Origin of the sequence: Amycolatopsis sp. NPDC051071, from assembly GCF_040682875.1 — a bacterium.
Taxonomy (GTDB): domain Bacteria; phylum Actinomycetota; class Actinomycetes; order Mycobacteriales; family Pseudonocardiaceae; genus Amycolatopsis.
This window is the reverse complement of record NZ_JBFBBY010000028.1, coordinates 1-57,671: the sequence shown is the minus strand read 5'-3', so window position 1 is coordinate 57,671 and position 57,671 is coordinate 1. Positions and strand designations below refer to the sequence as shown.

At 67.3% G+C, this 57,671-nt stretch carries 50 protein-coding genes; 36 read left to right on the top strand and 14 right to left on the bottom strand.

The window, feature by feature from the left end; genetic code table 11:
- Positions 1-495: 495 nt before the first annotated feature.
- Both abc-f and AB0M65_RS12575 read right to left on the bottom strand, forming a co-directional pair.
- Positions 496-2,115: a ribosomal protection-like ABC-F family protein gene (abc-f, locus tag AB0M65_RS12580; protein ID WP_364025755.1), complete on the bottom strand. Its 1,620-nt coding sequence runs from the start codon at positions 2,113-2,115 to the stop codon at positions 496-498.
- A 402-nt stretch (positions 2,116-2,517) separates the two neighbouring features.
- Positions 2,518-3,765, bottom strand: a complete 1,248-nt coding sequence (locus AB0M65_RS12575) for a YbiU family protein (RefSeq protein WP_364025752.1) — start codon at positions 3,763-3,765, stop codon at positions 2,518-2,520.
- A 474-nt stretch (positions 3,766-4,239) separates the two neighbouring features.
- On the opposite strand from AB0M65_RS12575, the gene AB0M65_RS12570 reads away from it, so the two are divergent.
- The 3 genes from AB0M65_RS12570 to AB0M65_RS12560 all read left to right on the top strand — a co-directional run bounded on the left by AB0M65_RS12570 (position 4,240) and on the right by AB0M65_RS12560 (position 7,232).
- Complete coding sequence (locus AB0M65_RS12570; RefSeq protein WP_181772472.1) at positions 4,240-4,644, top strand: hypothetical protein; 405 nt, start codon at positions 4,240-4,242, stop codon at positions 4,642-4,644.
- A gap of 27 nt (positions 4,645-4,671) precedes the next feature.
- A complete protein-coding gene (locus AB0M65_RS12565; protein WP_364025748.1) occupies positions 4,672-5,640 on the top strand; it encodes a VOC family protein in 969 nt (322 codons plus the stop codon).
- Positions 5,641-5,891: 251 nt separating this feature from the next.
- Positions 5,892-7,232: an MFS transporter gene (locus AB0M65_RS12560; protein ID WP_364025745.1), complete on the top strand. Its 1,341-nt coding sequence runs from the start codon at positions 5,892-5,894 to the stop codon at positions 7,230-7,232.
- A 102-nt stretch (positions 7,233-7,334) separates the two neighbouring features.
- Here AB0M65_RS12560 and AB0M65_RS12555 read toward each other — a convergent pair whose 3' ends face one another.
- Genes AB0M65_RS12555 through AB0M65_RS12530 form a run of 6 tightly spaced genes read right to left on the bottom strand, consistent with a single transcriptional unit; the run spans position 7,335 to position 13,675 of the window.
- Positions 7,335-8,108, bottom strand: a complete 774-nt coding sequence (locus tag AB0M65_RS12555) for an aldolase/citrate lyase family protein (protein WP_364025742.1) — start codon at positions 8,106-8,108, stop codon at positions 7,335-7,337.
- Positions 8,093-8,878, bottom strand: coding sequence for a 2-oxo-hept-4-ene-1,7-dioate hydratase (gene hpaH, locus AB0M65_RS12550; protein ID WP_364025739.1), 786 nt, complete (start codon positions 8,876-8,878; stop codon positions 8,093-8,095). Before hpaH ends, AB0M65_RS12555 begins: the two co-directional genes overlap by 16 nt.
- A 9-nt stretch (positions 8,879-8,887) precedes the next feature.
- The gene (gene hpaD / locus AB0M65_RS12545) at positions 8,888-9,982 is read right to left on the bottom strand and encodes a 3,4-dihydroxyphenylacetate 2,3-dioxygenase (protein WP_364025736.1); all 1,095 of its coding nucleotides are present in this window, start codon (positions 9,980-9,982) and stop codon (positions 8,888-8,890) included.
- A 30-nt stretch (positions 9,983-10,012) separates the two neighbouring features.
- Positions 10,013-11,518, bottom strand: a complete 1,506-nt coding sequence (gene hpaE, locus AB0M65_RS12540) for a 5-carboxymethyl-2-hydroxymuconate semialdehyde dehydrogenase (protein ID WP_364025733.1) — start codon at positions 11,516-11,518, stop codon at positions 10,013-10,015.
- 19 nt (positions 11,519-11,537) lie between these two features.
- Positions 11,538-12,209: a GntR family transcriptional regulator gene (locus AB0M65_RS12535; RefSeq protein WP_364025730.1), complete on the bottom strand. Its 672-nt coding sequence runs from the start codon at positions 12,207-12,209 to the stop codon at positions 11,538-11,540.
- Complete coding sequence (locus tag AB0M65_RS12530; RefSeq protein ID WP_364025727.1) at positions 12,191-13,675, bottom strand: fumarylacetoacetate hydrolase family protein; 1,485 nt, start codon at positions 13,673-13,675, stop codon at positions 12,191-12,193. The genes AB0M65_RS12535 and AB0M65_RS12530 overlap by 19 nt, the downstream gene beginning before the upstream one ends.
- A 93-nt stretch (positions 13,676-13,768) precedes the next feature.
- On the opposite strand from AB0M65_RS12530, the gene AB0M65_RS12525 reads away from it, so the two are divergent.
- Complete coding sequence (locus AB0M65_RS12525; protein WP_364025724.1) at positions 13,769-15,142, top strand: MFS transporter; 1,374 nt, start codon at positions 13,769-13,771, stop codon at positions 15,140-15,142.
- Between the two features lie 34 nt (positions 15,143-15,176).
- Here AB0M65_RS12525 and AB0M65_RS12520 read toward each other — a convergent pair whose 3' ends face one another.
- The gene (locus AB0M65_RS12520) at positions 15,177-15,866 is read right to left on the bottom strand and encodes a helix-turn-helix domain-containing protein (RefSeq protein WP_364025721.1); all 690 of its coding nucleotides are present in this window, start codon (positions 15,864-15,866) and stop codon (positions 15,177-15,179) included.
- A 76-nt stretch (positions 15,867-15,942) separates the two neighbouring features.
- Here AB0M65_RS12520 and AB0M65_RS12515 point away from each other — a divergent pair, with 76 nt between their 5' ends.
- From AB0M65_RS12515 to AB0M65_RS12490, 6 genes are all read left to right on the top strand, one after another.
- Positions 15,943-16,476 (top strand): flavin reductase family protein, encoded by a 534-nt coding sequence (locus AB0M65_RS12515; RefSeq protein WP_364025718.1) that lies wholly within the window; start codon positions 15,943-15,945, stop codon positions 16,474-16,476.
- Positions 16,477-16,508: 32 nt separating this feature from the next.
- Positions 16,509-17,969 carry a 4-hydroxyphenylacetate 3-monooxygenase, oxygenase component gene (hpaB, locus tag AB0M65_RS12510; RefSeq protein ID WP_364025715.1) on the top strand — a complete coding sequence of 487 codons (1,461 nt, stop codon included), beginning with the start codon at positions 16,509-16,511 and terminating at the stop codon, positions 17,967-17,969.
- Positions 17,970-18,214: 245 nt separating this feature from the next.
- On the top strand, positions 18,215-18,871 hold the full coding sequence (locus AB0M65_RS12505; RefSeq protein WP_364025712.1) for an HIT domain-containing protein: 657 nt from the start codon (positions 18,215-18,217) through the stop codon (positions 18,869-18,871).
- Complete coding sequence (thiL, locus tag AB0M65_RS12500; protein WP_364025709.1) at positions 18,868-19,923, top strand: thiamine-phosphate kinase; 1,056 nt, start codon at positions 18,868-18,870, stop codon at positions 19,921-19,923. Before AB0M65_RS12505 ends, thiL begins: the two co-directional genes overlap by 4 nt.
- Positions 19,920-20,687 carry a hypothetical protein gene (locus AB0M65_RS12495; RefSeq protein ID WP_364025706.1) on the top strand — a complete coding sequence of 256 codons (768 nt, stop codon included), beginning with the start codon at positions 19,920-19,922 and terminating at the stop codon, positions 20,685-20,687. Before thiL ends, AB0M65_RS12495 begins: the two co-directional genes overlap by 4 nt.
- Positions 20,678-21,307, top strand: coding sequence for a class I SAM-dependent methyltransferase (locus AB0M65_RS12490; protein WP_364025703.1), 630 nt, complete (start codon positions 20,678-20,680; stop codon positions 21,305-21,307). The genes AB0M65_RS12495 and AB0M65_RS12490 overlap by 10 nt, the downstream gene beginning before the upstream one ends.
- 73 nt (positions 21,308-21,380) lie before the next feature.
- On the opposite strand, the gene AB0M65_RS12485 is transcribed toward AB0M65_RS12490, so the two are convergent.
- Positions 21,381-21,815: an HIT family protein gene (locus AB0M65_RS12485; RefSeq protein WP_364025700.1), complete on the bottom strand. Its 435-nt coding sequence runs from the start codon at positions 21,813-21,815 to the stop codon at positions 21,381-21,383.
- Between the two features lie 90 nt (positions 21,816-21,905).
- Positions 21,906-22,580, bottom strand: a complete 675-nt coding sequence (cmk, locus tag AB0M65_RS12480) for a (d)CMP kinase (RefSeq protein WP_364025697.1) — start codon at positions 22,578-22,580, stop codon at positions 21,906-21,908.
- A gap of 520 nt (positions 22,581-23,100) precedes the next feature.
- Here cmk and AB0M65_RS12475 point away from each other — a divergent pair.
- The 3 genes from AB0M65_RS12475 (at position 23,101) to AB0M65_RS12465 (ending at position 26,190) form a co-directional block, all read left to right on the top strand.
- A complete protein-coding gene (locus tag AB0M65_RS12475; RefSeq protein ID WP_364025695.1) occupies positions 23,101-23,532 on the top strand; it encodes a Fur family transcriptional regulator in 432 nt (143 codons plus the stop codon).
- A gap of 32 nt (positions 23,533-23,564) precedes the next feature.
- Positions 23,565-25,796 carry a catalase/peroxidase HPI gene (katG, locus tag AB0M65_RS12470; RefSeq protein ID WP_364025692.1) on the top strand — a complete coding sequence of 744 codons (2,232 nt, stop codon included), beginning with the start codon at positions 23,565-23,567 and terminating at the stop codon, positions 25,794-25,796.
- Between the two features lie 202 nt (positions 25,797-25,998).
- A complete protein-coding gene (locus tag AB0M65_RS12465) occupies positions 25,999-26,190 on the top strand; it encodes a hypothetical protein (RefSeq protein WP_364025690.1) in 192 nt (63 codons plus the stop codon).
- Positions 26,191-26,532: 342 nt separating this feature from the next.
- On the opposite strand, the gene AB0M65_RS12460 is transcribed toward AB0M65_RS12465, so the two are convergent.
- Entirely contained in the window at positions 26,533-27,546 is a 1,014-nt protein-coding gene (locus tag AB0M65_RS12460) for a hypothetical protein (protein WP_364025687.1), read from the bottom strand.
- Between the two features lie 192 nt (positions 27,547-27,738).
- On the opposite strand from AB0M65_RS12460, the gene AB0M65_RS12455 reads away from it, so the two are divergent.
- The 4 genes from AB0M65_RS12455 (at position 27,739) to AB0M65_RS12440 (ending at position 30,560) form a co-directional block, all read left to right on the top strand.
- A complete protein-coding gene (locus AB0M65_RS12455; RefSeq protein ID WP_364025684.1) occupies positions 27,739-29,139 on the top strand; it encodes a fatty acid desaturase in 1,401 nt (466 codons plus the stop codon).
- 69 nt (positions 29,140-29,208) lie between these two features.
- Positions 29,209-29,541, top strand: a complete 333-nt coding sequence (locus tag AB0M65_RS12450) for a hypothetical protein (protein WP_364025681.1) — start codon at positions 29,209-29,211, stop codon at positions 29,539-29,541.
- Position 29,542: 1 nt separating this feature from the next.
- Positions 29,543-30,178: a TetR family transcriptional regulator gene (locus AB0M65_RS12445; RefSeq protein WP_364025678.1), complete on the top strand. Its 636-nt coding sequence runs from the start codon at positions 29,543-29,545 to the stop codon at positions 30,176-30,178.
- A gap of 22 nt (positions 30,179-30,200) precedes the next feature.
- Positions 30,201-30,560 carry a DUF4288 domain-containing protein gene (locus AB0M65_RS12440; protein WP_364025676.1) on the top strand — a complete coding sequence of 120 codons (360 nt, stop codon included), beginning with the start codon at positions 30,201-30,203 and terminating at the stop codon, positions 30,558-30,560.
- Between the two features lie 25 nt (positions 30,561-30,585).
- Here the strand turns inward: AB0M65_RS12440 and AB0M65_RS12435 are convergent, their stop codons facing one another.
- On the bottom strand, positions 30,586-30,759 hold the full coding sequence (locus AB0M65_RS12435; protein ID WP_364025784.1) for a metalloregulator ArsR/SmtB family transcription factor: 174 nt from the start codon (positions 30,757-30,759) through the stop codon (positions 30,586-30,588).
- Positions 30,760-30,868: 109 nt separating this feature from the next.
- A complete protein-coding gene (locus AB0M65_RS12430) occupies positions 30,869-32,914 on the bottom strand; it encodes an MMPL family transporter (protein ID WP_364025673.1) in 2,046 nt (681 codons plus the stop codon).
- A gap of 106 nt (positions 32,915-33,020) precedes the next feature.
- Here AB0M65_RS12430 and AB0M65_RS12425 point away from each other — a divergent pair, with 106 nt between their 5' ends.
- The 19 genes from AB0M65_RS12425 to AB0M65_RS12335 all read left to right on the top strand — a co-directional run bounded on the left by AB0M65_RS12425 (position 33,021) and on the right by AB0M65_RS12335 (position 57,548).
- On the top strand, positions 33,021-33,485 hold the full coding sequence (locus AB0M65_RS12425; protein WP_364025670.1) for a MarR family transcriptional regulator: 465 nt from the start codon (positions 33,021-33,023) through the stop codon (positions 33,483-33,485).
- Positions 33,486-33,535: 50 nt separating this feature from the next.
- The gene (locus AB0M65_RS12420; protein WP_364025667.1) at positions 33,536-35,008 is read left to right on the top strand and encodes an SDR family oxidoreductase; all 1,473 of its coding nucleotides are present in this window, start codon (positions 33,536-33,538) and stop codon (positions 35,006-35,008) included.
- Positions 35,009-35,580: 572 nt separating this feature from the next.
- Entirely contained in the window at positions 35,581-36,849 is a 1,269-nt protein-coding gene (locus AB0M65_RS12415) for an ROK family transcriptional regulator (protein ID WP_364025664.1), read from the top strand.
- Complete coding sequence (locus AB0M65_RS12410) at positions 36,846-38,348, top strand: sugar ABC transporter ATP-binding protein (RefSeq protein WP_364025661.1); 1,503 nt, start codon at positions 36,846-36,848, stop codon at positions 38,346-38,348. The genes AB0M65_RS12415 and AB0M65_RS12410 overlap by 4 nt, the downstream gene beginning before the upstream one ends.
- Positions 38,345-39,358, top strand: a complete 1,014-nt coding sequence (locus AB0M65_RS12405; RefSeq protein WP_364025658.1) for an ABC transporter permease — start codon at positions 38,345-38,347, stop codon at positions 39,356-39,358. The genes AB0M65_RS12410 and AB0M65_RS12405 overlap by 4 nt, the downstream gene beginning before the upstream one ends.
- A 24-nt stretch (positions 39,359-39,382) precedes the next feature.
- Positions 39,383-40,435 (top strand): substrate-binding domain-containing protein, encoded by a 1,053-nt coding sequence (locus AB0M65_RS12400; RefSeq protein WP_364025655.1) that lies wholly within the window; start codon positions 39,383-39,385, stop codon positions 40,433-40,435.
- Positions 40,436-40,475: 40 nt separating this feature from the next.
- Entirely contained in the window at positions 40,476-41,645 is a 1,170-nt protein-coding gene (locus AB0M65_RS12395) for a Gfo/Idh/MocA family oxidoreductase (RefSeq protein WP_364025652.1), read from the top strand.
- Between the two features lie 109 nt (positions 41,646-41,754).
- On the top strand, positions 41,755-42,912 hold the full coding sequence (locus AB0M65_RS12390) for an inositol-3-phosphate synthase (protein WP_364025649.1): 1,158 nt from the start codon (positions 41,755-41,757) through the stop codon (positions 42,910-42,912).
- Positions 42,909-43,757 (top strand): SCO3242 family prenyltransferase, encoded by an 849-nt coding sequence (locus tag AB0M65_RS12385; RefSeq protein ID WP_364025646.1) that lies wholly within the window; start codon positions 42,909-42,911, stop codon positions 43,755-43,757. Before AB0M65_RS12390 ends, AB0M65_RS12385 begins: the two co-directional genes overlap by 4 nt.
- Positions 43,754-45,172, top strand: coding sequence for an EboA domain-containing protein (locus AB0M65_RS12380; protein WP_364025643.1), 1,419 nt, complete (start codon positions 43,754-43,756; stop codon positions 45,170-45,172). The genes AB0M65_RS12385 and AB0M65_RS12380 overlap by 4 nt, the downstream gene beginning before the upstream one ends.
- Positions 45,173-45,174: 2 nt before the next feature.
- Entirely contained in the window at positions 45,175-46,038 is an 864-nt protein-coding gene (locus tag AB0M65_RS12375) for a TatD family hydrolase (protein ID WP_364025640.1), read from the top strand.
- Positions 46,035-47,117, top strand: a complete 1,083-nt coding sequence (eboE, locus tag AB0M65_RS12370) for a metabolite traffic protein EboE (protein WP_364025637.1) — start codon at positions 46,035-46,037, stop codon at positions 47,115-47,117. The genes AB0M65_RS12375 and eboE overlap by 4 nt, the downstream gene beginning before the upstream one ends.
- Positions 47,114-48,487 carry a nucleotide pyrophosphatase/phosphodiesterase family protein gene (locus AB0M65_RS12365; RefSeq protein WP_364025634.1) on the top strand — a complete coding sequence of 458 codons (1,374 nt, stop codon included), beginning with the start codon at positions 47,114-47,116 and terminating at the stop codon, positions 48,485-48,487. The genes eboE and AB0M65_RS12365 overlap by 4 nt, the downstream gene beginning before the upstream one ends.
- A gap of 6 nt (positions 48,488-48,493) precedes the next feature.
- On the top strand, positions 48,494-48,643 hold the full coding sequence (locus tag AB0M65_RS12360; RefSeq protein ID WP_364025632.1) for a hypothetical protein: 150 nt from the start codon (positions 48,494-48,496) through the stop codon (positions 48,641-48,643).
- Positions 48,643-49,647 carry a sugar phosphate isomerase/epimerase family protein gene (locus tag AB0M65_RS12355; RefSeq protein WP_364025629.1) on the top strand — a complete coding sequence of 335 codons (1,005 nt, stop codon included), beginning with the start codon at positions 48,643-48,645 and terminating at the stop codon, positions 49,645-49,647. The genes AB0M65_RS12360 and AB0M65_RS12355 overlap by 1 nt, the downstream gene beginning before the upstream one ends.
- A 10-nt stretch (positions 49,648-49,657) precedes the next feature.
- Positions 49,658-50,533 (top strand): sugar phosphate isomerase/epimerase, encoded by an 876-nt coding sequence (locus AB0M65_RS12350; RefSeq protein ID WP_364025626.1) that lies wholly within the window; start codon positions 49,658-49,660, stop codon positions 50,531-50,533.
- A gap of 14 nt (positions 50,534-50,547) precedes the next feature.
- Positions 50,548-51,564 carry a multicopper oxidase domain-containing protein gene (locus AB0M65_RS12345; protein WP_364025623.1) on the top strand — a complete coding sequence of 339 codons (1,017 nt, stop codon included), beginning with the start codon at positions 50,548-50,550 and terminating at the stop codon, positions 51,562-51,564.
- Positions 51,565-51,638: 74 nt separating this feature from the next.
- Positions 51,639-55,595 (top strand): ThuA domain-containing protein, encoded by a 3,957-nt coding sequence (locus AB0M65_RS12340; RefSeq protein WP_364025620.1) that lies wholly within the window; start codon positions 51,639-51,641, stop codon positions 55,593-55,595.
- 66 nt (positions 55,596-55,661) lie between these two features.
- Positions 55,662-57,548, top strand: coding sequence for a copper-binding protein (locus AB0M65_RS12335; RefSeq protein ID WP_364025617.1), 1,887 nt, complete (start codon positions 55,662-55,664; stop codon positions 57,546-57,548).
- Positions 57,549-57,671: the final 123 nt, after the last annotated feature.

Here is a 57,671-nt window from a genome sequence, read left to right as displayed (position 1 = left end):
GAGCTGTGATGTGCCACTCGCCGAGAGGCGGCCCACCGTATCGACCCTTAGCTCCCGTTCCCGCTCGCAGGTAACCCCCAGGCCTACGCTGAGCGGGAGCGGGTTTATTTGTTTATTCGTTACCGCATTCGTGTGTTGACGAGCGTCACGTCTGCTTCCGGGGAACTTTTGGCGGGTGTGTGCGTTGTAGAGAGTGTCGATACGGATGGTGCCCCCGGGCCTCAACCTTCGCCTTCATGGAATACCGGTTCGGCCGGAGCTGTGATGTGCCACTCGCCGAGAGGCGGCCCACCGTATCGACCACAAACTCCCGCTTCCGCTCGCAGGAACCCCCAGCCTTCGCTGAGCGGAAGCGGGACCTTTTCTTTTCCAAGGGGCAAAGACACTAAAGGTATGCCGGTGAGGGTTCGTGCGACTCGACCTCGGGGTTTGTCCATGAAGGAATTGGGACGTTGAGTGTCCCAATTCCTTCATGAACAGGCCAGCCAGCCGACCTCAAGACTCCACAAGAGCCCCGTTGCTCAACCGGATCCGCCGGTCCACCTTGATCTCGGTCAGGAACCGTTCATCGTGACTCACCACCACGAACGCCCCCTGATAAGCGCCCAGCGCGCTTTCCAACTGCCCGACGCTGATCAGGTCGAGGTTGTTCGTCGGCTCGTCCAGCAGAAGTAGCTGAGGCGCGGGTTCGGCGAACAGGACACAAGCGAGTGTCGCGCGCAGTCGTTCACCGCCGGACAGCACGCCGACAGGAAGCTGGCTGCGCGCGCCCCGGAACAGGAACCGCGCCAGCAACGTCATCCGCTGCGACTCGGGTAGTCCGGGAGCGAACGTCGCGAAGTTCTCGGCGATGGTGCGGTCGAGGTCCAGCAGGTCCAGGCGTTGCGAGAGATACGCGATCCGGCCCTCCGCGCGTTTCACCACGCCGCTATCGGGCGTGAGGTCGCCGTTCAGGACTCGGAGAAGCGTCGACTTCCCGGTGCCGTTGCCGCCGGTCAGCGCGATCCGTTCGGGGCCGCGGATGGTCAGGTCCACCCCGTCGCCCGCGAAGACGGGCCGATCGCCGTAGCGGACCTGGATGTGCTCGCCGTGGAAGACCGTCCGTCCCGCCGGAACGTTCGTGCCCGGCAGGATCAACGCGATCTTCTGGTCGTCGCGTAGCGAGCGCTCGGCCTCGTCGAGGCGGGACTTCGCGTCGCTGACCCGTGAGGCGTGCGTCTCGTTCGCTTTGCCCGCGGATTCCTGGGCGTTGCGTTTCATGGTGCCGGCGAAGATCTTCGGCAGACCGGCGTTGCCGAGATTGCGGGACGCGTTGCTCGCTCGCCGGTCGGCCCGTTCGCGAGCCTGCTGCATCTCTCGTTTCTCGCGTTTGACCTGTTGTTCGGCGCTGCGGACAGTGCGTTCGGCGACTTCCTGTTCGGCCTTGACCGCCGCCTCGTACTGGGTGAAGTTCCCGCCGTGGTACCGGAGATCGCCGCGATCGAGTTCGGCGATCCGGTCCATCCGGTCGAGCAGTTCCCGGTCGTGGCTCACCAACAGCAGGCAGCCGGACCAGTCTTCGAGCACGCTGTAGAGCTTGCGGCGGGCGTCGAGGTCAAGGTTGTTGGTCGGTTCGTCCAGCAGCAGGACGTCCGGCCGCTTCAGCAGTTGCGCGGCCAGGCCGAGGGAGATGCCCTGCCCGCCGCTCAGTGTGTCCAGGCTCCGGTCCAGGGCGATGCCGTCGAGGCCGAGCCGGTCGAGCTGGGCGCGCGTGCGTTCCTCGATGTCCCAGTCGTTGCCGATGGTGGTGAAGTGCTCGTCGCTCGCGTCGCCGGACTCGATGGCGTTCAACGCCGCGAGCTGTGGCGCGATACTCAGCACTTCGGCCACCGTCAGCTCGGCGGTAAGGGGCAGCGACTGCGGCAGATAGCCGAGGACGCCTTGTGCGGACACGCTCCCGGCGAGCGGCCGCAGCTCGCCGGCGATCAGCTTGAGGAGCGTGCTCTTGCCCGCCCCGTTGGGCGCGACCAGGCCGGTGCGGCCACCGGGCACGGTGAAGGAAAGGTCGTCGAAGACCGGCGTGTCATCCGGCCAGGCGAAGGAAAGGTTGGACACGACGACGAAGGCGTCTGACATGGAGAAGACCTCGCAAAGAATGCGGGCGCCTCAAGGCTGCACCGCGGTGGACGTGGCGTTGAGGGGACGACGAAATGGCCACCTCGGCGTTACCGCCGGTGGCCTGGCAACTCCGGCTCACCCGGAGATGTCGTCTTCACCTGCCACGTCTGGTCTCCCTGCTCGTTTGATCGGGTCCGGTCCCCACGATAACAAGACCTGCCGGGGCGGGCCACGGCAATCCCCGCCGGGTGACGCCGGTAAAGGCATGAATGGGGGGTGCTCAGTACGACTTCCGGTTCATTTTCGTTTTTCCATTGCGATTCCCGGTGCTCGGACAGCACCTACGAGTACACGCTGTCGCTGCGTCCGCTGACGTCGCAGGAAGCGCGAGCGGAGGTGCCGACCGGCGGATAACGCACGTCAGGCCAAACCGAGCTGCCGCCGCCCGACCTCGCCGAGTTCGTCCGGGGTCGGGCGGCCGGTCCAGCCGGTTTCGTAGTGCTCGGCGGCGAAGTCGCCAGGGCTGGCGCCTGCGAGGAACGCTTCCCCGCATTGTGCGGCGTAGGCGGCGTTCTTCTCGCAGTGCGGGCTGGCGGGGATGTACATGACGTTGCCCCAGCCCTGCTGGTCCTCGACTTCGCCGACCGAGTGGATCACGTCACCGTGCCACCAGACGGTGTCACCCGGTTCGACTTCGGGGATCGGGGTGAGCGCGGGTAGCAGTGGCGCGTGCCAGCGTTCGTTCACCGGCAGGGCTTCTCCGTTCGCGGCACCGCAGAGGTCGTCTTCGGCGACGTCGTCCTGAAGGGCGCGCAGCAGCAGATACACCATCGCCGACGGGATCGGGACGGCGTGCAGGACGCCCTCGGTGGGCCGCATGTCGGACAACGCCGTCCAGCCCTGGAAGGTACGGAACGCCGAGCACATCACGGTGGACGGGAACTCGTTGACCGTGGTGCGGTAGGCGCCGTCCCACGGGTCGTAGGCATCGAGGTCGCCGTCGAAGACGTGGCGGAAAACGTTCTGGTAGGCGGGAAGCAGCCAGCGTTCGACCGAGCCCGAGTCGGTATGCGCGGACAGGCCCGGGGAGTTCGTGCCGGGGGCGCGGCGGCGGACGCGGTCGGGGTAGGCGGTGTCGCGGGTGGGGTCGAACCACACGCGGCCCTCGGATTCGTGCTTCCAGAAGCCGTTGAGGAAACCACGCACCGCCACCATATTGGCGTCTTCACGGGCCTCCATCTGCGGACGAGACCAGTAAATCGGGAAGATCGCCGGTTTGCCGGCGCCGAGCCCGCCGAACACACGGTCGTCGAGGTATCGGTAGGTCTTCTCGAACTCGTTGCGTCCCAAGTAATCCTCGAGTTCGCGGTCCCAGGCCTCGGCCCGTTCACGGGGGAAGGTGTTCTTGACGATCACGCAGCCGCGGCGGCGGATGGCGCCGACGAGGTCGCCCGGTACCGTCCCGGCGGCGACGTCTTCGAACCGGACGACCGGCCACACTTCTTCGCCGCTTTCGCGCTTGGCCACGATGTCGGCGACTTCGGCGCGCATGAGTGCTTCGGCCCTCGCGAACGCGCCCGCGACGTCCCCGACGCGGGCGCGGAGCCGGGCCTTCGTTTCGCGGATGGCGGCCGGGATGTCCTGGGGGAGTTCGGTGGTCAGGGTCATCGCTGAACCTCCGGTGATTTGGTGATGTCACCTTACTATTGAGGGTAAGGCAGGGGGTGTGGCGGATTTGGCGGCGGCAGCGGACTCGCCAGTGTCCTGGCGCTCCTGGACCATCCACAAAGGACTTTCGGGATCCGGGCGTCCGGTTTGAGCGATTTGTATTGTTCCAGGAGGGGTCGGCGGGTCGAAGTACTCGCGGTCGAGGTGGTTCAGTCGGGGGTGCGGGTCTCGGTGTCGGGCTGTACATCGGGGACAGGCCCGACGATGCTGGAACCGGTGCGTGCCGCGCTCCCGCCGAGTCCCACTCGGCTTGCTCACGGCGGGCTCGGCACACTCGCTTCACTCCACGGGGCTACGCATTCGGCGTTGGACCACGCATGGACCGCCGCTGTCCGGGTGATGTCGGGCTGAGCCCGGCCTCCGGATCCTCGAAGTCGCTAGTCTTGATCTTCGACTGCGAGGGAGACTGAATTCATGGCGGAATGGGCCGATCTGGTCGCGTTCGTAAGACACGAATATCGGGTGGTAAAGGACGAACCGGACGAAATTCGAATCCGGTTGTCTTATGGCGACGACGATTACGAAGAGCGGGCCCAAACCGTGGTCATCGCGCGAGAGATCTTCGACCGCCGTGAGGACTGGGTGCAGATCGCGACCCCGTTCGCCCGGATCGACGAGGTGGATCTGGCGACCGTGCTGACCGAGATCGGCAACACGATCGTCGTCGGAGGGCTGGTGGTGATGGGTGAACACCTGGTGCTGCGCCATTCCCTGCCGCTGGTGAACCTCGACATCAACGAGTTCACCGATCCACTCGAACTCGTCGCAGGTTCGGCCGAACTGCTGGAACAGCAATTCACCGGTCGCGACGACTACTGAGCAGGCACCGCCTCTAGGCTGGCCGGCATGGAACGCGACATCGCACGTCTGCACCATGTCGGCCACGTCGTCGGCGACCTGTCGGCCGCGCTGGAGCGCTACCGGCGGCTGGGATTCATGGTGGCACCACCCAGTTATCCGGCCATGGCCCGCGGCGAAGGCGGCGAACCGGAGCCGTTCGGCGCGGCGAACACGCACGCCGACTTCGCGGACGGGTTTCTCGAACTCGCCACGCCGGTACGCGAAGGCGCTGTGGTGCCGCCCGACGCGAACGTCGTCCCGCTGACGGCGCCACCCGAAGTGCTGCCGGTCATCGTCGAGCGGATCGCCACGACCAGCGCGAATCTGGCGGCCTGCCTGGATCGCTTCGAGGGCCTGCACATCCTGATGTTCTCGTCGCCCGACATCGACGCTGTCGCGACGCGGCTGACCGCGTCCGAGGTCGGGCATGGAGGCGTGAACTCGGTACAGCGCCCGGTCGAGACCGAAACGGGCACCGTGGTCGAAACGGTCCGGTACCTGGAGATCGACGGCGCCGGGGCCCGCCCGGGTTCGGTGGAGGAAGGCCGGGTCGGCGTGGTCGCGGACCTTGACGGCGAGATACAGGGCAGCCGGTCTTCGGAGCACCCCAACGGGGCGATCGCCTTGGTAGAGGCGGTGCTGTGCGTCGCCGACGACGAACTCACGACGGTCGTGGCGCGCTACGAGCGCTATCTCGGTGGCCCGGTCCGTCCGGACGGACCCGCGTGGGCCTTCGACCTCGATGCCGGGCGCCTGACCCTGGTGCCCGCCTCCCGGCTGGAAGAGTTGCTGCCGGGTGAGCGCCCGGCTGTACTGCCGGCCATGGTGGCGTGCGCTGTCGGCGTCCGTGACCTCTCCGCCGCTGAGGAGTTCTTGCGGGAGAAGGGGTTCTCACTCGGCAGAACCGCGGACGGCGCACCGTTCGTTCCGGCGGCCGAGGCACTCGGCGCGGCTATCGTGTTCCGGCGTGTCTAGTGTCGCGTGATCCTGCTGCCTTGCGTCCGCTGTGGATCCACGTGGTTCCTGGCAAGACGAAGAAAAGCCGCTTGTACTGGTTGTACCAGGGGTTTCTTCGACGCGGCCAGGGGCCGCGTGGGCCGCAGCGGCGTAAGGCAAGCAGGGTCACGCGACACTAGCGACGACCTACCTGACCACTGCCCTTGTTCCCGAGATCGACTTACGCCAGTATGGGCCGCGCTGGCAGGCGAGATGAATCGGGTGGACGGGTGACCGGCAAGTGGGGCGGACTCGCGGCGCTGCTGGCGGGATTCTTCGTGCTCCTGCTCGATACGACGATCGTCGCCGTGGCGAGTCCGAGCATCCAGAGCGACCTCGGCGGCGACGTCGCCGGGCTGTTCTGGGTGACGGCAGGCTATCTGCTGGCGTTCTCCGTTCCGTTGCTCGTCGCAGGCAGGCTCGGTGATCTGTTCGACCCGAAACGCGTCTACCTCCTTGGCATGACGGGATTCGGCCTCGCGTCCGCGTTGTGCGGGCTCGCGTCGTCGATCGGCTGGCTCATCGCCTTCCGGGTCCTGCAGGGCCTGGCGGCGGCCGCGATGTCACCTCAGCCGCTCACGCTGATCCGACGGCTCTTCGCCGAAAACGAGCGGGGTCGCGCCTTCGGGATCTGGGGCTCCGTCGCGGCTGCCGCCACCTTGCTCGGGCCCGTTCTGGGTGGGCTGCTGACGGCGAGCCTCGATTGGCGCTGGATCTTCTGGGTCAACCTGCCGCTCTGCGGGATCGCGGTGGTGATGGGAATCCGGCTGATCCCCGGCAGCGGGGGCACCGCCACCCGCTTCGATCTTCTCGGCGCCGCGCTGAGCACGGCAGGACTGACCCTTCTCGTGTGGGCCCTGCTGTCCTGGCGCACTCTATCGCTGCCCGCGGTCGGCCTGGCCGTCGTACTGCTCGTACTCTTTTACTGCCGCGAGCGCGCCGAAGGCCCGGACGCTCTCGCCCCGCTGCGCCTCTACCGTTCGCCGGGGTATTTGTCGGCCAGTCTCGCGATGGCGTCACTGGGCGCGGCGGTACTCGCGATGGCCCTGCCGACCATGCTCTACATCCAAGAAGTGGGTGGCTTCGGACCTTTCGAGGCCGCGATGGTCATGGCGCCGGACGCCGTCGTCGCCATCGTCCTGTCACCGATGGCCGGCCGATGGGTCGATCGCGCGGGCGGTCGCCGTCCGGCGATTCTCGGGATGAGCCTGCTGACGTTCAGCCTGCTGATCACGGGTGTCGTCGTGGTGCTGGAGCTGAATCCCTGGTGGATCACTATCGGAGCCGCGATTCTCGGCGCTGCCAACGCCATCGCCTGGTCGCCACTGTCCGCGATCGCGATGGCGTCCGTGGAGCCGGCCGACGCGGGAGGTGCCTCGGGCCTGTTCAACACAGTGAGACAGGTGGGCGCGGTCGCGGGTGTCGCGGTGACCGGTGCCGTGCTGGCGGGTCTCGAGTCGAGGCCGGTGCTGGCGTTCGGCGTCGTGTTCGTCTTTGTCGTTCTTGTGGCCGCCGGAGGCTTTGTCGCGGCGACTCGACTGCCGAAGGTGGTAACGCTGGCCTGTTCATGAAGGAATCGGGACACTCAATGTCCCAATTCCTTCATGAACAAACCCCGAGCTCAGGGCGCGGCGTCCGTCACCGGGAAACGGCGACGGAACAGCCCCCGGACACTAAGCCAGATGCCGCCGCGCGAAGGCCTCCGAGCCCTGGGCCAGCAGGGTGACATCGGCGCCGACCAGTATGAATGAGGCGCCGGCGTCGAGATAGTGCTGGGCCTGCGTGGGGTCGAAAGCGTTGACACCCACTGGTTTCCCCTGCGCCCGGACGGCTTCGAAGGTGCCGAGGACGGCCGCGGTCACGTCGGCGTGGGTTTGCTGTCCGAGCAGCCCCATCGAGGCGGCCAGGTCGGACGGTCCGACGAACACACCGTCCACGCCGTCGACGGCGGCGATCTCGGCGGCGGCCGCGACACCCGCTGCCGACTCGATCTGGACGAACAGTGACGTGAACTCGTCGGCGTTCGGGAGGTAGCCCTCGACCCGGTTCCAGCGCGCGGACCGGGAGAGGGCGCTGCCGACACCACGTACGCCTCGCGGCGGATACCGGACGGCGCGCACGACGGCCTCCGCTTCCGCCGCACTGTCGACCATGGGCACGAGCAGGTTCTGCGCACCGAGATCGAGCAGTTGCTTGAGCGCGACGGCGTCGCCCGACGGGGCCCGGACCATCGGCGTGATCGGGTAGGCGGCGATCGTCTGCAGCAGCGATTGCACCGTTTCCAGCCCGACGGGGGAGTGCTCGGTGTCGATGAGCAGCCAGTCGAGCCCGGAGCCCGCGCAGATCTCCGCCACCACCGGGCTGCCCGAGGTGACCCACATGCCGATCCGCGGCCGGGTGGCTTCGGCCAGGCGCTCCCGGAACGTCGGCGCTAGACGAAGCGGCATGTGATCGCCCCCAGGTCCCGGTAGTCGGCGGTGACGGTGTCGCCGGGGTGCACCCACATCGGCCGGGTGAACGACCCGGCCAGCACGATGTCACCCGGGTCGAGTTTGTCCCCGTGTCGCGCGAGTTTGTTCGCCAGCCAGGCGACACCGTTCGCGGGGTGGTTCAGCACCGCGGCGGCGACACCGGATTCCTCGATGGTCTCGTTGCGATACAACAACGCCGAGACCCAGCGGAGGTCGACGGCGTCCACGGCGACCGGGTTGCCGCCATAGACCATCCCGCCCATCGCCGCGTTGTCGCTGATGGTGTCCACAATGGTCCGGCCAGCCATCTCGATACGCGAGGACAGGATCTCCAGCGCGGGCACGACGTACTCGGTCGCGCGCAGCACGTCGAACACCGTGGCGTCCGGTCCGGAAAGGGAATCACGGAGCACGAAGGCCAGTTCGACTTCGATGCGCACGTTCGAGAACCGGCTGTGCTCGATCACCGAGCCGTTCTCGAACACCATGTCGGCGAAGATGGCACCGTAGTCCGGCTCGGTGATCCCGGTCGCCGCCTGCATGACCTTCGACGTGAGCCCGATCTTGCGGCCGACGGGACGACGTCCCGCCGCGATACCCCGGCGCCGCCATTCGTTCTGCACGGCGTAGGAGTCCTCGACGGTCATGTCCGGATAGCGCGCCGTGAGCAGCGGAATCGTCTCGCGGGCCGCCTCGGCGGCGGCCAGTTCGTCGGCGATCGCGGTGATCGTTTCCTGGTCAAGCATGTCCCCGCCTCAGAGCTGGTTGCCGAGTTTGTACTCGCCTTGTTTCCACGACGGCAGTTCGCCTTCGTCCTCGCCCTTGCGGGTGTAGGAGAAGCCGTCGGCGCCGATGGTGACTTCGAGCTCGCTGTCGTCGGTGCGGGCGACCACCGGTTGCGGCTTGCCGTCGAGGTCGAGCACGAGGGACGCGTCGGTGTACCACGACGGGACCACCGGCGTGCCCCACCAGTCACGGCGCTGGTTGTCGTGCACGTCCCAGGTGACGACCGGGTTGTCGGGGTCGCCGGTGTAGTAGTCCTGCGTGTAGATCTCGACGCGGTGCCCGTCCGGATCGCGCACGTAGAGGTAGAAGGCGTTCGAGACGCCGTGCCTGCCGGGGCCGCGTTCGATATGGTCCGACATCCGCAGCGAGCCGAGTTTGTCGCAAATGGACAGGATGTTGTGCTTCTCGTGCGTGGCGAACGCGACGTGGTGCATCCGGGGCCCGTCGCCACCGGTCATCGCGGTGTCGTGCACAGTCGGCTTGCGGCGCATCCAGGCCGCGTACGTCGTGCCCTGATCGTCTTGGATGTCTTCGGTGACACGGAAGTTGAGGTCTTCCATATGCTTCACCGCGAGCGGGACGTCCGGGGTGACCTGGTTGAAGTGGTCGATCCGGACCAGCGCGCCCGGAAGGTGCAGGTCGTAGCTCCAGCCGAGCCGTTCGACGTGCTGGACGTCGTGGAAGAACTCGATCGGGAAGCCGAGCGGGTCCTGCACACGGACCGAATCGCCGATGCCGCGGTTGAACCCGTCCTCGCGGCGCTCGACCCGGCAGCCCAGCTCCGTGTAGAACGCGACCGCCTTGTCCAGGTCCTCCGGTGAGCGCACGCGGTAGGAGAACGCCGCGACCGCGGCCACCGGGCCCTGGCGCAGCACGAGGTTGTGGTGGATGAACTCGTCGAGCGTGCGCAGGCTGACCGTGGTCTCGTCTTCGTCGGTCACGGTCAGGCCGAGGACGTCGGCGTAGAACGCGCGCGAGCGTGCCAGGTCGGTGACGACGAGTTCCATATACGCGCAGCGCAGCACGTCCGGCGGCGGTGAGGACGGCGTGGGGATGGAGGTCATTGCGGCATCCTTTGTGGACGGAGGAACGGGTCAGCCCTTGCCGAAGGCGGGGTTGTGCACCTCGCCGAGGTTGATGTGCACCGCCTGCTGGTCGGTGTAGAAGTCGATCGAGCGGTAGCCGCCCTCGTGCCCCAGCCCGGACGCCTTGACTCCGCCGAACGGCGTGCGCAGATCCCGGACGTTGTTCGAGTTGAGCCACACCATCCCGGCCTCGACGGACTGCGCGAAGTTGTGCGCTCGCTTGAGGTCGTTGGTCCAGACGTAGGCGGCGAGCCCGTACTTCGTGTTGTTCGCCAGCTCCAGCGCTTCTTGTTCACTGTCGAACGGCGTGATCGCGACGACCGGGCCGAAGATCTCTTCCTGGAAGATCCGGGCGTCCGGTTTGACGTCGGCGAACACCGTCGGCGCCACGTAGTTCCCGGTCGGGAAGCCGTCCGGGCGGCCGCCGCCGGCGACCAGCGTGGCTTCGGTCTTCCCGATCTCGATGTACTTCATGACCTTGTCGTAGTGCTCGGGGTGCACCAGCGCGCCGACCTCGGTGGCCGGATCGCTCGGGTCGCCGACGACGACACGCTTGGCCTGTTCGGCGTAGCGCTGGACGAACTCGTCGTAGATCGCGCGTTCGACCAGGATCCGGCTGCCCGCCGTGCAGCGTTCGCCGTTGAGGGAGAACACGCCGAAGATCGTCGCGTCGATCGCGGTTTCGAGGTCGGCGTCGGCGAAGACGATGGCAGGCGACTTGCCGCCCAGTTCCATCGACAGTCCTTTGAGGAACGGCGCCGCGTTCCCGAAGATCAGGCTGCCGGTGCTGCTTTCACCGGTGAACGAGATCAGCGGGACGTCCGGATGCTTCACCAGCGCGTCACCCGCGTCCTCGCCGAGCCCGTTGACGAGGTTGAAGACGCCCGGCGGCAGCCCGGCCTCCTCGAAGATCTCCGCCCAGAGCGACGCCGAAAGCGGGGTGAACTCGGCGGGTTTGAGCACCACCGTGTTCCCGGTCGCCAGCGCGGGGGCGAGCTTCCACGACTCCAGCATGAACGGCGTGTTCCACGGCGTGATCAGCCCGGCGACACCGATCGGCTTGCGGTTGACGTAGTTCACCTGGCGGCCCGGCACCTTGTAGGCGTCGTCGGCCTGCGCGACGATCAGGTCGGCGAAGAACCGGAAGTTCTCCGCGGCCCGGCGCGCCTGGCCGAGTGCCTGCGAGATCGGCAGTCCCGAGTCGAAACTTTCCAGCGCCGCCAGCCGTTTGTCCCGCGACTCGACGACGTCGGCGACGCGGTTCAGCACGCGCGAACGCTCCCGCGGCAGCATCTTGGGCCACGGTCCTTCGGTGAACGCCTTCCGTGCGGCGGCGACGGCCCGATAGATGTCGGCCTTCTTGCCGGCGGCGGCCCGCACGTAGACCTCGTTGGTCACCGGGTCGAGCACGTCGAAGACGGCGCCGTCGGCCGAGTCGGTGAGTTCTCCGCCGATGTAGTGCCGGATCCGCTCCGGGACGCCGTCCGGGATCGGCCGGGGAGTCGTGGTGGTCAAGATTCCTCCTCGATTTTTGTCAGTGCTTCGCGCGCTTTCGAGCGTCCAAAAAGGCCTGCATGGTGGCCCAGCGGTGATTGCGTGCGGCGAATTCGATGTCGAGCGGGTCGGCCTTCTCGGAGATCAGCCGGAGGATTTGTTCGTGCTCTTCGACCGACCGGTGGGCACGGTCGGGGACGAACGCGAACGTGGAGTCGCGGAGGCCGGACAGCCTTGTCCAGCCCTGGTGCACGAGTTCGAGGATCTGCGGGTTCGGGCAGCACGCGAACAGCAGCGAGTGGAACTGCTGGTTCAGCGCGGTGAACTCGTGGGCGTCGAAGTGGTCCAACAGCGCGACCATGCGCTCGTTCACGCGGCGGGCCGCCGCGATGTCCTGTTCGGTCAGCTTCGGCGCGGAAAGGGCGGTGGCGACTCCTTCGACGACACCCAGGGTCTGCATGGCGTGGACGTATTCGTTCTGGTCCACCATCGCCACCCGCGCGCCGACGTTGCGCTCGAAGGTCACCAGCCGCTCGGCCTCCAGCCGCCGGATCGCCTCACGCACCGGGACCACGCTCATGTCGAGCGCGCCGGCGATCTCGGCGAGGACGAGCCGGTAACCCGGTCCGTACTCGTGCCGGGCGATCCGCTCACGGAGCCATTCGTAGGCGAGCTCGGATTTGCTGGCCGTCTTTACTGCTTCTTCTGCCATGCCTCATACCTTTCCCGCCACAACGGGTTGAGCGGGAAGAGCCCCTCGATCGGACGGCCATGGCCCACCTGCCCGGCGATCCAGGAGTCTTCGTCCTCCTGGATGAGCGCGGCGGTGGCGATCTCGTCGGCGAGGTGCGGCGGGATGACGATGACGCCGTCGTCGTCGCCGACGATGATGTCGCCCGGCAGCACTGTCGCGCCGCCGCAGGCGACGGCGACGTCGAGATCCCACGGCACATGCTTGCGGCCGAGGACCGCCGGATGCGCGCCTTGCGAGAACACCGGCAGCCCGGTTTCGGCGACGGCGCCGAAGTCCCGGACACCGCCGTCGGTGACCACTCCGGCCGCGCCGAGGTACCTGGCCCGCAACGCGAGGATGTCGCCGAGCGTCCCGGAGCCCGCGTCCCCGCGTGCCTCGATGACGATGACCTCACCCGCGCCGACCGAGTCGAACAGGCGCTTTTGCGCGTTGTACCCGCCACCGTGGGACTTGAAGAGATCCTCGCGGTTCGGGACGAAGCGCAGAGTCCTTGCCGTGCCGACGATCTTCGCACCGGGCAGATTGGGGCGGACGCCGTCGATCGCGACGTTGTTCAGCCCGCGCTTGCGCAGCTGGGCGGACAAGGCCGCGACCGGAGCACGCAGCAGCTTCGCCCGGAGTTCCTCGTCGAGGGCGGGGGCGGCCTCCCGCACCGGCTCGGGAGTGGAGGTGCCCCAGGCCTCGGCGCGCTGCTTGTCGTCGACCTCTGGCAGGCCGCCGACGTCGGAGAACGCCCGGATGCCTTGGGAGACGGTCGTGTGCAGGCGCCCGCTGCTGGCCGCCGTGCCAGGAACGTCCACCTCGACCACCACGACGTCGCCGGGGGAGACCACCGTGGACCCGGCGGGAGTGCCGGTGAGGATGACGTCGCCCGGTTCGAGCGTGAAGTGCTGGGAGAGGTCGGAAACGAACTGCCGCAAGGGGAACAGCATTCCGGCCGCGGTGTCCTCCTGTACGAGGTCGCCGTTGACCCAGGTGCGCACGCGCAGGGCCGCCGGGTCGATCTCACGCGCGTCGATCAGGCCGGGGCCGAGCGGGGTGTAGCCGTCACCGCCCTTGGAACGGACGTTGGAGCCCTTGTCCGCGGCGCGGAGGTCGTAGAGCCCGAAGTCGTTGGCCGCGGTGACCGCCGCGACGTGGTCCCACGCCTTGTCCGGTTTGACCCAGCGGGCCGTGGTGCCGATGACTAGCGCGATCTCGCCCTCGAAGGCCAGCAGTTCGGTGCCGGCGGGGCGTTCGACCGTGCCCCCGGACGTGCCGAGCGAACTCGACGGCTTGAAGAAGTACGACGGGTTCGCCGGACGTCGTCCGCGCTGTTCGGCCCGTGACGCGTAGCTGAGATGGACCGCGATGATCTTGCCCGGCCGGGTGCCCAGCGGACCGGACCCGCGTCCTGATGGCGCCGTTGCCTCGTAAGTGTCCATGTTTCCCTGAATCCCTCGACCCTTGCTTCGTATCTAATAACGTATATGATTCCGTGCCACAGTGGCAAGGCGGCCGACGACAAAGGAGTCCAAGTGTCGAATCCAGTGCAGGGCGAGCGCGTGCCCGGCCGAACCGCTCCGCCGTCCTCCGACCGGCGCCGTGTCGCGTTCGCGACCGTCGTGGGCACCACCGTCGAGTGGTACGACTTCTTCGTTTACGCGTCCGCGGCCGGTCTCGTCTTCGGCAAGTTGTTCTTCTCCGGCCTCGGCGCGAACAGCACCCTCGTCTCCTTCGCGACGGTGGGGGTGAGCTTCCTGTTCCGCCCGCTCGGCGCGTTCCTGGCCGGGCACTTCGGGGACAAGTACGGCCGCCGGGTGGTCCTGGTACTCACCCTGATCTTGATGGGTGCCGCGACCACGTTGATCGGTGTCCTGCCGACGTTCGACCAGGTCGGCGTCCTCGCGCCGGTGCTGCTGATCTTGCTTCGCGTCCTGCAGGGCGTGTCGGCGGGTGGGGAATGGGGCGGCGCGGTGCTGATGGCCGTCGAGCACGCGCCGTCGAATCGCCGTGGGCTCTTCGGTGCTTCGCCGCAGATCGGTGTCCCACTCGGTCTGCTGCTCGCTTCCGGCGTCCTGGCGCTGACCAGCCTGCTCGTCCCCGGCCAGGCGTTCCTCGACTGGGGCTGGCGGATCCCGTTCCTGCTCAGCGTCGGGCTGATCCTGGTCGGGCATTACGTCCGCCGCCGCGTCGAGGAGAGCCCGGTCTTCCGGGAGATCGCCGAACGCCGTGAGCGGACCCGGACTCCGATCGTGCAGCTGTTCCGCAAGCACGCCGTTCTCGTGCTGGTGGCCGCGCTGGTCTTCGCGGGCAACAACGCCGTCGGATACATGACCACCGGCGGCTACATCCAGAACTACGCGACCAACCCGAAGGGCCCGATCGGGCTCGACCGCGGTCCGGTGCTGTGGGCGGTGACCGCGTCGGCGGCGACCTGGCTGGTCTCGACCTGGGCGGCGGGTGCGGTGTCCGACCGGATCGGCAGGCGGCGGACCTACGTGCTGGGCTGGATCGCGCAACTCGCCGGCGTCGCCGTCCTCTTTCCCTTGGTGGACACCGGAAATGTTGTTCTGCTGGCGCTGGGGTTGATCATTCTCAGTGTCGGCCTCGGCTTCACCTACGGCCAGCAGGCGGCGTTCTACGCGGAACTGTTCCCCGCCTCGATCCGCTTCTCCGGCGTCTCGATCTCCTACGCGCTCGGCGCGATCCTCGGTGGCGCGTTCGCGCCGACCATCGCCACCGCGCTGGTCGGCGCGACCGGGACGTCGTTGTCCGTCGCGGTCTACCTGGCCGGGATGACGGTGATCGGGTTGATCGCGACACTGCTCCTGCGTGACCGTTCGGGTATCCCGCTCGGCCCGGACCACGAAGCCGAGCAGGCGGTCAGCCCGCTCCGGTTCTCGAAGTGAGGGTGCTCGAAAAGTGACAGGCCGTCCGTGACGCTCATCCGCCGAGAGCGTCACGGACGGCTTTCGCCGCCGCCTTGAGCCGTTCCGCGAGCTCGGCGGGGGTCTTCGTGCTCGACAGATAGACCACCGCGAGAGCCGCGGGCTGGTGACCGCGCAGGGGGAGCGGCACCGCCACGGCGCTCAGGTTCTCGATCACCTCACCGTGGCTGTCCGCGTAGCCGCGGGCAGCCACTTCCCGTACCTCGTCCGGCCAATCCTCCGACGGCAGCTGGGAAAGAATCGCGCGGCCGGGGGCGCCGTCGGTGAACGGATGCCTGGACCCCGGGCGCTGCGCGACGGACGCGACGGCGTGCCGGGGTTCGACGCTGACCAGGGTCACGCATTCCTCGCGGTCCCGAACCGCCACGAAACACGTCATGCCGAGCTCGTTCGCGACCGCGGTCAGTTCGGGTAGCGCGGCCGCCTGCAGGTCGTGCTTGATCCCCGCCGCCAGTGCCGCCAGCCGGGCGCCGAGTTCGATCCTGCCCGCCGGATCGCGCGTCACCAGGCCGTGGTCCTCAAGGGTGCGGATGAGCCGGTACGCGATCGACCGATGTACGCCAAGGTGCTCGGCCACCTGGTCGACGCTGAGGGTTTCCTGGGCGTCGGCAAGGACTTCGAGTACGCGGATGCCGCGGCTGAGCGTCTGGGACGCGCTTGCGGTCTTGCGGGAGTCCGAGACCATCGTATACGTTCCATTTCGATAGTTGAACTGGCTGTTCGATTATAGAACAGGAACTCGGACAATGATGTCACGCGAGGTGAGTTTTTCGCCCGGGTCGAATTTGTACCGGCCTCCCGCGCAGTTCTTCCGCGGTTGTCTCGGCCGGTTCGCCACGGGGGTCGCGGTCGTGACCTTCGATGCCACGACGGCCGACGGGACCGTGAAGCGGCACGGGCTGACCGTGAACTCGTTCACCGCGGTCTCGATGGATCCGCCGCTCGTCCTGGTGTCGATCCAGCGCACCGTGAAAAGCCACGACCTGCTTGAAGGATGTCCGTTCGCGGTGAACGTCCTCGGCGCGGAACAGCGGGCACTCGCGATGAACTTCGCCGGGCGGCCGACCCCGGAAGGCGCGCCGACGTGGGTCGAAGGCGGGCACGCGCCGAGGCTCGGCGGCGTCCTCAGCTGGTTCGACTGCACTCCCTGGGCTGCCTACGACGGCGGCGACCACACCCTGTTCCTCGGCGAGGTCCAGGAGTTCGACTACCGCTCCGGCGACGCGCTCGGCTTCGTCGACGGGCAGTTCTCGACGATCCACGAATCCGCCCAAGGCCACGAATCCCTCTTTTGACCAAGACGTCCCCGCTGAAAAGGAGTACCGACATGGGAGCCCGTACCGGACAGCAGTACCTCGACAAGCTCAACGCGATGACACCGGAGTTGTACGTCGACGGCGAGAAGGTGACGGCGAAGGTCGCCGAGCATCCGGCGTTCCGCAACAACGCGCTGACCTACGCGAAGCTGTTCGACCTCCAGCACGATCCGGCGCACCGCGACGTCCTGACCTACGAGTCGCCGACCACGGGGGAGCGGGTCGGTACCTCGTTCCTGGTGCCGCGCACCGAGGAAGACCTCAAGCGCCGCCGTGCCGCTTTCTTCGTGTGGGCGCGGTACTCCAACGGTTTCCTCGGCCGCACCGGCGACTACATGAACTCCTCGCTCACCGCGCTCTCGACCGCGAAGAAGTTCTTCTCCAAGGCCGATCCCGTCTACGGCGAGCGCATCGAGAAGTACTACGAAATGGCACGGGAGAACGATCTCCTCGCAACGCATACGCTGATCCCGCCGCAGGTCAACCGGTCGGTGTCCGGCAGTCAGCAGGGTGGCGGCAAGCTGTCGGCCAAGGTGATCGAGGAACGGGAGGACGGCATCGTCATCCGCGGTGCCCGGATGCTCGCCACGATCGCCCCGATCGCCGATGAACTCCTGGTGTTCCCGTCGACGGTCCTGCGTGGCACCCCCGAAGATGCTCCGTACTCCTACGCCTTCGCAGTCCCGAACGACGCGCCCGGCCTCAAGTACTTCTGCCGCGCCGGACTCGACCAAGGCCGCTCGCATTTCGACGAGCCGCTCGCGTCGCGCTTCGAGGAGATGGACGCGGTCGTGGTGTTCGACGACGTGTTCGTCCCGAACGAGCGCGTTTTCCTGTTGGGGCATCCGGAACTGTGCAACGCCTGGTACGCCGAGACCGGCGCGGGTGCGCTGATGACCCACCAGGTCGTCACTCGCACGCTGGCCAAGACCGAGTTCTACCTCGGGCTCGCCAGTGAGATCGCCGACGCGATCGGGATCGGCGGATTCCAGCACATCCAGCAGGACCTCTCGGAGCTGATCTCCTACGTCGAGATCGAGAAGGCCGTCCTTCGCGCGGCCGAGGCCGACGGCGCGGTGAGCGAGGACGGCGTCTTCCTGCCCAAATGGGAAGTCCTCAACGCCGCCCGCAACTGGTATCCCACCAAGGTGTCCCCGCGACTGGCCGAGATCATCCGCAAGTTCTCGGCGTCCGGTCTCATGGCCCTGCCGGGGGAGGCGGACTTCGAGACCGAGGGACGCGCCGACATCGACACCTACCTCCAGTCGGCCACTCTGACGGCGAAGGACCGCGCGCGGCTGTTCAAGCTGGCGTTCGACGCGTCGGTCTCCGGGTTCGCCGGCCGCGAGTCGCTGTACGAGTACTTCTTCTTCGGTGACCCGGTGCGGATGGCGGGTGCTCAGGTGAACGCGTACCCGCGGGAGGCGTTACAGGAACGGGTGCGTGAACTTTTGAACCGGGAAGGGCAGTAGCGGCCGGACGCGGATTTCGTCGATGGATCGGCCTGCGCGCGCGATTTCATCGGCGATTTCCCGTCGCCGATGAAATCGGCCAAGATGTGTCCTGAATTTGTCCAAATTTCCGTCGTCACGAATCGATGAGCACGTTGCAACCTTCGAGTTAATCTCCCCATTGACCGTTCAAGTCCGCCATATCGGTGCGCAAAAATCCAGGTGCCCTGATCGACGATGGCCAGGACGAGGCGGCAGGGGGAGACATGATCGAAACCGCGGAGTGCGCGGGTGCGGATTTCTGCGAGGAGCTTTCGGGTTCCGATGACACGTCCTTCACCCGATTCTACGAAGGCGATCCACCGTCCCGGCTGATATGTTCGACGGAAAACTTGACGTTGCTGGCGGATATGTCACCGCTCGTACTCGGTCACCTCCTGTTGTTGCCTTCGAACCACTACTTGTCGTTCGCTCAGGTACTTTCCCGCCACGAGGCGGAGGTGCTCGACTTCCTCGCCGACTTCGTCCCCCGGTACCGGGAAACCTTCGGGGAGCCGCTGATCCTGGAACACGGATCGAGTGACGGGCAGGAGAACCACGCCTGCATAACGCACGCGCATCTGCATTTCCTGCCCGTCGACGGCGACCGGGTGGACGATCTCCTGATCGGGGATTCCCTCGCCTACGAGGATCTGGGTTCACTCGGTGAACTCGCGCTCCCGCCGTGGCCGTCTTCGGCGTATTTCCTTCGGGTCCACCGTGACAAAGTCCGGGTCTACCGGCCGACCAGCGACCAGAAGAGGCAGTATTTACGCTCGATCGTCGGAGCCGTGCTGGCCATCGAAGAACCCGAATGGGATTACGCGGTGGTGATGCGGAAAGGGGAGCTCCGCGAGACCATGCGAATGGTGGACCTGTGGTGAGTGGGAAATTTTCGGACGAGCCGACCCGGATCGCCGAAACGATCGTGCCGCTGTTCGCCGGCCAGGCCGGCGGATTCCTCCCGGTTTCGTCGCCGGACGGCAGCCGGGTGGAGCTGACCGCGGGAGCCGACGACCAGGACGACTGCGCGGTCTTCCGGCTGACCGGAAGCCATGACCTCGTGGTGGGCAGCGATTACATCCGCGGCCCCAAGTTCCGGCTGTACGAGATGGGCCACCTCGACGAATACGACCTTGGCTACTACCTGGTCGCGGCCAACCTGAGCGACATCGCGGCGATGGGTGCGAAGCCGATCGGCCTGCTTTCGGTCGTCCGGTATCCGGCGGAGATGGACGACGCGCTGTTCGGCTTCGTCATGAAGGGCATCCGAGACGCCTGCGCCGCCTTCGGTTGTCTCAACGTCGGCGGAGACATCGGCGGCGCGGAACGCCTGATCCTGTCGGCGTCGGCGCTGGGCGTGTGCCCGGCCGGTGGTGCGCTGCTGAGGTCCGGCGCGAAACCCGGCGACGTCGTCTGCCTGACGGCGCCGACCGGGCCCGCCGGCGCCGCGATGGCGTACCTGCGGTCCGGGACGCCGGACGAGGCCATCGACAGGCTGCTGCCGTCGATGCTCTCGCACTGGAAGCGGCCGGTGGCGAGGATCGACGAGGGACTCGCACTCGGGGCGAGCGGGGTGGTCACGAGCTGCCAGGACACGTCGGACGGCCTCAAGGCCACCTTGCTCAGTATCGCCGGCCTCAGCGGCGTCGGGATCACCGTCGAGGAAAGGACGGTACCCGTGCTGGCCGGGGTGGCCGCCGTGGCCGCGCACGTGGGGGTGGAGCCGCTGAGCCTGGTCATGGGCGATTCGGTCGATTTCGAACTCGTCTTCACGGTTCCGCCCGACCGGGCGGACGAGCTCGCGGAATCGCTCGGCTTCCACCGGATCGGGATCGTCACCGAGGACCCGGAAGTGGTCCTGCGGGCCGAGGACGGCACCCGTTCGGACCTGCCAGGTAAGGCTTGGCGGCACCAGAGCGATAGGAAGGCATGACCCGGATGACGGCCAAGGCCGCGGACAAGGCGGTCTTGCTGTCGGCGACCCTGTGTTTGGCAGGCAAGGCCTACAACGTTCCTTCGCGGGCCTTCTGGGACGAGGTCCTGAACGGCCGCCCGTACCTGCTGCTGGTCTTTCTCGTCGTGGCCGGCGTGTTCGGCGCCTTCACCCCGTTCGAGAGCTGGCAGCGGCGCTCGTTCGTGGACCGGAATGTCGTGATGCGCCGCCGCATCCTGTCGACGTTCGGCCGGCTGCTCGACATCAGCGCTGAAATCGAGCCCGCGTTGGAGACGGGTGACCTGGCCCTCCACGTGTGGCGGCGGAAGCGGACCTTGCGGCATCCGGTACACGGTGTGCTGAAGCGGCTTTCCTCGTATCGGATGTCCTCCTTTCCGGCCACGCGGAGTTTCGCGCCGGCGCGAGGTGTCGGCGCTGTAGGGCTGTGCTGGCTCCGTGATCGAGAGGTGTGGTTCGACGTGGCTCCGCTGGCGGCGGAGCTCACGGACGAGGAGAAATACGACGACTACGTGAGCCGGTGGGGACGGGAATCGGTGATGAACCTGTCCTGGGATGAATTTCATGCCCTCAAACATCGAGCCGCGCTCTTCGTCACCCCGATCAGGAGCGGGCGGAACAAATTCGTCGGCTGCGTGAGTGTCGACGCCAGCCGCGGGTACGACGTGCTCAAACGGCGGCAGCTGCTCGAGGAGATGACCAATCTGGGGATGGCCATCGGGCGTGAGGATTTCGAATGCACCTGAACGGCGAGGACCTGTCCGCCCACGTTTCGAGGACTCGCCGGATTTACGACGAAGGCGTCGCCGAGTACACCCGGACCACGGACAAGCTGGACGACTTTCCCGGTCTCGACCGTGAGCTGGACCGGTTTTTCGAGGCACTCCCCGGTGAATTGGTGCTGGACCTCGGCTGCGGAGCGGGCCGTGACGCGGAGTATCTGATCGGGCGGGGTGCGGAGGTGCTGGCAGGCGACGTCAGCGAGGAAATGCTGAGATACACGCGCCGCCGCTGCGCGGTTTTCGGTTCTGTGCAGTGTGACTTACTGGCCTTGCCGCTGGCGAGCGGCGTGCTCGACGGCGTTTGGGCTTGTGCGAGTGTGCTCCATCTGCCGAAGGTGGCGCATCCGGTCGCTTTCGCGGAGATTCACCGGGTGCTCGTCCCCGGTGGGGTCACCGCGATCAGTCTCAAAGCGGGGGAAAGTGAAGGATGGGTGCGGGAAGGCCGGATGTCGTCACCCAGATGGTTTTCGTTGCGCCGCCCCGAGGCCGTCGTGGACGAGCTGAGCGCCGTCGGCTTCGTTTCGGCTCGTGTCCTGCCAAGCGGTCGTACCAACTGGTTCATCGTGGAGGCGGTGAAGGCTTAGTGGTTGATTTCGGCCGGACGTCCATCGGGAAGCTGGGCCGTCGAAACCCCGAAGGACTTCCGAAACCGACCACCTAGGCGAGCCACTCGTCGGGATCAGTACCGGGAAGAACGTGGCGGATGCCGCCTCGCGGGTCCGGAACGTCGCCTTCGTAACGCGGGATCAGGTGGATGTGCAGATGGTCGATCGTCCGCCCCGCGGCCCGTCCCTCGTTCACCCCGATGGTGTACCCGTCCGGCTGAAACCGTTCCTCGATGTACTGCTGCGCCCGTTTGATCAGGGCATAGACTTCGGTGTGTTCGCTCGGCGTGAGGTCGAAGTAGGACGCCACATGCCTGATCGGGACGACCTCGACATGGCCTTTGGCCGCCGGAAAGTTGTCCAGGCGGACATAGATCTCCTGACCGGTGAACAGTAAGTCATTGACTTCGGGATCGTGGATCTGGCAAAAGAGACATTTGCCGGTGTCCGGCTCGGCTTCGTGTTCCTTCGCCATCGCCGGTTTCATCAGCAATACTCCTTGTCGTTGATCGATCACTCGAAGTCATACCGGTGGTCAACTCAGCTTCGTCGCCGACAAAGCTGAAGGTTACCCGTCCTATCGGCTGGTCTCTAAGCCTCGTTTGCGACACGCCGACGACATTTGGCCGACCACCTGGTCGAGGGTGAGTTCGGAGGTGTCGATCCGGATGGCGTCCTCGGCGGCGACCAACGGTGACGCCGCCCGTGACATATCGGCTTCGTCCCGGCGGATGACGTCCTTGAGCACGTTCTTATAGGTGTCGGCGTGCTCCTGGCGCATTCGTCGCAGTGCCCGGACCTCGGGTGTCGCCGTCAAGAAGAACTTCAGTGACGCGGATGGGAAGATGGCGGTGCCGATGTCGCGGCCCTCGATGACGCAGTGTGTCTGGGTTTCGGCCCAAACCCTGATGAGGCTGGTGACCCGCCGCCGGACATCCGCGATCCTGGCGACCGCCGAGACGGCGACGTTGACGGGTGCTTCCCGGAGTCTGTCCGGGGCGTAGCGCTCGGACGTCAGCAGTTCCGCCGAACGGCTCTCGACAATCAGCTCGTCGCACAGTTCGGTGATTTCGTGTGCGTTTCCCACGGGAATCTCCCGTTGAAGTGCTTCGAAGGCGATGATGCGATAGGTTCTACCGCTTTCGAGATAACGCAGGTCAAAGGACTCCGCCAACGCCCGGCAGGTGGTGGTCTTGCCGGCCGCCGCCGGACCGTCCACCGCCACGACGGTGCTGACGCGTTGTCCGGGCATGGTTTTTCCTTTGATGAGTGGACATTCGTGTGATGAGCAGGGCGCAGACGCTACCACGGCGGAATTGCGTGCGGGCGAAGTGTGTACGCGCTCTCGGAGCAGCGGAAACACGTGAGTCGGCGCGCTGCCAACGGTTGTCGGTGTTCGCGAGCGGTCGAGATCGCGACGCTCCGGTGGGATACGGGTCACTCTTCTGGTACCTCTGGTACACCACTATGTGTTGATGTACGCCAAAAGTGCGTCCGCGCACGCGGCGATTCCCTTCGGTTGAGAGCAAGGCTCGTTCGATTTTCGCACCTTCGTGTGGTGGAGACGGTGAGGAATACGTTTCCGGCAAGCTCTTTTGTCATGAGTGTCAAGTTTTTGAATGTTTCTTGTAACGGATGCCACGAAGCCGGCGTCGTCAGTGGTAACCGCTCTTGACGGCGGACCGCCGCGGGGTGGCGGTCCGCCCGCCCGGCCGGACACGCCCGGGATTCCTCAACTTGATTCATTCCAGAAAATGGGCCAGACTGCGCCCGTGCCCACGACTCCGGACTTCGAACGCATGCTGCGCGGGGCTTCCCTGCGGGTGACGCGGCCTCGGCTGGCCGTGCTGACCGCGGTACGCGACCACGCGCACGCCGACACCGACTCGATCATCGGTGCCGTGCGTGCGGAGCTCGGCGAGGTTTCGCACCAAGCCATTTACGACGTGTTGCGGGCACTGACCACCGCGGGTCTCGTCCGGCGCATCCAGCCGGCGGGATCCGTAGCACGTTATGAGTCCCGGGTCGGGGACAACCACCACCACGTCGTGTGCCGATCATGTGGTGTCATCGCCGACGTCGACCGCGCCGTCGGTCCCGCACCCTGTTTGAGCGCGTCGGACGACCACGGCTTCGTGATCGAAGAGGCCGAGGTCATCTACTGGGGCCTGTGTCCCGATTGCGCGACCGACCCCAGTTCCTGAGCCCCGCTGCTCTATTCCCCGGAAGGATTCCCGTGTCTGACAGCCCAGACGCCGTCGTTGGCGAAATGAACGAAGAGAGCGCGGGCGGCTGCCCCGTCTCGGCCGGGCGCCGCAACCACCCCACCGAAGGAGCGGGCAACCGCGACTGGTGGCCGAACCAGCTCAACCTGAAGATCCTCCGGAAGCACACCGCGGCCTCCGACCCGATGGACTCCGGGTTCGACTACGCCGCCGAGTTCAAGACCGTCGACCTCGACGAGCTCGCGAAGGACGTCGACGCCGTCCTCACCACCTCGCAGGACTGGTGGCCCGCGGACTTCGGCCACTACGGCGGCCTCATGATCCGCATGGCGTGGCACAGTGCCGGCACGTACCGCATCGAGGACGGTCGCGGTGGCGCGGGCGCCGGCATGCAGCGATTCGCCCCCCTCAACAGCTGGCCGGACAACGGCAACCTGGACAAGGCGCGCCGCCTGCTGTGGCCGGTCAAGAAGAAGTACGGCCGCAAGATCTCGTGGGCCGACCTGATGATCTTCACCGGCAACCGCGCGCTGGAGACCATGGGCTTCAAGACCTTCGGCTTCGCCGGTGGCCGCGCGGACGTGTGGGAGCCGGACGAGGACGTGTACTGGGGTCCCGAGCGCACCTGGCTCGGCGACGAGCGCTACACCGGTGACCGTCAGCTCGAAGACCCGCTCGCCGCCGTGCAGATGGGCCTCATCTACGTCAACCCGGAAGGCCCGAACGGCAACCCGGACCCGCTGGCGGCGGCCCGCGACATCCGCGAGACCTTCCGCCGGATGGCGATGAACGACGAGGAGACCGTCGCGCTGATCGCCGGCGGCCACACCTTCGGCAAGGCACACGGCGCGGCCAACCCGGACGAGTACGTCGGTGCCGAGCCCGAGGGCGCTTCGATCGAGGAGCAGGGCCTTGGCTGGAAGAACAGCTTCGGCAGCGGCCGCGGCCGGGACGCCATCACCAGTGGTCTCGAAACCACCTGGACCTCCACGCCGACCCAATGGAGCCACGGCTTCTTCCAGAACTTGTTCGGCTACGAATGGGAGCTGACCAAGAGCCCCGCGGGTGCTCACCAGTGGCAGCCGAAGGACGGTGCCGGCGCGAACACCGTGCCCGACCCCGAGTCCGGTGAGCTCAAGCGCCCGCCGACGATGCTCACCACCGACCTGTCGCTGCGGTTCGACCCGGTTTACGAGCAGATCTCGCGTCGGTTCCTGGACAACCCGGACCAGTTCGCGGACGCCTTCGCCCGCGCCTGGTTCAAGCTGACCCACCGTGACATGGGCCCGATCCAGCGCTACCTCGGCCCGCTGGTGCCGCAGGAGACGCTGATCTGGCAGGACCCGGTCCCGGCCGTCGACCACGAGCTGATCGACGACGCGGACATCGCCTCCCTCAAGGCGAAGCTGCTCGACTCGGGCCTTTCGGTCTCGCAGCTGGTGTCCACCGCCTGGGCGTCGGCCTCGACGTTCCGCGCGAGCGACAAGCGCGGGGGCGCGAACGGTGCCCGCATCCGCCTTGAGCCGCAGCGCGACTGGGAGGTCAACGACCCGCAGACGCTGGCGCAGGTGCTGCGGACGCTGGAAAGCGTCCAGGAGTCCTTCAACAGCGCCCAGAGCGGCAAGAAGGTCTCGCGGGCCGACCTGATCGTCCTCGGTGGCGTCGCGGCCGTCGAGAAGGCGGCCAAGGACGGCGGCGTCGAGGTCACGGTGCCGTTCACCCCGGGCCGTACCGACGCGTCGCAGGAGCAGACCGACGTCGAATCGTTCGCCGCGCTGGAGCCGACCATCGACGGTTTCCGCAACTACCGCGGCAAGGGCCACCGTCTCCCGACGGAGTACCTGCTCATCGACCGCGCGAACCTGCTGGACCTGAGTGCCCCGGAGCTGGCCGTCCTGGTCGGCGGCCTGCGGGTGCTGGGTGCCAACGCGCAGCAGTCCGCGAACGGCGTGTTCACCGCGAAGCCGGGGACGCTGAACAACGACTTCTTCGTGAACCTGCTCGACATGGGTGTGCGGTGGACGGCGGCGTCCGGCGACGCGGAGACCTTCGAAGGCCGCGACTCCGCGACCGGCGAGATCAAGTGGACCGGTACCCGGGCCGACCTCGTGTTCGGGTCGAACTCCGAGCTTCGCGCGGTGGCGGAGGTCTACGCCAGCGACGACGCGAAGGAGAAGTTCGTCCGCGACTTCGTGGCGGCGTGGGACAAGGTCATGAACCTCGACCGGTACGACGTGGCGTGATCCAAGCCTGAATCCTGGCTTGACACCAACCGGGCCGGCCGCCTTTCGCGGTCGGCCCGGCCTGCTTTCGGGGGAACCGCGTCGCGCGTTCGGCGTAGTCGAAAAGCACGAAGCCGGAATGATGGATAGCACTGGATGCAAAAGCCCTGGTGACGGACGATTTCGCTGCCGACGAAACACCGAACACCTGGGAGCGAGTCGTATGACGAACGAAACCACCGATAACGCAAGGCTGCTCTTCCTCGGCCTCGGGATCGACACCGCGAAAGCGGGCGGCGTAATCGACCTCGTGATCGACCGCTTCGACAACTGGACCAACAAGGCGCGAGTCGACGCCTTCAGATGCTTCACCGGCGCCTGTTGCGTCATTCCACCCCTGGCCGAAGCCAAGTGATCCGCCGATCACGTATGGCCAGTACCCAACCGATCGGTCTCTTGAGGTAAGGCAAAGGTGGCGTGGTGCCCGGGCTCGCTGTGACCGGCTTGTTCGCGGGGTTGGCGGCCAGAGCGAAGGCGTGACTCGCGTGCTCAAGGACGTGACTCGCGTGCTTGAAGGCGTCACTCGCGTGCTTGAGCACGTAACTCGCGTGCTTGAAGGCGGATCTCACGTGCTGGACGCCGAACTCGGTGGGCGGGGTCTGAGCACGCGAGTCACGGCTTTAAGCACGCGAGTGCGGTGCCGGGACGCTGGCGAGCCCGCTGCCGCCGCCAATCCGCCCCGCCACTCACGACCCTTTCAGCAGGACAGGGTGCCGGCGCGGAGCGCGTGGCCGCCTTCGTTGCCGTCGTCGGCCCAGACCACCTGCTTGCTCCCGGACGAACAAACCGGGGCGATGGCGAACCCTTCGTTGTTGTGGTCCGGCATCCCGCTCGGCCGGTCGTAGGTCCTGGTCACCGCGAACTTGCCCTGTGCGGAGACGGCGAGGGTGGTCGAGTCGCCACCGCAGGTGTCGTCGCAGACGGCCCACAGCTTGCCGGTCGAAGCCTCGAATTCGAGGTCCATGATGGACTCGAGCCCGCTCGCGAAGCTTGCCACGCGGGTGTATTTCGTGCCTGCCTGGTCGAGCGCGTAGGCGTAGATCATGCCGTTGCTTTCCAGCCCGACGAAGTAGAGACCGCTGCCGTGGCCGGGATAGCTGCCGGGGGAGTACGGCGCCTTCGTGCGTTCGTCCACGAACCCCTTCGCGGTGAGGGCGCTGTCCGGGACCCACGAGACGGCTTCGAGGCCGTCGTTGGCCGAAACCTTCGGCAGATCCGCGGTCAGATCCCACTCGGCCTTCGCGGCGAGGGCCTTGGCCGAGCCGGATACGTCGTACCGGAGCACCTTGAGCGCGCTCTTCTTGTCGTTGTCCCCGTCACGTTCGGTGGCCGTGACCACGCCGTCCGGGTTGGCGACCACGGCTTCCGCGTCGGGATCGCCCTTGCCGTTGCGGTAGCGCAGGGCCTTGCCGGACGACCAGCCGTTGGCGGTGTCGGGCTGCCACTTCGAGCCGTTGCGCACCAGCCGGTACAGCGTGCCGGGACCATTCTTCACCGCCCACAGCACGTTCGCGCTTTCGAAGGACAGGCCGCTGAGGTTTCCGCCGAAGACGTTCGAACCGTCGGCGTTGGTGACGGCGGAGCCGCCCGGCCAGGGGCTGTTCGCCGTCGTGCTCGCGGTGGCCGTCGTCGGCAGGACCAGCAGGGCAGCGGCGGCGATGGCCGCGGTGCCGAGCCTGGCGGTGCGGATCCGGCGGGATGATCGGGGCATTCGCGCTCCTTCGGGGTGGGCGAAGTGGGTCGCGGCGTGCTGTCTGAAGTTAAGTAAGTTTCCTAACAAACGCAAGATATCGCGAATCCTTCACCAAAGAAAGCAATAGTGGATTTACAAAGCATGACAACTTGTCAAACCAGGTGTACATCGCTTACTGTTTTGTAAACCCAGCCAACGGAGGAGGGTGCGATGAGCGAGATGACGGGCACGATCCCGGCAGGCTCTACCGAACGATGGACCGACCGCAAGCGATACCTGTGGCTGATCGGTCTGGTGGTTCCCTCGCTCGCGTTCCTGGCCATCGGGCTGCACGCGGCCACCGGCTGGGGGGTGTGGTTCTGGATCGGGCCGATCGTGATCCTGGTGATCGTCCCGCTGATCGACTTGCTCGCCGGGCTGGACCGCGGTAATCCGCCGGACGACGTGATCGAACGGCTGGAGCAGGACCGTTACTACCGGTGGATCACCTTCGCGTTCCTGCCCATCCAGTACGCCGGTTTCGTGGCCGCGTTCTGGCTGATCGGCACCGGCGATCTGTCCGTTGTGGACAAGATCGGCCTCGCGGTCTCGATCGGCTGCATCGGCGGGATCGGCATCAACACCGCGCACGAACTCGGGCACAAGAAGGAGAGCCACGAGCGCTGGCTGTCGAAGATCGCGCTGGCGCAGAGCTTCTACGGCCACTTCTACATCGAGCACAACCGCGGTCACCACGTGCGGGTGGCGACCCCGGAGGATCCGGCGAGCAGCAGGGTGGGGGAGAGCTTCTACCGGTTCTGGCCGCGCACCGTGTTCGGCTCGCTGAAATCCGCGTGGGGCCTGGAGCGCAAGCGCTATGCCAGGCGCGACCGGCACCCGTACCGGATCGGCAACGACGTGCTCAACGCCTGGCTGATGTCGGCGGTGCTGTGGGTGGCGATGATCGCCTGGCTGGGCATCGGGATCCTGCCGTTCCTGGTGATCCAGGCGGTGATCGGGTTCTCGCTGCTGGAGGTGGTGAACTACATGGAGCACTACGGTATGCGGCGGCAGAAGGTCGGCCCGGCCGCCCGGCGGCGCTACGAACGGGTGAATCCCAGTCACAGCTGGAACTCCAACAACATCGCCACCAACGTCTTGCTGTACCACCTGCAGCGGCACAGCGATCATCACGCCAACCCGACCCGCCGCTACCAGGCACTGCGTGATTTCGCGGAGTCGCCGGTGCTGCCGACGGGGTACGCCGGGATGATCGTGCTGGCGTTGTTCCCGCCGCTGTGGCGCCGTGTGATGGATCCGCGGGTGCTCGCGCATTTCGAGGGTGACATCTCCCGCGCCAACATCCAGCCCCGGAAACGGGCCAAGATCCTGGCTCGCTACGGCACCCGCGTCACCGCGCCGTCCCGCGTTGCCGACGACACACACGGCGACGCGACCGAGGGCGGGATGTGCCCGGGCTGCGGCTATGTCTACGACGAAAAACTCGGCGACCCGCGGGAGGGTTTCGCGGCCGGGACCCCGTGGTCGTCGATCCCCGATTCATGGTGCTGCCCGGATTGCGGCGTCCGGGAAAAGGTCGATTTCGTGGCACCGAAAAGGGTCGGCGCATGATGCGGATCGAGGCGGATCGCGCGAAATGCGACGGAGGCCGCGCGCCGGGACGGATATCGCGGACGGATCGTGCTGATCGGCGCGGAGGACCACCCGCCTTACGACCGCCTTCCGCCGTCGAAGGCGTTCCTCGACGCCGAAGGTCCAGGTCGGGTCGAGCCGTTCCACAGTGAGGCGGGGCTGCGCGACGAACTCGGCGTCGAACTGCTGCTCGGCGCACCCGCGGAAGGACTCGACACCACGGCTCGGGAGGTGTCGGTCGCGGGACGGGCGGTTCCGTACGACGCGCTCGGTGCGCTGACCGTCGACCGGCCGCGCGAGATCATGAAGTACCGCCGCCACATCGCGGGCCGCGCGCCGTGGCCGGAGGCGCTGGCGTTCGCCGAGGGAACGGCGGCCTAGAATGACGATCATGAGCGAGGCACCCTCAGTCCCGGTCACGGGTGGCCCGCACCGGCAACCGATCGTCGTCGCGGCGATCGAGCTGACGGTGCGCTCCGGCTGGTCCTCGGTGACGATGAGCAGACTGGCGGAGATCGTCGGTGTGAGCCGCCAGACCGTCTACAACGAACTCGGCTCGAAGCCCCTGCTCGCCGAAGCGATGATCGCGCACGAGCTCGCACGGTTCCTGTCCGTCGTCCGGGAGGCGTTCGAGCGGCACCCCGACGACCTCATCGAGGCGATCCACGACGCCGTCCGCGGCGTCCTCGAACTCGCCGACGACAACCTCCTGCTGCGCGCGATCGTGTCGGCCACCCACGGCACCGACACCGAACTGCTGCCCCTGCTGACGGTCCGGGCGGGCAGCCTGCTGACCGAGGCGAGGGTGATGCTGCGCGGCCGCGTGCGCTCCTACGGCCCGCCGCTGGACGCCGAACAGCTCGACGTCGCCATCGACGTCGTGGTGCGGACCGTCTTGAGCCACATCATGCAGCCCTCGGACACCCCGGTGCGGACGGCCGACGCCCTGGCGTGGATGGCTTCGCGAGTCCTCGGCGCCTCGACGACCCGCGCACTGCGGCATCCGACGCTGGATTGAGAACTGACGGAAGGTTCAAGAAGTGAATTCCGATCCCGAGGTCGCGCCCGAAAAAGGCACCATTTTCGCGGCGCTGCTGGTGTACGAGGCTTTGTCATCGGCAAGCGACGACGAGCCCCTGTACGAGGAAACCGTAACTCTTTTCGTCGCCGAATCCGTCGAGGACGCGACACGCAAGGCTCGACTGCACGGTGAAAACCGGGAAACAAGCTACGACAACGCCGACGGCGACACAATCACCTGGAAACTCAAACACGTCCTCGACGTCGCCGAGGTGGACGACGACCCACGCGACGACGGCGCAGAGATCTACACACGCCACTTTCGCAACTACCGCGCGTACGAAATGTTCGAAGCCCTACTCGGCAAAACTCAGCTGTAGCGCGCATCTTCGATCAGCGGGGTCGTCACAGCAGGCTCGCGCCGAGCGGGGTCGTCAGGTAGAGGACGCTGCGGCCGGAACGTTCGCGTGCCACCAGCCCGCTGTCCCGGAGAATCTTGAGGTGCTGGGAGACCGCACTGGGAGTCACGCCGAGCGCGTCGGCGAGGTCGGTCGTGGTCGCGGGCGTCGTGCGCGGTATCGCGCTCCTGGTCGCACTTCCCGCGCTGGTCCAGGCGCTGCGGCCTACTCCTCGGTGAGTTCGGCCGGCTCGCTCATGGTCACCAGGTTACGGGTGGTCCGGGATCCCGCTAGCCGGTCTTCGCCAGTTTCGACGGCCACCAGATCTTCCGCCCGACGTCCATCGCCAGCGCCGGTACCAGCAGCGACCGCACCAGAAGCGTGTCCAGCAGAACGCCGAACGCGACGATGAACGCCAGCTGAGCCAGGAAGAGGATGGGCAGGACGGCCAGTGCGGCGAAGGTCGCGGCGAGCACGACGCCCGCGGACGTGATCACGCCGCCGGTGACGCGCAGGCCGCGCAGCGTCCCGTCCCGCGTGCCGATCCTGCCCGCCTCTTCGCGAACGCGGGTCATCAGGAAGATGTTGTAGTCGATTCCCAGCGCGACAAGGAAGACGAAGCCGAACAGCGGGACGACCGGGTCGGCGCCGGGGAAGTCGAAGACATGGTTGAACACCAGTGCCGAGACACCCATGGTCGCGGCGAACGACAGGACCACCGTGCCGATCAGCAGCAGCGGCGCCAGCAGTGACCGCAACAGCAGCGCGAGTACGAGGAAGATCACGAGCAGGACGATCGGGATGATCAGCAAGCGGTCGTGCTCGGACGTCGTCCGGGTGTCGAGGAGGGTCGCAGTCGGCCCACCGACCTTGGTGCCGCCGACCGGGTGGACGGCCGCGCGGATTCGTTCGACGGTGGCGACGGCCGCGTCGGAGTCCGGGGGATCGGCGAGCACCGCGTCGATTTTCGCGAGCCCACCGGCTTCGACCGGTCTGCCGTCCGGCCCGGTGCTTTGGCGGACGTCGGAGACACCGGGTACGCGCGACAGGGCGGTCACCGCCGGTGCCTGGCCGGCGGGAGTGATGATCACCGTGGGGGAGCCGGAGCCGCCGGGGAAGTAGCGGGAGAGAACCTCCTGTCCCGCGACGGAATCAACCGGGGCCAGGAAGACGTCGGACTGCGCGGTGCCGGACGCCTTGAGCTGGGGGAGGAACGCGCCGCCCGCGAGCAGGACGACGGTCGTGACGATCCAGATCGTGCGCGGCGCGCGGGCGACCCAGCCCGCGACGCGGCCCCAGAGACCGCCGGTCTCCTCACGCGGCGGGGCGACCGCGGGCCGGAAGGGCCAGAAAGCGTTGCGGCCACACAAGGCCAGGACGGCGGGCAGGAAGGTGACGGTCGTCAGCAGCGCGGCGGCGATACCGATCGCGGCGACCGGGCCGAGTCCCTTGTTGGAGTTCAGATCGCTGAACAGCAGGCAGAGGACGCCGAGGATCACGGTCCCGGCGGAGGCGGCGATCGGTTCGATGGTCGAGCGCCAAGCGGTACGGAGCGCGGTGCGGGCGTCATCGGTCGTCCGGAGTTCTTCGCGGTAGCGCGAGATCATCAGGAGCGCGTAGTCGGTGGCGGCCCCGAAGACGAGGATGAACAGGATGCCTTGGCTTTGCCCGTTCAGCGCCAGCACGTCGTGGTCGGCGAGCAGGTAGACCGCGAGACTCGCCGTTCCCAGCGCGAACACGGCTGACAACAGGACGAACAAGGGAAGCAGCGGACTCCGGTAGACGATGATCAGGATGACCGCCACCACCGCGCCCGCCACCAGGAGCAGCAGGCCGTCGATCCCGCCGAACGCCTCCTTGAGGTCCGCGATCTGGGCGGCCGGGCCGGTCACGAGCACTTTCAGGCCGTCGGGCGTGTCGCGAGCGAGCGCCTCCCGCAGCGCCTCGACACCGTCACCTGGGTCGCTTTTCGCGTCGAGAAGGACGACGACCTGCGCACCGGCGTCACTGCCAGGGGCGGGGACGAAACGTGCGTTCGACGTCCGGTCCGCGAGGAACCGCTTGTCGTCCTCGCTGAGGCCCGACGGCCGTTCGGCCACGACGATCGCCGGCACGACGGCGGCGCTCGAGAACTGCTTTTGCAGTTCGCCGACCTCGGTCGCTTCGGCCGAAGCGGGCAGGAAACCGCTGCTGTCGTTCTCGGTGACCTGGCTCAGCTTGCCGGCGTACGGGCCGCCGATTCCGCCGAAGACCAGCCAGCCGATCGCGACGAGGGCGGGGAGCAGCCACCGCAGACGTGACCGCGTGCGGGCGGGACGTTCGACTTCCGAGATCATGAACGGATGGCTCCCGTGACAGCACTATTTCGGCGAACGAATATTTCGACCATCGAAATAGTAAACTCAACACCCGGACGGGGCAACGTGAGGGGAGTGGCGGGACATGCCTGAGGACGTCACCGACGAGCTGCTCGTCCTCCTGCTGCGGCAGCTGACCGTCGAATCGGACCGGTTCGCCGAGATGTTCGGCGAGGCGCACGGCCTGCACCGGACCGACCTCAACGCGCTCGCGGTGATCATGGACGCGGCCAGGATGGGCGACCCGATGAGCCCGAGCAGGCTCGCCGACGCCCTGCACCTGAGCGCGTCGGCGACGACGTCGGTGCTGGACCGGCTGGAGCGGGCCGGTCATCTCAACCGGGACCGGAGCGCGACCGATCGGCGCAAGGTCGAATTGCGGATGCACGACCAGGCAAGGCGGATCGGCGCCGAGTTCTTCCTGCCGCTCGGCGAGAGCTTCTCCGCGGCGTGGCGCGACTTGGGGGAGGACGAGCGGCGGACGGTCGCACGGTTCCTCCGGAGCAGCATCGCCGCGACCGTCGAGGTCCGGGGCAGGCTGGCCCCCTGAACGGGCCACTCGGGCTGCGCGCCGTCCCTTCGCGGTGAACACTCGGGTGAATGCGATGCGTGGTGCTCGGTGCGACGGGTTATGTCGGCGGACGGCTGGTGCCGCATCTGCTCGACGCGGGTCACGAGGTCCGCGTCGTGGCGCGGTCGCCGGAGAAAGTCGCCGAGGAACCGTGGCGTGATCGCGTCGAGGTCGAACGTGGCGACATCACCGACCCGGCCTCGATCGAGGCGGCGCTGGCCGACGGCGAGGTCGTCTACTTCCTTGTGCATTCCTTGACGCGCAAGGATTTCGTCGAGATCGACCGGGAAGGCGCGCGGACGGTCGCGGAGGCCGCGAAGACGGCGGGAGTGCGACGCCTGGTGTACCTCGGCGGGATTGTGCCGGACGACGAGGAGTTGTCCCCGCATTTGGCTTCGCGGGCGGAGGTGGGGCGGATCCTGCTGGAGTCCGGCGTGCCCGCCGCGGTCCTGCAGGCCGCGGTGATCATCGGCTCCGGCTCGGCGAGTTTCGAGATGCTGCGATACCTCACCGAGCGGCTCCCGGCGATGATCACGCCGAGATGGGTGCACAACCGCATCCAGCCGATCGCGATCCGGGACGTGCTGCACTACCTCGTACGCGCCGCCGTCCTGCCACCCGAAGTGAACGGCGCCTTCGACATCGGCGGCCCCGACGTCCTGACCTATTTGGCCATGATGCGGCGATACGCGGTCGTCGCCGGCCTGCCGCGGCGCGCGGTCGTCCCGGTTCGGGTGCTGACGCCGTGGCTGTCCGCGCAATGGGTCAACCTGGTCACGCCGGTCCCGCGTTCGATCGCGGTGCCGCTGATCGAATCGCTCGTGCACGAGGTGGTCTGCCACGATCGGGCGATCGCCGAGCACATTCCTGATCCGGAAGAGGGGCTGACGCACTACGAACACGCCGTCGAACTGGCGCTGAGCCGGATCCGCAACGCCGACGTCCCAACCCGCTGGTCCGACGCGTCGTCCGCGCCGTCGGATCCGCTGCCGAGCGACCCGGATTGGGCGGGCGGGACGGTCTACGAGGACAAGCGCGAGCAGAAGACGGACGCGTCGCCGGAGGCGTTGTGGGACGTCATCGAGTCCATCGGCGGCGAGCACGGCTGGTACTCGTTCCCATTGGCGTGGTCGGTCCGCGGCTGGGCCGACCGGCTCGCCGGGGGCGTCGGGCTGCGGCGCGGACGGCGAGATCCGCGACGGCTGCATCTCGGCGAAGCACTGGACTGGTGGCGCGTCGAATACCTCGACCGGCCGCGGCTATTGCGACTGCGCGCGGAGATGAAGCTCCCCGGACGGGCCTGGCTCGAACTCGGCGTCGAGTCCGATGAGGACGGCCGGACGATCTACCGGCAGCGGGCGGTGTTCGAGCCGCACGGCCTCGCCGGGCACGCGTACTGGAAGGGGATCGCACCGTTCCACGGCGTCGTCTTCGGCGGGATGGTCCGCAACATCACCGGTGCGGCACAGGCGAGCCGGGTCGTGAGTGATTTGGGTCGTTAGGGCCAAGCGTGTCTTGGGTAGCTACTGGATTTGGCTGCGGGGCTGATCGTGGGTCCGGTCCGTGATGTCTCCTTGCCTGGGTACGTGAAGGCCCCCTTCCTGTACCTAGGCGCAAGGAAGGGGGCCTTCCTGTACTGGGGAAGGTGTGAAGGTCGAGTTTCTTCGGCTGAGCCGAGGGAAGGGGTCCTTCACGCGCCGCCGTTGCGACTGGTGGAGCTGCGGGGGCTCGTGATGACCTTCCGGGACGGGTGAGAGGAACCTTGAGGAACTCTGGGGTCCCTCAAGGAGTCCTTCAAGGACCGGCCACTACCCGGCTCACCCGCCGTAGATACCTGAAACACCCTTCGCTAGAACGACCCAAATCACTCACGACCAGTAACGTCAAGATCGTACAGACTTTTGCTCGCAAAGTACGAAAGTCTGTACCGAATCGAGCGGCTAATCGGGTGACGGAGGCCATTTCTGTCTTGTTGTCACCTTGACGAGTGACACGCACCACCCTACTTTCGCTGGCTAAGTAACAAAGTTTGTTACGGCCGATTCGTAAGTGAGGCGTCGTCAAATGGGGCAGTGTGGCCGCGACTGAATCCGGGCAGCTCGACCCGGTCAGCCAACGCACGGCGACCGGCGTCGAGGGGTTCCCGGCAGGAAAACGGACCTCGAACCTCGCCGCGCTCCTGCGGGCGTTGCGTGCGGGGCCGCTGTCGCGTACGCAGCTCGCGGCGCGATGCGGGCTCACCAAAGCGGCGGTCTCCGGCCTGATCACCGAGCTCTCCGAACGCGGCCTCGTCCGCTCCGCCGGACTCCAGGCCAGCGGCAACGGCAGGCCCAGTCAGCTGGTCGAGCTCAACGGCGCCAGCGCGTACGGGCTCGCGCTCAGTGTCGAGGCCGATCGCTTCGCCGCCGTCGTCGTCAATCTCGACGGCCGTGTCATCGCCGAGCGTGTCGAGACGGCCGACGTCGCCGCGCTCGGCCTCCACCGGAGCATGGACGAACTCGCCTTCCTCGCCGGTCAGGTGCTGGGTGACGAGCGGCCGGTCGGGATCACGGTGTCCGTCCCCGGCCTGGTCGACTCGGCCGCCGCGGTGCTGCGGTTCGCGCCGACCCTGCGCTGGCGTGACGCCGAGATCGCCGACCTGCTCGCCGCCCGGCTCGACGTCCCGGTCGACGCCATCGCGGTCGACAACGAGGCCAACCTCGGCGCGGTCGGCGAAGTGGTCGCCGGGGTCGGTGCCGGGGCCAGCGAACTCTTCTACCTCAGCGGCGGGATGGGGGTCGGCGGCGGACTCGTCTCCGGCGGCGCGATCCTGCGTGGTGCCCGCGGCTTCGCCGGAGAGGTCGGGCACATCACCGTCGACCCGTCCGGCGAGCAGTGCCACTGCGGCCGCGTCGGCTGCCTGGAGACCAAGGCCGGGCTCAACGCGGTGCTGCGTGGCGCCGCCTCGCCTGGCGACCCGCTGCACGACCCCGCACTCGGCGTCGACGGCCGGGTCGGGCTGCTCAAGCACCGCGTGCGGCGTGGTGACCAGCGTGCGGTCGCGGCGGTCTCGGAACTCGGGGTCGCGCTCGGCGTCGCGGTGTCCACTGTGGTCGATGTGCTCGACCCGGACGTCGTGGTGCTCGGTGGTTACTTCGCCGAACTGGGTGAGTGGCTGGTCGAGCCGGTGCGCCGGGAGCTGTCCGCGCGGCCGCTCGGCCAGGAACCCAGCTGCCGGGTCGTGACGTCGCCGCTGGGCACCACCGCTCCGCTGCGTGGAGCCGCACACCTTGCCACCGAACGGCTTTTCGCCGATCCGACGCTCGTTCCGCTTGCCACCGAGGCCGAGGAGGCGCCGGCATGACCTTGCTTTCCGTCCGGGGGATCGTGAAGACCTTCCCGGGGGTCCGCGCACTTGACGGGGTCGACTTCGACGTCGAACCCGGTGAGGTGCATTGCCTTCTCGGCCAGAACGGCGCGGGTAAGTCCACGCTGATCAAGGTCCTCGCCGGGGCACACCGTCCCGACGAAGGCGAGATCACCTGGCAGGGTGAGGCGGTCACGCTGCCGTCGCCGGTCGCCGCGCTGAAGATCGGCATCGCGACCATGTACCAGGAACTCGACCTGGTACCCGGGCTTTCCGTCGCCGACAACATCTTCCTCGGCCGCGAGCGCGCGTCGTTCGGCTTCACGAAAGTCAGCGAGTCCCGGGCCATGGCCGCCAAACTGATGGCCCGGCTCGGACATCCGGAGATCACGCCGTCGACCGAGGTCGGCAAGCTCTCCGCCGCCGGACAGCAGCTGGTCTCGATGGCGCGGGCGCTCGCCTACGACGCGAAGCTGCTGGTGATGGACGAGCCCACCGCCGCGCTCGCGGGGGAAGAGGTCGACAACCTGTTCCGCATCGTCGGTGAGCTGACCGCCGAGGGGGTCGCGATCATCTACATCTCCCACCGGCTCGAAGAGCTGCGCCGGATCGGGCACCGCGTCACCGTGCTCAAGGACGGCAAGACCGTCTCCACCGGGCTCGACGCGAAGGTGACGCCGACCTCGGACCTCGTCGCGCTGATGGCGGGCCGCAAGGTCGAGACCGTCTTCGGGCCGCGTCACCAGGAGCACGTGGACCCGGACACCGAGGTCCTCAAGGTGGAGAACCTGACCACCGTCGGCGAGTTCGAGAACGTGAACTTCTCCGTGCACGCGGGCGAAGTCGTCGGGATCGCGGGCCTTGTCGGGTCGGGCCGCAGTGAACTGCTGGAGACGATCTTCGGGGCGCGCAAGCAGGACACCGGGTCGGTCTCGGTCGACGGGAACGTCATCCGGGGAGGCAGTGTGTCCGCGGCGGTGAAGGCGGGAATCGGCCTGGCGCCGGAGGAACGCAAGAGCCAGGGCCTGCTGCTGGATCTCTCCGTCGCGCACAACGTGACACTGGCCAGCCTCTCCAAATACGCGACGTTCGGCTTCTCCGACCGTTCGCGCGAACTCGAAGACGCTGGGGAAAGCTTGCGGCGCCTCGATCTCCGGCCCGCCGACCCCCAGCGGATCATCCGCACGCTTTCCGGTGGCAACCAGCAGAAGGCGGTACTCGCGCGCTGGCTGGTCCGCGGCTGCCGGGTGCTGCTGCTGGACGAGCCGACGCGCGGGGTCGACGTCGGCGCGCGCGCCGAGCTGTACCGGCTGATCGCCGAACTCGCCGCGGCCGGGGTCGCGATCGTGCTGGTCTCCAGTGAGATCCCCGAAGTACTCGGACTGTCCGACCGGGTGCTGGTGCTGCGTGAAGGACGTGTCCTGGCTGAAAAGCCGTCTGCGGAGCTGACAGAGGCGGATGTGCTCGACGTGATTCTCGAGGGGAGTGCGGCGTGACTGACCAAGCCGAGTCGGTGCGTACGGGAAACGTCGTGAAACCCGTACCACCCAAAGAAAAACGGAACTTCTCGCTAGACCCCCGGCTGCTCGGGCTGACCGGTGTGCTGGTGGTCCTGTGCATCGTCGGGAGCGTGACCCGGCCCGACCAGTTCTTCACCGAAGGCAACCTCTCCACGATCCTGCGGCTGGCCGCGGCCATCGGCGTGGTCAGTGTCGGGATGACGTTCGTGATCATCGCCGGCGGCATCGACCTCTCGGTCGGGTCCATCGTCGCGTTGTCCAGTGTCTGGCTGACCACCTTGGCCACCCAGTCCTACGGCCCGTTCGTGATGATCCTTTGTGGACTCCTGGTCGGCCTCGGCTGCGGCCTGGTCAACGGGATCCTGGTGTCCTACGGGAAGATCGTGCCGTTCATCGCGACACTCGCGATGTACGTCTCGGCCCGCGGCCTCGCCGAACGCATCAGCGGCCGCCGCACGCAGGTGGTCGCGGACACCGGTTTCCTCGAGTTCTTCCGCGGTGACCTGCTCGGGATCCCGGTGCTGATCTGGATGTTCGCGCTGGTGTTCGCGATCGGCTGGGTGCTGCTGAACCGCACGACCTTCGGCCGCCGCACCTACGCGGTCGGCGGCAACGCCGAGGCGTCACGCCTGGCGGGTATCAACGTCAAGCGGCACACCGCCCTCGTCTACGGCGTCGCCGGCCTGTGCTGCGGCATCGCCGCGCTGATGGTCGTCGCCCGCACCACCGCGGGCGCCTCGACCAACGGCATGCTCTACGAACTCGACGCCATCGCGGCGGTCGTCATCGGCGGCACCCTGCTCACCGGTGGCCGCGGCTCGCTCATCGGCACCCTGATCGGCGTGCTGATCTTCACCGTGCTGTCCAACATCTTCACGCTCAACAACCTGGACACCGACATCCAGAACATCGCCAAAGGCGTGATCATCGTGCTGGCCGCGCTACTGCAGTTCCGCTCCGTAAAGAAATCCAAGACGAGTACTTAAGTGGTCACCGTGGATGGAGTCGTCATGACCGAACAATCCCTGCACCGCCGCCGCTTCCTGCTGGGAGGCGCGGCCGTCGGAGCGGGTGCGCTGCTGACCGCGTGCACCTCGAACGAGGCACCGGCACAGAACAACGCCGCCAACGTCGCGAACGCCGGTGCCAACTCGGCGCCCGGAAGTCCAGTGACCATCGGCTTTTCGGCCCCCGCCGCCGACCACGGCTGGATGGCGGCCATCACCAAGAACGCCCGCGCGCAGGCGCAGAAGTTCAGTGAGGTCACACTCAACGCGACCGAGGGCACCAACGACGTCAACCAGCAGATTTCCCAGGTGGAGACGCTGATCAACGCCAAGGTCAACGTCCTGGTGATCCTGCCGTTCGACGGCAAGGCGCTGACGGCGGTGGGCCAGCAGGCAATGGACGCCGGGATCCAGGTGATCAACCTCGACCGCGTCTTCGACACCCCGCTCGCGTACCGCACCTGGATCGGTGGCGACAACTACCGCATGGGTGTCAACGCCGGGAACTACATCGCCCAGCAGATGAAGGCGAAGAACATCGCGAGCCCCGTCATCGGCGAGGTCGCGGGGATCGACTCGCTGCCGCTGACCCAGGAACGCAGCAAGGGATTCAAGGACGCCTTGGCGCGTCAGGGTTTCGCCGTCGGGCCGCGGGTTTCGGCGCAGTTCACGCCGGAGTCGGGTGAGCAGCAGACGTCGAACCTGCTCCAGTCCGCGCCCAAACTGGACGCGCTCTGGAACCACGACGACGACCAGGGGGTCGGCGTCATCGCGGCGATCAACAACGCCAACCGCAAGAACTTCCTGATGGTCGGCGGCGCCGGTTCGAGGAACGCGATGAACTTGATCAAGTCCGACGCCGAACCGCTGAAGGCGACAGTGCTCTACAGCCCGTCGATGGCGTCTTCGGCGATCTCGCTCGCGCGGCTTCTCGGCCAGGGCAAGGGGGCCGGTGACTTCGCCGAGCACGAGATCCCCGCCGAGATCACCACGTACTCCGCGGTGGTCACCAAGGAGAACGTCGACAAGTACCTGGACGTCGGCTTCGACTCGTAACAAAGCACTCCCGACACACGCAGGCGGATCTAGGAGGGGTATGAGCACGGCAACGGAAACGATCGGGATCGGCATGGTGGGACACGCGTTCATGGGTGCGGTGCATTCGCACGCCTGGCGCAGTGTGCACCGGTTCTTCACACCACCGCTGATCCCGAGACTCGCCGTGCTCGGCGGCCGTGACGAGGGGCGGGCGAAGGCCGCGGCGGAACGGTTCGGCTGGGAAGACGTCGAGACGGACTGGCGTGCGCTGATCGCCCGCGACGACGTCGACCTGGTCGACATCTGCACGCCGGGTGACAGCCACGCCGAGATCGCGATCGCCGCGCTCGAAGCCGGAAAGCATGTGCTGTGCGAGAAACCGCTGGCCAACACCCTTGCCGAAGCCGAGGCGATGGCCGAGGCGGCGGCGAAGGCGCGGGTGAACGGCGTCCGGTCCATGGTGGCCTTCAACTACCGCCGGGTGCCCGCGCTCGCGCACGCCAGGAAGCTGGTCGCGAGCGGGGCGCTCGGCGAGATCCGCCACGTGCGGTCGGTCTACCTGCAGGATTGGCTGTCCGACCCGCGGTCGCCGATGACCTGGCGGCTGCACAAGGACAAGGCGGGCTCCGGCGCGCTGGGCGACCTCGGCGCGCATATCGTCGACGCCGCCCAGTTCGTCACCGGCGAGACCATCACCGGCGTTTCCGCGCTGACCAACACCTTCGTCAAGGAGCGGCCGGACGGGAACGGCGGCACCGGGCAGGTCACGGTCGACGACACCGCGTTGTTCCTCGGCCGGTTTTCGGGTGGGGCCGTGGCGAGTTTCGAGGCGACCCGGTTCGCGCTGGGCCGCAAGAACGCGATGCGGCTGGAGATCAACGGGTCGAAGGCGAGCCTCGCGTTCGACTTCGAATCGATGAACGAACTGTCCTTCTTCGACGGTGGCGGACCCGCCACCGAGGCCGGGTTCCGCCGGATCCTGGTCACCGAACCGGAGCATCCGTACGTCGGGGTGTGGTGGCCGCCGGGGCACCTCCTCGGCTACGAGCACACCTTCACCAACGAGGTCGCCGACCTGCTCACCGCGATCGGCGAAGGCACGGATCCCGAACCGTCCTTCGAGGACGGGTTGAGGGTTCAGAAGGTCCTCGACGCGGTCGAGCGCAGTGCGGCCGAAGAGGCGCGATGGACCGCTGTGCCCGGTGTCACTGCGAGGGGAAGTAACTGAGGTGTAGTTCCAGCCGAAAGTCGCATGGACGTACATCACTGCGACTTGGTTCGATCCGAAACGTCCGACCATCCGAGGTTGGTGTTTTCGGGTTTGGAAAGGTGGAGAAATGCCTGCTCACGAGCGTACGGGCATCTGGTTGATCGGCGCGAGGGGGTCTGTCGCCACGACCGCGGCGGTCGGGTTGCTCGCACTCCGGGCGCGAGTGGCCGGTCCGACCGGCTGTGTCACCGAGCTGCCCGCGTTCGCGGGGGTTCCGTTGCCGGGCTGGGACGACCTGGTCCTCGGCGGGCACGACATCGTGCACACCCCGCTGGAGAAACGTGCTGAACAGCTGGCAGGGGCCGGCGTGTTCGGGCACTCGGTGTTCGCGGCCGTCCGGTCCGGACTGGCCGAAGTGGACGCCGAGATCCGCGACGGCTATCACCCGGCGACGCATACGGGTGCACAGGCCGACGCCGCCGCCCGGCTCACGGCGGACATCCGAGCTTTCGCCGATCGGCACGACCTCGCGCGGGTCGTGGTGGTCAACGTGTCCTCCACCGAGGCCCCGTGTCCTCACCTGCCTGAACACGACGACCTGGACTCGCTGGAGAAGGCGCTGGACGACCCGGCGAGGGCGGTCCTGCCGTCCAGTTCGCTTTCGGCCTACGCGGCACTGAAGGCGGGTGCTCCGTACGTCGAGTTCACGCCGTCCGCCGGGATCACCCTGCCCGCGCTGCGGCAACTCGCCGAGCGGGAAGGCCTGCCGTACGCGGGTTCCGACGGCAAGACCGGCGAGACCCTGCTGCGCACCGTCCTCGCGCCGATGTTCAGCGCGCGGGCACTGAAGGTCCGCTCCTGGGCGGGCACCAACCTTCTCGGCGGTGGTGACGGCGAGACACTGGCCGACCCGGTGACCGCGAACAGCAAGCTGGAATCGAAGGCCCGCGGGCTCGCGGCACTGCTCGGCGACGACGTCACCGCGCCACTGCACATCGACAACGTGCCCGACCTCGGTGAGGTCAAGACCGCTTGGGACCACGTGTCGTTCGAGGGTTTCCTCGGCGCGCGGATGAGCCTGCAGTTCACCTGGACCGGGTTCGATTCGGCACTCGCCGCGCCGCTGATCCTCGACCTCGCCCGCCTGGTCACCGCCGCACACGCCGACGGCCGGAGTGGCGCGCTGACCGAGCTCGGCTTCTTCTTCAAGGATCCGCTGGGCAGTGACGAACACCGGTTTGCCGAGCAGTCCGCCCGCCTGATCGCCTGGGCGGCGACCCTGTGAAGGCTTACGTAGAACTCGTACGGGCGCCCGCCGCGCTGACCGTGCTCGGTGACACGGTCGCCGGGTCGGCGGCCGCCGGGCTCAAGATGACCGGGCGACGGCTGCTGCTGCCGCTGTCCTCGGTCGCCTTCTACTGGGCCGGAATGGCCCTCAACGACTGGGCGGACCGGAAGCTCGACGCCGTGGAGCGTCCCGAGCGGCCGATCCCGTCCGGGCGGGTGAGCGCGGGCGCGGCGCTCACCACCGGTGCCTCGCTGACCGCGGCCGGGCTGGGCCTGGCCGCGCTCGGCGGTGGCCGTCAGGCGATGAAGGTCGCGGTTCCGCTGGCCGCCGCGGTGTGGGCGTACGACACCTTGCTCAAGCCGACCCCGGCCGGACCCTTCGCGATGGCGGCCTGCCGCACCCTCGACGTCCTGCTCGGCGCGGGTGACTCTCCGAAGAAGGCCGCCACCGCCGCGGCGGCGGTGGGTGTCCACACACTGGGCGTCACCGCGTTGTCCACCGGGGAGGTACACGGTGCGAATCCGGCGACGGCCCGCGCCGCACTCGCCACGAGCTGCGCGGCGACAACGTTGGCATTGACCGGTCCGGCCCGCGGTGGCTGGCACCGGGCAGCGTCGATGGCCGCTGGTTCCGGGTACGCGGGGATGGTCGGCCGGGCGCAGGCGGACGCCGTCCGCGATCCGTCGGCGAAGTCCGTGCGCTCGGCGACCAAGAACGGCATCCACGGCATGGTCCCGCTGCAGGCGGCGGTCACGGCCAAGGGTTCGGTGCTGGGAGCCGTGCTGGTCGCGGCCGCGCTGCCGATCGCCCGCAAGCTGTCGCGGAAGGTGAGCCCCACATGACAGTGTTTTCTTTGGGATACGGCACCAACGGGTTCTCCAACCACCGCCTCGACGACGCGCTCGCCGTGATCGCCGATCTCGGCTACACCGGGGTGGCGCTCACGCTGGACCACGACCACCTCGACCCGTTCGCCGACGATCTGACGCGACAGGTCGAGCACGTGTCCTCGCGGCTTTCGGCGCTCGGCCTGAACCGCGTCGTGATCGAGACGGGTGCGCGTTACCTGCTCGACCCGTGGCGCAAGCACTCGCCGACGCTGCTGTCCGACGACCCCGCGCTCCGGATCGACTTCCTCGCGCGGGCACTGCGGATCGCCGGGGACCTCGGGGCGGACTGCGTGTCATTCTGGTCCGGTGTGTCTACTGTGGACAACGACGTCGCGTGGACCCGGTTGCGTGACGGTGTCGCGGCGGTCCTGGAGCACGCCACGCGGCTGAACGTCCGGCTCGCGATGGAGCCCGAGCCCGGGCACCTTGTGCAGCATCTGAGTCAGGTCCTGGACCTGCGCGAGGAACTCGGCGAGCCGGAACTGTTCGGCGTCACACTCGACGTCGGGCACTGCGTTGCCGTCGAGCCGGTGGACGCGGCCGAATGCGTTCGCCTTGCCGGGCCGCTGCTGTGGAACGTCCAGCTCGACGACATGGTGCAAGGAGTCCACGAGCACCTGGAGTTCGGCGACGGACAACTGGATCTGCCCGCGACTTTGACGGCACTGGCGGAGATCGGCTACACCGGGCTGGCCGCGGTCGAGCTGCCTCGGCACAGCCACGCCGCCCCGGATACCGCACGGCGTGCCTTCACGGCACTGACCGCCGCGATGCCGGAGTCGTGGCTGGACAAGGCGGAAAGCCGGATCCGGGAGAAGCCGTCAGTCGTCGGCTCGCTCTTCCCGGCTGTCGGCCGCGAGGTCGGCCGGGCGGCACTGCGACCCGCTACCGATCCGCAGGGGCTCGTCCACGGCACGGTCGACGACCGGGCCAGGGTCCGGCTCGTGAGGGTGCTGGCGGACGTCCTCGACTCCTCGGCGCTGGCCGCCGAGCTGCGGGACCTCTACCGCTACGGCGACGACGCCGAGCGGCGGGGGGTACTGCGGGGGCTCAACTCGCTGGAGTCCCCGGCCGCCGAAGTCGTCGGCACCGGTGTCCAGCTGGTCCAGGACGCGTTGCGGGCCAACGACATTCGCCTGGTCGCCGCCGCCATGGGTGCTTTCGCCCGGTTCCTGGACGACCACGCCTGGCGGCACGGCGTGCTGAAATGCGTCTTCGTCGGCGTTCCGCTCGCCGCCGTCGCGGAACTCGAAACCCGCGTGGACGACGAACTCAGACGGATGCTCGCCGATTTCGCCGACGAACGAAGAGCGGCCGGACGTGAAGTACCCGCCGACGCCCTCTCATTGCTCAAGGAAGGCCACTGACCGTGCGCATCTTCGATCCCCACATCCACATGTCGTCCCGGACCACCGACGACTACGAAGCCATGTACGCGGCGGGCGTCCGCGCGCTCGTCGAACCCGCGTTCTGGCTCGGGCAGCCGCGCACCAGCGTCGGCTCGTACACCGACTACTTCGACGCGCTCATCGGCTGGGAACGCTTCCGCGCTGCCCAGTTCGGCATCCGGCATCACTGCACGATCGCGCTGAACCCCAAGGAAGCCAACGATCCCCGCTGCCGCGAGGTGCTCGACGTGCTCCCGAGGTACCTCGCCAAGGACGGTGTGGTCGCGGTCGGCGAGGTCGGCTACGACTCGATGACCAAGGAAGAGGACGAGGTCTTCGCCCGGCAGCTGGCGATGGCCCTCGAACACGACCTTCCGGTGATGGTGCACACCCCGCACCGCGACAAGCTCGAAGGCACCAAGCGCACGCTCGACGTCGTCCGCGAGGCCGGCATCGCTCCCGAGCGGGTGATCGTCGACCACCTCAACGAGGTCACCGTCAAACTGGTCAAGGATTCCGGTGCCTGGATGGGTTTCTCCATTTACCCGGACACCAAAATGGACGAACACCGGATGGTCGAGATCCTGCGCCAGTACGGGCTGGACAACATGATCGTCAACTCGGCCGCGGACTGGGGTCGCTCGGATCCCCTGAAGACCGCCAAAACCGGGCAGGCGATGCTCGACGGCGGCTTCACCGAGGCCGATGTCGACAAGGTTTTGTGGCAGAACCCGGTCGACTTCTACGACCAAAGTGGACGCCTCACCCTCGACCCGCTGCCCGGTTTCACCGGCGAGGCAGTGACTTTCGAGGGCAACTCGGTCCTGCGAGGTGCCCGCAAATGATCTCCTACTGTACCAACGTCCACCCCGCCGAGGACGTCGATGGCATTGTCGCGCAGCTGGAGCGATACGCGCTCCCGGTGCGTGAACGGCTGGGCGCGGACAAGCTCGGTGTCGGACTGTGGCTCTCCGCCCCGGTCGCCCGTGGACTCGCCGACGACGCTCAGGCACGCAAGGCATTCCGTACGGAGCTGGACGCACGCGGGCTGTCGGTGTACACGCTCAACGCGTTCCCGTACGGCGGTTTCCACGACGAGGTCGTCAAGCACGCGGTCTACCGTCCTGAGTGGACGAACAGCGACCGGGTCTCCTACACGATCGACTGTGTGACCGTGCTCGCGGATCTGCTCGCCGAAGACGCCACCTACGGCAGTATCTCCACCCTGCCGTTGGCTTGGCGTGAACCGTGGACCGACCACGACGACCACCGTGCGGCCGAAGCGTTCGAGCAGGTCGTCCGGGCCATCCGGGAGACCGGCGACCGGCCGATCCGGCTGGCCGTCGAGCCGGAACCCGGTTGTGTCCTCGACACCGTCGCCGACGCGCTGGCGTGGCTGTCCGGCCGCGTCGACCCGGAGTACGTCGGACTGTGCCTGGACACCTGCCATCTCGCGGTGTCGTTCGCCGACCCGGCGGAGACACTGGCCGCGATCGCGAAGTCCGATGTGGACATCGTCAAGGTGCAGGCGTCGGCGGCTCTGCACGTCGAGAAGCCTGCCGAGGCACGCGAAGCCCTGGCCGCCTTCGCCGAACCGCGCTACCTGCACCAGGTGCGGGAACTCGGTGCCGACGGTGTCGTGCACAAGGCCGACGATCTCCCCGAGGCATGGGAACAGCTGCCGGGTGAGGGCCCGTGGCGCGTGCACTTCCACATGCCGTTGCACCAGGCCCCGGCCGCGCCGCTGTCGACCACGACCGACGTCCTGCGCACCGTCGCCGCCGGGCTGCCCGGCGAACCGCATATCGAGGTCGAGACCTACACCTGGAGCGTGCTCCCGGACGCCGGTGACCTCGTCGGCGGGATCGCGGCGGAACTCGAGTGGGCCAAGGCGAATCTCGTCAAGGAAGGGGTTTCCGCATGAAGCCGCTGGTCGTCATCGACGTCGTCGGGCTGACCCCGAAGGCGTTGCGGGACATGCCGAACCTGTCCGCCGTCGCCCGCGACGGCTGGCAGGCCGAACTGGGCACGGTGCTGCCCGCCGTCACCTGCAGTGCGCAGTCGACGTTCCTCACCGGGCTCATGCCCGCGCAGCACGGGATCGTCGGCAACGGCTGGTACTTCCGCGAACTCGGCGAGATCTTCCTGTGGCGTCAGCACAACCGGCTCGTCAGTGGCGAGAAGCTGTGGGAGACCGCGCGGACGGCGCACCCCGGCTACACGTCGGCGAACGTGTGCTGGTGGTACGCGATGGGGATGAGCACCGACGTCACGGTGACCCCGCGGCCGATCTACCACGCCGACGGCCGCAAGTCGCCGGACGCCTACGTGCGTCCGCCGGAACTACACGACCAGCTGACCGGCGCGCTGGGGGAGTTCCCGCTCTTCCAGTACTGGGGCCCGACGGCGTCGATCAAGTCGAGCAAGTGGGTGATCGGCGCGTCACGGCAAATCCTGCGTGAGAAGCGTCCGGATCTGTTGCTGACCTATGTTCCGCACCTGGACTACGACCTGCAGCGCTTCGGTCCCGACGCGCCGCAGGCCGCTTTGGCGGCACGGGACCTGGACAAGGCACTCGCGCCGCTGCTCGACGACGCCCGTAACGCCGGGGCGACCGTGGTCGCACTCAGCGAGTACGGGATCACGAACGTCAGCAGGCCGGTGGACATCAACCGGGCGCTGCGTCGCGAGGGGCTGCTGGAGGTCTACACCCAGGCGGGTATGGAGTACCTCGACCCGTGGGCGTCGCGTGCGTTCGCCGTCGCCGACCACCAGGTGGCGCACGTCTACGTCCGCGATGAGTCCGATGTGGAGCGTGTCCGGTCGATCATCGGTGAGCTGACCGGCGTCGACGAAGTCCTCGATAGGGAGGCACAGGCCAAGTACGGCATCGACCACGAACGCGCCGGCGAACTCGTCGCCGTCGCCGAGCCGGACTCGTGGTTCACCTACTACTACTGGCTCGACGACGAGCGGAAGCCCGACTTCGCGCGCGGCGTCGAGATCCACCGCAAACCGGGCTACGACCCCGCCGAGCTGTTCTTCGACCCGGAGGACAAGTTCGCCAAGGCACGGGCCGGGCTCAACCTGGCGAAGAAGTTCGCCGGGCTGCGGTACGCGATGGACGTCGTCCCGACCGAGCCACGCTGGGTGCGTGGCTCGCACGGGCGGCTGCCCGACGCGGGTGAGGACGGTCCGGTGCTGTTGTGCAGTGATCCGGCCTTCCAGCCGTCCGGTCGTGTCGGTGCGACGGGCGTTCATCCACTGCTCCTGTCGTTGCAGGGGCTCAAGTAGTCGTGAGTGATTTGGGTCGTTCTAACGACCCAAATCACTCACGAACCCACCTCCGCCATCACCGACCCCGGTGGGACCGGCCCGCTGTTCCTCGTGTTCAAGGGCGGTTCCGGCGGCTTGTTCGACGTCGATGCGATCACTTTCGAGGAGAACTGATGAGCCGTCCGATCACACTGTTCACCGGCCAGTGGGCGGATCTCCCGTTCACCGAGGTGTGCAGGCTGGCCAGCGAATGGGGCTACGACGGCCTCGAAATCGCGTGTTCCGGCGATCACTTCGAGGTCGGCCGCGCACTGTCCGAAGAGGACTACGTGCCCGGACGCCTGAAGCTGCTCGCTGACCACGGCCTCAAGGTGTGGGCCATTTCCAACCACCTCGTCGGCCAGGCCATCTGCGACGACCCGATCGACGAACGCCACCAGGCCATCATTCCCTCGCGGGTGTGGGGCGACGGTGAACCGGAAGGCGTCCGGCAGCGGGCCGCCAAGGAAATGGCCGACACCGCCCGCGCGGCGGCGAAACTCGGGGTGGACACGGTGATCGGCTTCACCGGTTCGAAGACCTGGAAGTACGTCGCGATGTTCCCGCCGGTCTCGCAGGCGGTCATCGACGACGGTTACTCGGACTTCGCCGACCGGTGGAACCCGATTCTCGACGTCTTCGACGAGGTGGGCGTCCGGTTCGCCCACGAGGTCCACCCGTCGGAGATCGCTTACGACTACTGGACCACCAAACGTGCGCTCGAAGCTGTCGGCAACCGTCCGGCATTCGGGCTGAATTGGGATCCTTCGCATTTCGTCTGGCAGGACCTCGACCCGGTCGGCTTCATCCTCGATTTCGCCGACCGGATCTACCACGTGGATTGCAAGGACACCAGGAAACGGTTCGACGGACGCAACGGAAGGCTCGGTTCGCATCTCCCCTGGGGAGACCCCCGACGCGGCTGGGACTTCGTTTCGACCGGGCACGGCGACGTGCCGTGGGAGGACTGTTTCCGGGCACTGAATTCGATCGGTTACGCCGGTCCGATCTCGGTGGAGTGGGAAGACGCCGGCATGGACCGGCTCCGGGGCGCGGCGGAAGCCGTGACCTTTCTGCGGGGGCTCCTGTTCGACAAGCCGTCGGCGGCCTTCGACGCGGCTTTCAGCAACCAGAAGTGAGGGCGGTTTCATGTGCGGTGAAGAAGCTGAGCGGTTCCACTCTCGACGTTCACTCCTGCGAGGTGCCGCGACGGCGGCGGTCGCGGTCGGTGCGGCGGTAGCCCTGCCGGGCGTGGCCAGTGCGGCCACCGAGGGACACGGCCACCACGGTCGGGGCCGCGTCCCGGTGGACAAGATCAGCATCCAGCTCTACTCCCTGCGCACCGCGTTGCAGGCCGATCTTCCGGGAACCCTGTCCGCGCTGGCGGACATCGGCTACCGGAAGGTCGAACTGGCAGGCACCTACGGCCGCACGGCCGAGGAGTTTCGCGGCCTGCTCGACAAGAACCGCATCCGGGCGACGTCCACGCATGTGGGTATCGACGGGGACATCGACAAGACCATCGCGGACGCGAAGGTCCTCGGGAACACCCGCGCCAACGTTCCGTTCGCGGCCTTCGACACCATCGACGGCTGGACGCGGTTCGCGGGACGGCTCGACACGGCGGCACGGAAGTTCCGCCAGGCCGGGATCCCGCTCGGGTACCACAACCACGCGCACGAGTTCGCGCCCCTTGGCGGCGTACGCCCGTACGACGTGCTCACCAGGAACACGAACCCGCGTTACGTGCACCTGGAGATCGACCTGTTCTGGGCGGTGGAAGGCGGCGTCGACCCGGTTTCGCTGTACCGGCAGCACTTCCCGCGCGTGGTCCAGTACCACGTCAAGGACCGGACGGCGGACGGCAAGATGGTCGACCCCGGCAAGGGCGTCATCGACTTCCCCCGCATCTTCCGGAACACCCGCGCCAATCTGCACGAGTACATCGTCGAGCACGACAACCCCACGGATCCCCTGAGCACCGCCCAGACCGGGTTCACCTATCTCCGTAACGTCCGCTTCTGACTGGGGAATCCACCATGGACAAGAACAAACGCGGGCTGTCCCGCAGATCGATGCTCGCGGGTACCGCGGCCGGGGTCCTCGCCCCGGTCGTGGTGTCGGCCAGCGCCGGCTCGGCCCCCGCGGCCGCCGCCGGGATGACCCGCAACATCACCGTGTACGCCGACTACGTTCCCGGTTCGACCCGGGTCGGTTACGGGCTGGAGCCCGGCAAGCCGACGATCCCCGGACCGCTCCTGGAGTGCTACGAGGGCGACACGCTGGTGATCGAACTGGTCAACAACACCGACCAGCGGCTTTCGATCCACCCGCACGGCGTCAACTACGACACCAAGTCGGACGGCTCACCGTTCAACGATTCCTTCAACAAACCGTACGAGACCAAGACCTACACCTGGAAGACGCGGACGGCTTACCAGGCGGCCAACGGTTTCTGGATGCCCGGCAGCGCGGGCTACTGGCACTACCACGACCACGCGTTCGGCGGGGATCACGGCACCGTGGGCCTGATGAAGGGGCTCTACGGCGGTTTGATCGTGCGCAAACGCGGGGATCTGCTGCCCAGCAAGCAGTTCACCGTGGTGTTCACCGAAATGTGGATCAACCACCAGATCGCCCCGAACACCCCGATCTTCGAGGCGAACCTCGGTGAACGCGTCGAGTTCATCTGCATCGGGCACGGCAACCTGATGCACACCTTCCACCTGCACGCGCACCGCTGGGCGGACACCCGCACCGGCATGCTCACCAGCGCGACCGACAACGCCCCGATCCTCGACAACAAAACCCTCGACCCCGGCAACTCCTTCGGGTTCCAGGTGATCGCCGGTGACGGCGTCGGGCCGGGCGCGTGGATGTACCACTGCCATGTCCAGCAGCATTCGGACGACGGCATGTCCGGCGTGTTCCTGGTCCGCAACGCCGACGGCGGGATGCCCGCGGGCGCACAGGAGGCGATCGACCGCTTCAAGGGTCATCAGCACCCGACTTCCACTCCGGACGCCACCGGCGCTTCGGCCCATACCCACCACTAGCTCGGTCGTGAGTGTTTTGGGTCGTTAGAACGACCCAAAACACTCACGACCCATCGCTTGAAAGGAGCGAGATCTTGAGACGAGTCTTTTCGAAGCGCCGCCTCCGCAGACGGTCACTGGCCGCGTTGGCGGTCGGGGCCGTTGTCACGGCGGGGCTTCCGCTGGCCATCGCACCGGTGACCGCCGAAGCCGCCACGAACGTGCCGGTGAACGTCCTGGTCTTCCACGGCACCGCCGCGGACCAGAAGGACCCCGTCCTGCGTGCCACGGACGCGATCGCGAGCCTTGGCCAGGCGAACGGCATCTCCGTATCGTCCACTTCGGACCCAGCGGTGTTCACGCAGGCGAACCTCGCGAAGTACCGCGGCGTCGTCTTCCTTTCCGCGCAGGGCATCACGCTCAACCGCGACCAGGAAACCTCGCTGCAGAACTACATGAAGGCGGGCGGTGGCTTCCTCGGGCTGTCGGACGCCGCTCGTGCGCAGGACGGTTCGCAGTGGTTCTCCGGCCTGATCGGAGCGCGTCCGGTGGGGGCGCGTCCCACGCCGGAGGCGATCGCCTCGGTCACCGCGAGTGCGGAGAACCCGCCCAACGAGACCAAGGAAAAGCTGGCCGACAACAACGAGAACACCAAGTGGCTGGCCTTCGCGAACACCGGCTGGGTCGCTTACAAGCTGGCCGCCCCGGTCGCGGTGAGCAGCTACGCGCTGGTGTCCGCCAACGACTTCGCCGGACGTAACCCGAAGAACTGGACCTTCCAGGGCTCCAACGACGGGACCACGTGGACCGATCTGGACACCCGGACGAACGAGGTGTTCACCGATCCGCTCCAGAGCCGCACGTTCACCTTCGCCAACACCACGGCGTACTCGAACTACCGGCTGAACATCACCGCCAACGCGGGTGACCCGATCATCCAGCTGGCCGACTTCAAGCTGTTCAAGGACCAGTCGAACACCCCGCCGCCGCCGGAGACCGCTCCGGCGGAGGCCACGGTCGACGTCCTCGACAAGGTGAACCCGGCCACCGCGGGCCTGCCGCAGAAGTGGGTCCGCACGGACCGGTGGCTCAACTGGGAGGTCAACCCGGTCGGCACCGTGCACACCGTCGCTCAGGTCGAAGAAGCGACCTACAAGCCGGGTGTCGGCGCGAACGGCGCCTTCCACCCGATCTCGTGGTGCCGTGACTACGACGGCGGCCGTTCCTTCTACTCCGGGATGGGCCGGACCGAGGCGAGCTACGGCGAAGCCCAGTTCCGCGGTCACATCCTCGGTGCGCTGAAGTGGACCACCGGCATGGTCCGCGGTGACTGCAAGGCGGGTATCGCGGCCAACTACAAGGTCGAACGCCTGACCGCGAAGAACCAGGCAGGCCAGCTCGACCAGATCGGCGAGCCGCACGGGCTCACCATCGCACCCGACGGCCGGGTGTTCTACATCGGCCGCGCGGCCTGCCCGACCGGTTTCGTGGAGAGCTGGGACGACCCGAACGTCGGCCTCGGCTGCGGCACGGTCCACCAGTGGGACCCGGTCACCAAGAAGGCGAAGCTGCTCACCACGTTGAAGGTGATGGGCAACCGCGGCAACACCAGTGAAATGATCAAGAACGAGGAAGGCCTCCTTGGCCTGACGCTGGACCCGAAGTTCACCCAGAACGGCTTCATGTACGCCTACTGGATGCCGCACGAGTCGATCAACCGTGACACGCGGATCGGCAAGCGGGTTGTTTCCCGGTTCACCTACGACCTGAAGAACCAGACGCTGGACCAGGCGACCCGCAAGGATCTGCTCTCGTGGGACGTCCAGATCCACAGCTGCTGCCACGCCGGTGGTGGTATGGACTTCGACAAGGATGGGAATCTTTACGTCGGTTCCGGTGACAGCAACTCGTCGCAGGGGTCCAACGGGTACTCCGGTAACAACTGGACCCAGGACTACAAGGGCGTCTCGTTCCAGGACGCGCGCCGCACCGCCGGCAACACCAACGACCTCAACGGAAAGATCCTGCGGATCCACCCGGAGGCCGACGGTACGTACACCAACCCGGCAGGCAACCTGTTCCCCGAGGCGAACGATCCTGGCAACAAGACCAGGCCCGAGATCTACGTGATGGGCGTGCGGAACATCTCGCGTCTGCAAATCGACAAGAAGACCAACTGGCTGACCGCGGCCTGGGTCGGTCCGGACGCGACGTCGCCGAGCCCGGAACTCGGCCCGGCGAAGTACGAGACCGCCACGATCATCACCGAGGCGGGCAACCACGGCTGGCCGTACTGCATGGGTAACAAGCAGCCCTATCGCGACCGCAGCAGCACCGACGCCGCGGTCCTCACCGGCTGGTACGACTGCGACAACCCGGTCAACACCTCGCCGCGCAACACCGGCCTGGTGAACCTGCCGCCGGTCAAGAAGAACATGATCTGGTACGCGCCGGACGGCGGCGGGCCGGTGTTCCCCAACCGTCCCAACAGCTCCGTCCCGACGTACAACGCGGCCGAGGCCACCTACACGCAGCCCTACCTCAAGGGCGGCGGCCAGGCGGTCATGACCGGGCCGACGTACCACCGCGACCTGGTCAACACCAACAGCGGTGTCGCGTGGCCGTCGTACTGGAACGACAAGTGGTTCATCGGTGACCAGAGCAACGGCCTGAACCGGATCGCGGTCACCGTCGACCCGAACGGCGTGCCGAAGCAGGATCCGCCGGTGTTCGCCGAAACGGTGCGGCAGATCCTGCCGACCGGTGGTGGTGACCAGAAGCTGCAGAGCTGGATGGACGCCAAGTTCGGGCCGGACGGCGCGCTGTACGCGCTCGACTACGGCAACGGGTTCTTCACCCTGGACGGCAACCAGAAGCTGCTGAAGATCAGCTACACCGGCGGCGAGGCGACCCCGTCCGCGGCGGCGATGTCGACCATGGTGCAGAACAAGCCGCTCACCGCGGCCTTCACCGGGTCGAAGTCCGGCGGCGTCTCCTACAAGTGGGAGTTCGGCGACGGCACCATCTCGACGCAGGCCGACCCGCGGCACACCTACCCGCGCACCGGCCTGTACACCGCGAAGCTGACCGTGACCTACGCGGACGGCGAGACGGTGACCACGCGGAACTCGGTGAGTGTCGGCTGTTTCGTGGCGGATCCCAGCGCCACGGTGATGATCGGTGACACCGACACCGGGGTGACCAACCGGAACGCGGGTGGCGGGTGCACGGTCGACGACATGATCGACGACGAGAGCACGTGGACCTCCCACGCCGGTTTCGTCAACCATGTCACGCAGGCCGTGGACCGGCTCGGTGATCTCGGGGTGCTGAACTCGGCCGAGTCGGAGAAGATCACCACCGCGGCCGCCGCGTCGCCCATCGGCAACAAGGGCGTCACCGGCTACGACGCGATCTACGACGGCACGGCGGAATCGTTCCGCAACTGGTCGCAGGCGCCGTCCGGGCAGTTCGCCATCCAGCCGGACGGGTCACTGCGACCGTCGGGCGGGCTGGGGATGCTGTGGTACTCGGCACGGCAGTTCGGCAACTTCTCGGTGAAGCTGCAGTTCAAGGACATCGCGCCGACGGGCAGCGCGAACAGTGGTGTGTTCGTCCGGTTCCCGGACCCGCGCACTCCGCTGGAGCAGCGTCCGCCGGGCAGCTGTGGCACGGTCGGGTCGGCGAAGACGTCGCAGGCCTGGGTCGCGATCTACTGTGGACACGAGGTCCAGCTGTACGACGGGGCCACCGGTGAACCGCAGAAGACCGGGTCGATCTACAACTTCGACCCGCGGCCGCTGGACCAGGCGGGTGTGAAGCCGAAGGGGACCTGGAACGAGTACGAGGTCAAGGTCGTCGGGCAGAAGTACACGATCAGCCGCAACGGCGTCGTGATCAACGAGTTCGAGAACGCGCCGGGGATCAACTCGTCGCGGGCAGGCGACCCGTCGACCGACTTCCGGCAGTTCGTCAGCGGGTTCATCGGTCTGCAGAACCACGGTGACAACGACCTGATGGAGTTCCGCAACATCCGGGTGCGGCAGCTGTAGCCAAGACCGGCCGGGCGCGGCCTCCCTCGCGCCCGGCCGGTCTCCCTGTACGGAAGGTTTCCCGTGATGTCCCCAAGAATCCTCGTCGCGGCCCTGCTGGCCGCGGCGCTCGCGATAGCCGGCCTGGTACTACCGGTTTCCACCGCACCCGCCGTCGCCGCACCCGTCCAGACCCTGGAATGGACGGCGGGCAACAGCACCGACCACTACCTCAGCGCGCCTGCTACCGCGGTGGCCGGTGAGACCAAGATCCTGTTCAAGAACACCGAAGCCCTCGGCTCGACGATGTCGCACTCGCTGACGTTCGACACGTCGACCGCCGGCTACAACCACGACGTCAACCTCAACATCCTCGCGAACCCCTACGACGAGCAGAACGGCGAGCACGAAGCGACCGTGACGCTCACGCCCGGGAAGTACCGGTTCTACTGCACGGTGCAGGGGCACAGCAAAATGGTCGGCGAGCTCATCGTCACCGATGGCGGCGGCGGCCCTGACACCACGCCGCCGACCGTGACCGCCAACGTCACCGGCACCAAGGACACGGCGGGCAACTACGTCGGTTCCGCCACGGTGAACCTGGCCGCTTCGGACAGCCAGTCCGGTGTGGACAAGGTCGAATACCAGCTCGACGGTGGTGCCTGGACCGCGTACACGACACCCGTGGTGGTTTCGGCCGTCGGCTCGCATATGGTCCACCATCGCGCTTCGGACAAGGCCGGGAACGTTTCCCCGGAAGGGATGTCGTCGTTCAGCGTCGTCGCGGGCCAGCCCGGTGACAAGACGCCGCCGACCGTGACGTCCGAGGTGACCGGGACCAAGGACGGTGCGGGGAACTACCTCGACACCGCCACCGTGAAGGTCACCGCCACCGACGCCGATTCCGGCGTCGACAAGGTCGAGTACAAAGTGGACGATGGCGCCTGGACCGCGTACACCGCTGCGGTCGCGGTTTCCGCGCCGGGTATGCACATGGTCCACTACCGCGCGTCGGACAAGGCGGGCAACGTCTCGCCGGAGGGCATGGCGCACTTCACGATCGTCAGCAGTGACACCACCGCGCCGACCGTGACCTCCGCGGTGACCGGCACCAAGGACCCCGCCGGGAACTACGTCGGCAAGGCGACCGTGGCGCTGACGGCCACCGACGCCGGTTCGGGTGTCGGCAAGGTCGAGTACAAATTGGACGGTGGCCCGTGGCTGACGTACTCGGCGCCACTCGCGCTGACCGTCGTCGGCGCGCATACGGTGAACTTCCGCGCGACCGACAAGGCGGGCAACATCTCGCCGGAAGGCACGGCGACGTTCACCATCGTCGAGGGTGACGACAGCACCGCGCCGGTCGTTTCCGTGGTGGTGAGCGGTGATCTGGACGGAAACTGGTCGTACATCGAGGACGCGACCATCAACCTGACCGCGACCGACACCGGGTCCGGTGTGGACAAGATCGAGTATAAACTGGACGGTGGGGCGTGGACGGTCTACACCGCGCCGGTCAAGGTGACCGCGCTCGGTACGCACACGCTGACCTACCGGGCCTCGGACAAGGCGGGCAACGTCTCGGCGGAACAGGGCGGCGCGTTCACCATCGTCGCCGCGCCGCCGGGACCGGACGCCTGCCCGGACTCCGACGTCCGGGACACCGTGATCCTCGGCTCGGCGGACAGCCAGGTCGAGAACCGCGACACCGGCAACGGCTGCACCATCAACGACGTGATCGACGACGAGTCGGACTACTCGTCGAACGACCAGTTCGTCGTCTACGTGCGGGCCGTGACGCAGGAGCTGCTGGACGGCGAGGTCCTCTCGCCGGATGAGCGGAACCTGATCGTCACCGCGGCGATCGACTCCGGCATCGGCGGCTCGACCGCGGAGCCAGAGCCGCAGAAGAAGCCGGAGACGAAGAACCCCGGCATGAAGAAGGTCGTGAAGACACCCATCCGGGACGTCTGAGCGGAGCCTGTTAGCGCGTGAAGGCCCCCTTCCCTCGGCTGAACCGAGGGCCCGTGGGCGGAACCCCCCGGCACCCCAGCGGTGGGGGGACGGGACGCGCTGTATACGGAACATGCGAGAACA

Bases quoted from the DNA above. Each gene is read 5' to 3' on its own strand.
- abc-f (WP_364025755.1), bottom strand. From the start codon at position 2,115: ATGTCAGACGCCTTCGTCGTCGTGTCCAACCTTTCCTTCGCCTGGCCG.
- AB0M65_RS12575 (WP_364025752.1), bottom strand. From the start codon at position 3,765: ATGACCCTGACCACCGAACTCCCCCAGGACATCCCGGCCGCCATCCGC.
- AB0M65_RS12570 (WP_181772472.1), top strand. From the start codon at position 4,240: ATGGCGGAATGGGCCGATCTGGTCGCGTTCGTAAGACACGAATATCGG.
- AB0M65_RS12565 (WP_364025748.1), top strand. From the start codon at position 4,672: ATGGAACGCGACATCGCACGTCTGCACCATGTCGGCCACGTCGTCGGC.
- AB0M65_RS12555 (WP_364025742.1), bottom strand. From the start codon at position 8,108: ATGCCGCTTCGTCTAGCGCCGACGTTCCGGGAGCGCCTGGCCGAAGCC.
- hpaH (WP_364025739.1), bottom strand. From the start codon at position 8,878: ATGCTTGACCAGGAAACGATCACCGCGATCGCCGACGAACTGGCCGCC.
- hpaD (WP_364025736.1), bottom strand. From the start codon at position 9,982: ATGACCTCCATCCCCACGCCGTCCTCACCGCCGCCGGACGTGCTGCGC.
- AB0M65_RS12535 (WP_364025730.1), bottom strand. From the start codon at position 12,209: ATGGCAGAAGAAGCAGTAAAGACGGCCAGCAAATCCGAGCTCGCCTAC.
- AB0M65_RS12530 (WP_364025727.1), bottom strand. From the start codon at position 13,675: ATGGACACTTACGAGGCAACGGCGCCATCAGGACGCGGGTCCGGTCCG.
- AB0M65_RS12520 (WP_364025721.1), bottom strand. From the start codon at position 15,866: ATGGTCTCGGACTCCCGCAAGACCGCAAGCGCGTCCCAGACGCTCAGC.
- hpaB (WP_364025715.1), top strand. From the start codon at position 16,509: ATGGGAGCCCGTACCGGACAGCAGTACCTCGACAAGCTCAACGCGATG.
- AB0M65_RS12505 (WP_364025712.1), top strand. From the start codon at position 18,215: ATGATCGAAACCGCGGAGTGCGCGGGTGCGGATTTCTGCGAGGAGCTT.
- AB0M65_RS12495 (WP_364025706.1), top strand. From the start codon at position 19,920: ATGACCCGGATGACGGCCAAGGCCGCGGACAAGGCGGTCTTGCTGTCG.
- AB0M65_RS12490 (WP_364025703.1), top strand. From the start codon at position 20,678: ATGCACCTGAACGGCGAGGACCTGTCCGCCCACGTTTCGAGGACTCGC.
- AB0M65_RS12485 (WP_364025700.1), bottom strand. From the start codon at position 21,815: ATGAAACCGGCGATGGCGAAGGAACACGAAGCCGAGCCGGACACCGGC.
- cmk (WP_364025697.1), bottom strand. From the start codon at position 22,580: ATGCCCGGACAACGCGTCAGCACCGTCGTGGCGGTGGACGGTCCGGCG.
- AB0M65_RS12465 (WP_364025690.1), top strand. From the start codon at position 25,999: ATGACGAACGAAACCACCGATAACGCAAGGCTGCTCTTCCTCGGCCTC.
- AB0M65_RS12460 (WP_364025687.1), bottom strand. From the start codon at position 27,546: ATGCCCCGATCATCCCGCCGGATCCGCACCGCCAGGCTCGGCACCGCG.
- AB0M65_RS12455 (WP_364025684.1), top strand. From the start codon at position 27,739: ATGAGCGAGATGACGGGCACGATCCCGGCAGGCTCTACCGAACGATGG.
- AB0M65_RS12445 (WP_364025678.1), top strand. From the start codon at position 29,543: ATGACGATCATGAGCGAGGCACCCTCAGTCCCGGTCACGGGTGGCCCG.
- AB0M65_RS12430 (WP_364025673.1), bottom strand. From the start codon at position 32,914: ATGATCTCGGAAGTCGAACGTCCCGCCCGCACGCGGTCACGTCTGCGG.
- AB0M65_RS12425 (WP_364025670.1), top strand. From the start codon at position 33,021: ATGCCTGAGGACGTCACCGACGAGCTGCTCGTCCTCCTGCTGCGGCAG.
- AB0M65_RS12420 (WP_364025667.1), top strand. From the start codon at position 33,536: ATGCGATGCGTGGTGCTCGGTGCGACGGGTTATGTCGGCGGACGGCTG.
- AB0M65_RS12410 (WP_364025661.1), top strand. From the start codon at position 36,846: ATGACCTTGCTTTCCGTCCGGGGGATCGTGAAGACCTTCCCGGGGGTC.
- AB0M65_RS12400 (WP_364025655.1), top strand. From the start codon at position 39,383: ATGACCGAACAATCCCTGCACCGCCGCCGCTTCCTGCTGGGAGGCGCG.
- AB0M65_RS12395 (WP_364025652.1), top strand. From the start codon at position 40,476: ATGAGCACGGCAACGGAAACGATCGGGATCGGCATGGTGGGACACGCG.
- AB0M65_RS12390 (WP_364025649.1), top strand. From the start codon at position 41,755: ATGCCTGCTCACGAGCGTACGGGCATCTGGTTGATCGGCGCGAGGGGG.
- AB0M65_RS12380 (WP_364025643.1), top strand. From the start codon at position 43,754: ATGACAGTGTTTTCTTTGGGATACGGCACCAACGGGTTCTCCAACCAC.
- eboE (WP_364025637.1), top strand. From the start codon at position 46,035: ATGATCTCCTACTGTACCAACGTCCACCCCGCCGAGGACGTCGATGGC.
- AB0M65_RS12365 (WP_364025634.1), top strand. From the start codon at position 47,114: ATGAAGCCGCTGGTCGTCATCGACGTCGTCGGGCTGACCCCGAAGGCG.
- AB0M65_RS12355 (WP_364025629.1), top strand. From the start codon at position 48,643: ATGAGCCGTCCGATCACACTGTTCACCGGCCAGTGGGCGGATCTCCCG.
- AB0M65_RS12350 (WP_364025626.1), top strand. From the start codon at position 49,658: ATGTGCGGTGAAGAAGCTGAGCGGTTCCACTCTCGACGTTCACTCCTG.
- AB0M65_RS12345 (WP_364025623.1), top strand. From the start codon at position 50,548: ATGGACAAGAACAAACGCGGGCTGTCCCGCAGATCGATGCTCGCGGGT.
- AB0M65_RS12335 (WP_364025617.1), top strand. From the start codon at position 55,662: ATGTCCCCAAGAATCCTCGTCGCGGCCCTGCTGGCCGCGGCGCTCGCG.